General features: G+C 57.3%; 55 protein-coding genes and 1 tRNA gene (2 of these 56 cut by a window edge). 40 read left to right on the top strand and 16 right to left on the bottom strand.

Annotated features, from left to right (window positions below):
• Positions 1–1,618: the 5' portion of an FdhF/YdeP family oxidoreductase gene (locus KVG91_RS07975; protein WP_169376171.1), read on the bottom strand. Its footprint begins 740 nt before the window's first position; the window shows 1,618 of its 2,358 coding nt (coding positions 1–1,618); it begins with the start codon at positions 1,616–1,618; its stop codon lies off the left edge, out of view.
• 660 nt (positions 1,619–2,278) lie between these two features.
• On the opposite strand from KVG91_RS07975, the gene KVG91_RS07970 reads away from it, so the two are divergent.
• Both KVG91_RS07970 and KVG91_RS07965 read left to right on the top strand, forming a co-directional pair.
• Positions 2,279–3,241 carry a retron St85 family effector protein gene (locus KVG91_RS07970; RefSeq protein ID WP_318840887.1) on the top strand — a complete coding sequence of 321 codons (963 nt, stop codon included), beginning with the start codon at positions 2,279–2,281 and terminating at the stop codon, positions 3,239–3,241.
• A complete protein-coding gene (locus KVG91_RS07965; RefSeq protein ID WP_169376173.1) occupies positions 3,241–4,182 on the top strand; it encodes a retron St85 family RNA-directed DNA polymerase in 942 nt (313 codons plus the stop codon). The genes KVG91_RS07970 and KVG91_RS07965 overlap by 1 nt, the downstream gene beginning before the upstream one ends.
• Before the next feature lie 12 nt (positions 4,183–4,194).
• Here the strand turns inward: KVG91_RS07965 and KVG91_RS07960 are convergent, their stop codons facing one another.
• A complete protein-coding gene (locus KVG91_RS07960) occupies positions 4,195–5,115 on the bottom strand; it encodes a HEPN domain-containing protein (RefSeq protein WP_169376174.1) in 921 nt (306 codons plus the stop codon).
• Positions 5,116–6,177 carry a DUF262 domain-containing protein gene (locus tag KVG91_RS07955; RefSeq protein ID WP_169376175.1) on the bottom strand — a complete coding sequence of 354 codons (1,062 nt, stop codon included), beginning with the start codon at positions 6,175–6,177 and terminating at the stop codon, positions 5,116–5,118. It abuts the gene before it with no gap.
• A gap of 698 nt (positions 6,178–6,875) precedes the next feature.
• Here KVG91_RS07955 and KVG91_RS07950 point away from each other — a divergent pair.
• Complete coding sequence (locus KVG91_RS07950; protein WP_169376176.1) at positions 6,876–7,184, top strand: DUF3077 domain-containing protein; 309 nt, start codon at positions 6,876–6,878, stop codon at positions 7,182–7,184.
• A gap of 183 nt (positions 7,185–7,367) precedes the next feature.
• Here KVG91_RS07950 and KVG91_RS07945 read toward each other — a convergent pair.
• Positions 7,368–7,452 (bottom strand) — tRNA-Leu (locus tag KVG91_RS07945).
• 108 nt (positions 7,453–7,560) lie between these two features.
• Here KVG91_RS07945 and queA point away from each other — a divergent pair.
• The 6 genes from queA to KVG91_RS07915 all read left to right on the top strand — a co-directional run bounded on the left by queA (position 7,561) and on the right by KVG91_RS07915 (position 13,634).
• Positions 7,561–8,610 carry a tRNA preQ1(34) S-adenosylmethionine ribosyltransferase-isomerase QueA gene (queA, locus tag KVG91_RS07940; RefSeq protein WP_169376177.1) on the top strand — a complete coding sequence of 350 codons (1,050 nt, stop codon included), beginning with the start codon at positions 7,561–7,563 and terminating at the stop codon, positions 8,608–8,610.
• A gap of 5 nt (positions 8,611–8,615) precedes the next feature.
• Positions 8,616–9,731, top strand: coding sequence for a tRNA guanosine(34) transglycosylase Tgt (gene tgt / locus KVG91_RS07935; RefSeq protein WP_162279259.1), 1,116 nt, complete (start codon positions 8,616–8,618; stop codon positions 9,729–9,731).
• Between the two features lie 43 nt (positions 9,732–9,774).
• Complete coding sequence (gene yajC, locus KVG91_RS07930; RefSeq protein ID WP_003175975.1) at positions 9,775–10,113, top strand: preprotein translocase subunit YajC; 339 nt, start codon at positions 9,775–9,777, stop codon at positions 10,111–10,113.
• A gap of 62 nt (positions 10,114–10,175) precedes the next feature.
• On the top strand, positions 10,176–12,044 hold the full coding sequence (gene secD / locus KVG91_RS07925) for a protein translocase subunit SecD (RefSeq protein ID WP_169376178.1): 1,869 nt from the start codon (positions 10,176–10,178) through the stop codon (positions 12,042–12,044).
• Between the two features lie 9 nt (positions 12,045–12,053).
• The gene (gene secF / locus KVG91_RS07920) at positions 12,054–12,968 is read left to right on the top strand and encodes a protein translocase subunit SecF (protein ID WP_169376179.1); all 915 of its coding nucleotides are present in this window, start codon (positions 12,054–12,056) and stop codon (positions 12,966–12,968) included.
• A gap of 123 nt (positions 12,969–13,091) precedes the next feature.
• Entirely contained in the window at positions 13,092–13,634 is a 543-nt protein-coding gene (locus KVG91_RS07915; RefSeq protein ID WP_169376180.1) for a glycine zipper 2TM domain-containing protein, read from the top strand.
• Positions 13,635–13,837: 203 nt separating this feature from the next.
• Here KVG91_RS07915 and suhB read toward each other — a convergent pair whose 3' ends face one another.
• Positions 13,838–14,653, bottom strand: coding sequence for a type III secretion system regulator SuhB (suhB, locus tag KVG91_RS07910; protein WP_003175971.1), 816 nt, complete (start codon positions 14,651–14,653; stop codon positions 13,838–13,840).
• Positions 14,654–14,798: 145 nt separating this feature from the next.
• On the opposite strand from suhB, the gene trmJ reads away from it, so the two are divergent.
• The 21 genes from trmJ to KVG91_RS07805 all read left to right on the top strand — a co-directional run bounded on the left by trmJ (position 14,799) and on the right by KVG91_RS07805 (position 33,602).
• Positions 14,799–15,569 carry a tRNA (cytosine(32)/uridine(32)-2'-O)-methyltransferase TrmJ gene (gene trmJ / locus KVG91_RS07905; protein ID WP_169376181.1) on the top strand — a complete coding sequence of 257 codons (771 nt, stop codon included), beginning with the start codon at positions 14,799–14,801 and terminating at the stop codon, positions 15,567–15,569.
• A 2-nt stretch (positions 15,570–15,571) separates the two neighbouring features.
• The gene (gene cysE / locus KVG91_RS07900) at positions 15,572–16,354 is read left to right on the top strand and encodes a serine O-acetyltransferase (RefSeq protein WP_169376182.1); all 783 of its coding nucleotides are present in this window, start codon (positions 15,572–15,574) and stop codon (positions 16,352–16,354) included.
• A gap of 302 nt (positions 16,355–16,656) precedes the next feature.
• Complete coding sequence (gene iscR / locus KVG91_RS07895) at positions 16,657–17,148, top strand: Fe-S cluster assembly transcriptional regulator IscR (RefSeq protein WP_003194020.1); 492 nt, start codon at positions 16,657–16,659, stop codon at positions 17,146–17,148.
• 50 nt (positions 17,149–17,198) lie between these two features.
• Positions 17,199–18,413 (top strand): IscS subfamily cysteine desulfurase, encoded by a 1,215-nt coding sequence (locus KVG91_RS07890; protein ID WP_169377062.1) that lies wholly within the window; start codon positions 17,199–17,201, stop codon positions 18,411–18,413.
• A 99-nt stretch (positions 18,414–18,512) separates the two neighbouring features.
• Entirely contained in the window at positions 18,513–18,899 is a 387-nt protein-coding gene (gene iscU, locus KVG91_RS07885; RefSeq protein WP_003175965.1) for a Fe-S cluster assembly scaffold IscU, read from the top strand.
• 28 nt (positions 18,900–18,927) lie between these two features.
• The gene (iscA, locus tag KVG91_RS07880) at positions 18,928–19,251 is read left to right on the top strand and encodes an iron-sulfur cluster assembly protein IscA (protein WP_003175963.1); all 324 of its coding nucleotides are present in this window, start codon (positions 18,928–18,930) and stop codon (positions 19,249–19,251) included.
• An 8-nt stretch (positions 19,252–19,259) separates the two neighbouring features.
• Positions 19,260–19,781 carry a co-chaperone HscB gene (gene hscB, locus KVG91_RS07875; RefSeq protein WP_057723963.1) on the top strand — a complete coding sequence of 174 codons (522 nt, stop codon included), beginning with the start codon at positions 19,260–19,262 and terminating at the stop codon, positions 19,779–19,781.
• A 53-nt stretch (positions 19,782–19,834) separates the two neighbouring features.
• Positions 19,835–21,697 carry a Fe-S protein assembly chaperone HscA gene (hscA, locus tag KVG91_RS07870; protein WP_169377063.1) on the top strand — a complete coding sequence of 621 codons (1,863 nt, stop codon included), beginning with the start codon at positions 19,835–19,837 and terminating at the stop codon, positions 21,695–21,697.
• A 3-nt stretch (positions 21,698–21,700) separates the two neighbouring features.
• Positions 21,701–22,042, top strand: coding sequence for an ISC system 2Fe-2S type ferredoxin (gene fdx, locus KVG91_RS07865; protein WP_124433939.1), 342 nt, complete (start codon positions 21,701–21,703; stop codon positions 22,040–22,042).
• A gap of 14 nt (positions 22,043–22,056) precedes the next feature.
• Complete coding sequence (iscX, locus tag KVG91_RS07860) at positions 22,057–22,257, top strand: Fe-S cluster assembly protein IscX (RefSeq protein WP_003238461.1); 201 nt, start codon at positions 22,057–22,059, stop codon at positions 22,255–22,257.
• 90 nt (positions 22,258–22,347) lie between these two features.
• The gene (gene ndk / locus KVG91_RS07855; RefSeq protein WP_083356869.1) at positions 22,348–22,773 is read left to right on the top strand and encodes a nucleoside-diphosphate kinase; all 426 of its coding nucleotides are present in this window, start codon (positions 22,348–22,350) and stop codon (positions 22,771–22,773) included.
• A 29-nt stretch (positions 22,774–22,802) separates the two neighbouring features.
• Complete coding sequence (rlmN, locus tag KVG91_RS07850) at positions 22,803–23,951, top strand: 23S rRNA (adenine(2503)-C(2))-methyltransferase RlmN (protein WP_169377064.1); 1,149 nt, start codon at positions 22,803–22,805, stop codon at positions 23,949–23,951.
• Between the two features lie 12 nt (positions 23,952–23,963).
• Entirely contained in the window at positions 23,964–24,722 is a 759-nt protein-coding gene (gene pilW, locus KVG91_RS07845; protein WP_169377065.1) for a type IV pilus biogenesis/stability protein PilW, read from the top strand.
• On the top strand, positions 24,722–25,693 hold the full coding sequence (locus KVG91_RS07840) for a RodZ domain-containing protein (RefSeq protein WP_169377066.1): 972 nt from the start codon (positions 24,722–24,724) through the stop codon (positions 25,691–25,693). Before pilW ends, KVG91_RS07840 begins: the two co-directional genes overlap by 1 nt.
• Positions 25,694–25,695: 2 nt before the next feature.
• On the top strand, positions 25,696–26,805 hold the full coding sequence (gene ispG / locus KVG91_RS07835; RefSeq protein WP_169377067.1) for a flavodoxin-dependent (E)-4-hydroxy-3-methylbut-2-enyl-diphosphate synthase: 1,110 nt from the start codon (positions 25,696–25,698) through the stop codon (positions 26,803–26,805).
• Between the two features lie 21 nt (positions 26,806–26,826).
• The gene (hisS, locus tag KVG91_RS07830; RefSeq protein ID WP_169377068.1) at positions 26,827–28,116 is read left to right on the top strand and encodes a histidine--tRNA ligase; all 1,290 of its coding nucleotides are present in this window, start codon (positions 26,827–26,829) and stop codon (positions 28,114–28,116) included.
• A 41-nt stretch (positions 28,117–28,157) separates the two neighbouring features.
• Entirely contained in the window at positions 28,158–28,799 is a 642-nt protein-coding gene (locus KVG91_RS07825) for a YfgM family protein (protein WP_169377069.1), read from the top strand.
• Positions 28,792–29,943, top strand: coding sequence for an outer membrane protein assembly factor BamB (gene bamB / locus KVG91_RS07820; protein WP_076949871.1), 1,152 nt, complete (start codon positions 28,792–28,794; stop codon positions 29,941–29,943). Before KVG91_RS07825 ends, bamB begins: the two co-directional genes overlap by 8 nt.
• A 134-nt stretch (positions 29,944–30,077) precedes the next feature.
• Positions 30,078–31,547, top strand: a complete 1,470-nt coding sequence (gene der / locus KVG91_RS07815; RefSeq protein WP_169377070.1) for a ribosome biogenesis GTPase Der — start codon at positions 30,078–30,080, stop codon at positions 31,545–31,547.
• A gap of 127 nt (positions 31,548–31,674) precedes the next feature.
• Complete coding sequence (locus KVG91_RS07810; RefSeq protein ID WP_169377071.1) at positions 31,675–32,823, top strand: pyridoxal phosphate-dependent aminotransferase; 1,149 nt, start codon at positions 31,675–31,677, stop codon at positions 32,821–32,823.
• Positions 32,811–33,602: an amidohydrolase gene (locus KVG91_RS07805; RefSeq protein WP_169377072.1), complete on the top strand. Its 792-nt coding sequence runs from the start codon at positions 32,811–32,813 to the stop codon at positions 33,600–33,602. The genes KVG91_RS07810 and KVG91_RS07805 overlap by 13 nt, the downstream gene beginning before the upstream one ends.
• A 99-nt stretch (positions 33,603–33,701) precedes the next feature.
• Here the strand turns inward: KVG91_RS07805 and leuA are convergent, their stop codons facing one another.
• The 4 genes from leuA to KVG91_RS07785 form a co-directional block, all read right to left on the bottom strand.
• Complete coding sequence (gene leuA / locus KVG91_RS07800; protein ID WP_169377073.1) at positions 33,702–35,381, bottom strand: 2-isopropylmalate synthase; 1,680 nt, start codon at positions 35,379–35,381, stop codon at positions 33,702–33,704.
• A 427-nt stretch (positions 35,382–35,808) separates the two neighbouring features.
• Positions 35,809–36,630 carry a M23 family metallopeptidase gene (locus tag KVG91_RS07795; protein WP_169377074.1) on the bottom strand — a complete coding sequence of 274 codons (822 nt, stop codon included), beginning with the start codon at positions 36,628–36,630 and terminating at the stop codon, positions 35,809–35,811.
• A gap of 3 nt (positions 36,631–36,633) precedes the next feature.
• The gene (xseA, locus tag KVG91_RS07790) at positions 36,634–38,013 is read right to left on the bottom strand and encodes an exodeoxyribonuclease VII large subunit (protein WP_169377075.1); all 1,380 of its coding nucleotides are present in this window, start codon (positions 38,011–38,013) and stop codon (positions 36,634–36,636) included.
• Between the two features lie 10 nt (positions 38,014–38,023).
• Positions 38,024–38,404, bottom strand: a complete 381-nt coding sequence (locus tag KVG91_RS07785) for a LysR family transcriptional regulator (RefSeq protein WP_169377076.1) — start codon at positions 38,402–38,404, stop codon at positions 38,024–38,026.
• Between the two features lie 98 nt (positions 38,405–38,502).
• Here KVG91_RS07785 and KVG91_RS07780 point away from each other — a divergent pair, with 98 nt between their 5' ends.
• The 8 genes from KVG91_RS07780 (at position 38,503) to KVG91_RS07745 (ending at position 47,024) form a co-directional block, all read left to right on the top strand.
• Entirely contained in the window at positions 38,503–39,270 is a 768-nt protein-coding gene (locus KVG91_RS07780; RefSeq protein WP_169377077.1) for a sulfite exporter TauE/SafE family protein, read from the top strand.
• Between the two features lie 146 nt (positions 39,271–39,416).
• Complete coding sequence (locus KVG91_RS07775; protein ID WP_076949861.1) at positions 39,417–39,965, top strand: sugar ABC transporter ATPase; 549 nt, start codon at positions 39,417–39,419, stop codon at positions 39,963–39,965.
• Positions 39,966–40,213: 248 nt separating this feature from the next.
• Positions 40,214–41,683 carry an IMP dehydrogenase gene (gene guaB / locus KVG91_RS07770; protein WP_169377078.1) on the top strand — a complete coding sequence of 490 codons (1,470 nt, stop codon included), beginning with the start codon at positions 40,214–40,216 and terminating at the stop codon, positions 41,681–41,683.
• Between the two features lie 81 nt (positions 41,684–41,764).
• Positions 41,765–43,342 carry a glutamine-hydrolyzing GMP synthase gene (guaA, locus tag KVG91_RS07765; protein WP_169377079.1) on the top strand — a complete coding sequence of 526 codons (1,578 nt, stop codon included), beginning with the start codon at positions 41,765–41,767 and terminating at the stop codon, positions 43,340–43,342.
• Between the two features lie 318 nt (positions 43,343–43,660).
• The gene (locus KVG91_RS07760) at positions 43,661–44,869 is read left to right on the top strand and encodes a tyrosine-type recombinase/integrase (protein WP_122575691.1); all 1,209 of its coding nucleotides are present in this window, start codon (positions 43,661–43,663) and stop codon (positions 44,867–44,869) included.
• Positions 44,870–45,172: 303 nt separating this feature from the next.
• The gene (locus KVG91_RS07755) at positions 45,173–45,403 is read left to right on the top strand and encodes a helix-turn-helix transcriptional regulator (protein WP_024777066.1); all 231 of its coding nucleotides are present in this window, start codon (positions 45,173–45,175) and stop codon (positions 45,401–45,403) included.
• A 3-nt stretch (positions 45,404–45,406) separates the two neighbouring features.
• Complete coding sequence (locus KVG91_RS07750) at positions 45,407–46,285, top strand: helicase RepA family protein (RefSeq protein ID WP_122845232.1); 879 nt, start codon at positions 45,407–45,409, stop codon at positions 46,283–46,285.
• Between the two features lie 151 nt (positions 46,286–46,436).
• Positions 46,437–47,024, top strand: a complete 588-nt coding sequence (locus KVG91_RS07745; RefSeq protein ID WP_225926956.1) for an ABC transporter ATPase — start codon at positions 46,437–46,439, stop codon at positions 47,022–47,024.
• 717 nt (positions 47,025–47,741) lie between these two features.
• Here KVG91_RS07745 and KVG91_RS07740 read toward each other — a convergent pair.
• The 6 genes from KVG91_RS07740 to KVG91_RS07715 all read right to left on the bottom strand — a co-directional run bounded on the left by KVG91_RS07740 (position 47,742) and on the right by KVG91_RS07715 (position 51,832).
• Entirely contained in the window at positions 47,742–48,062 is a 321-nt protein-coding gene (locus KVG91_RS07740; RefSeq protein WP_122575660.1) for a hypothetical protein, read from the bottom strand.
• A 2-nt stretch (positions 48,063–48,064) separates the two neighbouring features.
• Entirely contained in the window at positions 48,065–49,675 is a 1,611-nt protein-coding gene (gene trbL, locus KVG91_RS07735; RefSeq protein WP_169377080.1) for a P-type conjugative transfer protein TrbL, read from the bottom strand.
• A 190-nt stretch (positions 49,676–49,865) separates the two neighbouring features.
• Positions 49,866–50,660, bottom strand: a complete 795-nt coding sequence (gene trbJ / locus KVG91_RS07730) for a P-type conjugative transfer protein TrbJ (RefSeq protein WP_169377081.1) — start codon at positions 50,658–50,660, stop codon at positions 49,866–49,868.
• 257 nt (positions 50,661–50,917) lie between these two features.
• Positions 50,918–51,142 (bottom strand): hypothetical protein, encoded by a 225-nt coding sequence (locus KVG91_RS07725; protein ID WP_169377082.1) that lies wholly within the window; start codon positions 51,140–51,142, stop codon positions 50,918–50,920.
• 2 nt (positions 51,143–51,144) lie between these two features.
• On the bottom strand, positions 51,145–51,354 hold the full coding sequence (locus tag KVG91_RS07720; protein WP_096144546.1) for a TraC family protein: 210 nt from the start codon (positions 51,352–51,354) through the stop codon (positions 51,145–51,147).
• Positions 51,355–51,460: 106 nt separating this feature from the next.
• On the bottom strand, positions 51,461–51,832 hold the full coding sequence (locus tag KVG91_RS07715; protein WP_169377083.1) for a TraK family protein: 372 nt from the start codon (positions 51,830–51,832) through the stop codon (positions 51,461–51,463).
• A gap of 368 nt (positions 51,833–52,200) precedes the next feature.
• Here KVG91_RS07715 and KVG91_RS07710 point away from each other — a divergent pair, with 368 nt between their 5' ends.
• Positions 52,201–52,530, top strand: a complete 330-nt coding sequence (locus KVG91_RS07710) for a plasmid mobilization protein (RefSeq protein WP_169377084.1) — start codon at positions 52,201–52,203, stop codon at positions 52,528–52,530.
• A gap of 143 nt (positions 52,531–52,673) precedes the next feature.
• Positions 52,674–53,777 (top strand): hypothetical protein, encoded by a 1,104-nt coding sequence (locus KVG91_RS07705; protein WP_169377085.1) that lies wholly within the window; start codon positions 52,674–52,676, stop codon positions 53,775–53,777.
• Positions 53,778–54,731: 954 nt separating this feature from the next.
• Here the strand turns inward: KVG91_RS07705 and KVG91_RS07700 are convergent.
• Positions 54,732–56,838, bottom strand: partial view of an nSTAND3 domain-containing NTPase gene (locus tag KVG91_RS07700; RefSeq protein WP_169377086.1) — the 3' portion only. The gene runs 1,886 nt beyond the window's last position; the window shows 2,107 of its 3,993 coding nt (coding positions 1,887–3,993); the start codon falls outside the window, past its right edge; the stop codon is at positions 54,732–54,734.

The following is a 56,838-nucleotide window of genomic DNA, read 5'->3' as shown; positions in this document are numbered from 1 at the left end:
TCGACATCGAGTCTTCGACCGTCACGGTTTGCGCCACACCGTTCTGCATGTCCAGCTCCGAGCGGGCGATGCACGGCAGCAAAAACGCTTTCTGGCCGTGGACCGTTGCACTGCGGTTGAGTTTGGTATTGACCAGCACGGTCATTTTCAAGCGCTTGACGGTTGGACAGACCACGTCGATATCCGGGATGGCCCGGAAGAAATTGCCGCCCATGGAAATAAACGCTTCTACCTCGCCGCGCAGCAGCGCTTCACAGGCTTCGGCCACATCATGCCCACCTTTGCGGGACGCCTCGAACTCAAACACTTTGCTCATACTGGCCAGGAACGGCTCGCCGGCTTTTTCGTAGATGCCCATGGTGCGGTCACCCTGCACATTGGAGTGGCCGCGAATCGGGCAAGCCCCCGCGCCCAGCTTGCCGATGTTGCCGCGCAGCAGCAGCAGATTAATGATCTGCTGCATCGCGTCGCCACCGCGCTTGTGCTGAGTAATACCCATGCCCCAGCAACAGATCACCCGCTCCGACCGCATGTACACCGCCGCCACATCCTCCAGTGCCTGACGCGTCAGGCCCGAATGACGCTCGATGATTGCCCACGGCAACTGTCGGCAATAATCAGCGAACCGCTCAAGGCCATGGGTGTGCTCGTCGATGAAGGCGACATCCAGCACACGGGGCAGCCCTTCACGCTGAGCCGTATCGTCCGCTTCAATCACCGCTTTACAGATGCCCTGCACGGCAATCATATCGCCGCCGATCCTGACCTGATGGTACTGGGAGCTGATCTTGACCCCGCTGCGACTGAGCATGTCGCGCGGGTCCTGGGGTGATGCAAACCGCACCAGCGCCTTTTCGCGCAACGGGTTGAACGAGATGATGCTCGCGCCACGGCGCGCGGCGGCATGCAGCTCCGACATCATGCGCGGGCTATTGGTCCCGGGGTTCTGACCGAAGATGAAAATAGCGTCGGCGTTCTCGAAATCCTCCAACGTCGTGGTGCCTTTGCCCACGCCGATGGACTCAGGAAGCGCCACGCTGGTGGTCTCGTGGCACATGTTCGAACAGTCAGGAAAGTTAGCCATGCCATACAGGCGGCCAAACAACTGATACAAAAACGCCGCCTCGTTCGAGGTACGCCCCGAGGTGTACAACTCCAGCTTCCACGGGTCGCTCAACTGGCGCAGCTCCTGCCCGATCTCGGCGAACGCCACGTCCCAACTGACGGGCAAGTATTTGTCGCTGCCCGCGTCATAGCGCATCGGCTCGGTGATACGGCCCTGATCTTCCAGATCGTGATCGGTCCAGGTGGCCAACTCACTGACCGTATGTTGAGCGAAGAACTCCGGCGTGACGCGTTTTTTGGTCGACTCCCACGCCAGTGCCTTGGCACCGTTTTCACAGTATTCAAAGGTATGCGGCTTTTTTGGGTCTGGCCAGGCACAGCTGGGGCAGTCGAAACCGTCCGGTTTGTTCATGGACAATAAGGTGCGGTTGCCCTTGAGCAGGACGTGCTGGTGGAGCAGGTGTTTGTTGACGGCGTTTAGGGCAGGCCAGCCGCCGGCGGCGGAGCCGTCGGATTGGGAGCCTTGGAGCTGGGAATTTTTGGGTTCAGACATTGGGTGGGTTCTCCCTGTTGAAGGCCGTGGAGGCGTGGTGCGTATGGTTGTGATGCATACGGGGAGGGAGAATTCGGCTTGGTCGACGAGCGTTAGCGACCAGAGGGATTGGTGGGAGGTTCAGTTAGGGGGCGAGCTGTTCAGACAAAGCTCAACTCGACTTGAAACATTTCCTAGAATAGATCCGTCCCCTTTTTCCACCTCTGTGTTGGGATTGTGAGAGTGGGTAGGAGGCTGGTTAGAAGCTGAATCAGCAGTAGGGGACGATAATCGCAAGGATTCACTCCAATCGCTTTGGCATGCACGAAAAGCGAAAAATGAGGTCCCGAGGCCTATAAGATATGACTGGAATGGGTAGGAATGATTGGGTCTGGCTTGGTGTGTGGACTAGATTCCTGGCCCTGCTTGACAACGCGAATGACCAGCATATGATGAGCGCCTCTTTACGCGTTTTGGAGCGCAAGCTCTAGTCCGGTGTATAGCCAGACTCTAATTTATTGATTGGCATTAGTTGCGACGAAGGCTCGCGTGGGCTTCACTCAAAGCGCTCGTCCCTCGCACTCCTCGCGAATCCCACGCGAGCCTTCGCCGCTATATCTTTGGTAAAGAGAACCTCCTACAGGCGAAATCCTCCGCCATGGACTTGGGGTATCATTGAAAGTGACATTGAGATTCGATGACAAGAGGGTAGAGTCCCTGGCTCAAGTTTCACTCGAAAACTCAAGAGTAATCTTAACTAAACCAATACTATTTCTATGCGGTGGTCAGGTAGACGTAACGGCAGCTGAACCTTTGTCTGTACGTGGGGCTTTAGTTGAATACCTCCATTCCGCAAGATGTGACTTGGTCGATGGTATTACACTTGCGGAAGATTTTAAAGATTGGATTCACGGCGCGATATATAAAGATTTATTGGCTTTTGAAAGCGATATTGCTCACATTTCTTCGTTAATTGTAATTATCTTAGAAAGTGCTGGTGCTTTGGCCGAATTAGGTGTTTTTGTAAAGAATAAAACTCTCCGTAATAAAATTATTGTTTTTGTTAGTCAAGAGCACTATGAAGAAGATTCTTTTATTAAGTTGGGGCCTTTGAGATATCTTCAAGGGATTAAAGAAAGTAGTGTATGTGCTTATCCTTGGGATCAGGATAATCTCAAAAAAAGTCTCTCGTCTTCATTGCAGGAAATGAGAGAGGATATTCTTAATGCTCTTGCAAATCAAGGTAGCACGGAGGCTTTCAACCGAGAAAATGAGGGGCATGTTTCATTTGTTGTCTATGAGATTATAAAAACTTTTAGAGCGCTGAAGCTTTCTGAGATTGAGAGTTATCTGAAAACGATTAATCTGGACGTTGCTCGGGATAAGCTTAAAAGACTTATATTTTTACTGGAGAAATTTAAACTTGTATCTAGTTCGAAACGAGGGCATATAGATTATTATTACGCTTTGAGTGATATTGTTAAAATCGAGTTTGCGGGAAGATTTGATCAGGTCGGGGCAAAGCTTGCTGCGCAACAATTTTATGCCACCAATGAAGGTGAGCTTAAAAGAATAAATGTCATAAAAGGCGCCTATGCCGTACCAGTTGGTGCGCTGCCAGTCATTGCTGGAGGTGCTGCCTAATGACAATATTGGCTGATTTGGCGAAAAAGTTTCTAATTAGTTCCGTTGAGATTGCTCATTTTGTAAATACGGCTCCTTATCGGTATAAAGTTTATACGATTCCTAAGCGTAGTGGGCGAGGAGTGAGAGTTATTGCTCAGCCTACTGACGTTCTGAAAGTCATGCAGCGAATGGTGCTGGAAACATATCTAGTAGGTTTGCCTGTGCATAACTGTGCAGTCGCATATAAAGAAGGTCAGGGGATTAAAGAAAACGCAATTGCACATGTTAATAATCAATTTCTTTTAAAAATGGATTTTTCAGATTTTTTCCCTTCGATTGGTCCTCAAGATCTCATCTCGCATATAAAAAAACACAAGGGACAAATTTCTAGAGAAGATGCTTATGCGGTTAAGAAGCTCTTTTTTTGGGCTAGAAAAAAAGATCCTACTCATAGGTTGAGTATAGGCGCCCCGTCGTCACCGTTTATTTCTAATACATTACTGTATGAGTTTGACTGCTTAGTGTCTCATGCGTGCTCTAAATTGGGTGTCGTATATACTCGTTATGCTGACGATTTGACTTTTACTACTAATGAGCAAGGAGTTCTGTTCGATGTTCCAGTCTTTATTTTTAAAATCTGCGATGCAGTTGAATATCCTAGATTAAAGGTTAATTCTGATAAAACTGTTTTTTCGTCAAAAGCTAATAATCGACATGTCACTGGTGTGGTCTTGACCAATGATAATAAAATCTCATTAGGGCATGCAAGAAAAAGACAAATACGATCTTTGGTGTATAAATATTCTTCAGGTGAGATGACTACGGAGGAAGTTTATTCTCTCAAAGGCATGCTTTCTTTTGCTAGACACATAGAGCCAACATTTTTTCAAGGTTTAATTAGGAAGTATAGTTATGAGGTGGTTGGTTCAATTGTGCGTTTTGAATCAATAAAAGCATAGGGCGATTATGTGTTAGCTAACGTACCAGTTACTAACACGTCTGCCACCGTCTAAGATAATTAAAAATTCTTTTGCAGGTCGCAGCCTTGATCGAAGCACCCTCAATGCTTCCGATGAATCATGCCAATTTTTTATTGCTCGTCCTCCTAAATCCTTCGATTCTTTATATACGCCTGAAACCTCATGAAGAAACCTATAGTTCAGCGCTTTATTAATGTCGTGATCTTGGATGTTCATATTTAATGAGCTCTCAACCTGCCTACACCTAGCCTCCAATATTATATCTAGCGATGCCGCTATCGCGAGTATTTCACTTTTTATTGACGCCAACCAAAGATAGTCGTAATTGAAGTTTGCCTCGTGGGCGCAACTGTGCCTTCTGCTTGCGGCATTTCTATACGTTTGACTTAAATCTGGGAGTCCACCACCGATCGAATCCGAAACCTTCTTTAAGGTAGCCCATCCGCCTCCAAGGCCAAATGCTGCCAATATACCGATAACTTCCTCCGCTGAGACATTGGAGCTTGAAGAGGCTAGAGATAGATCAGACAACTCAAACAATGGCTTTCCTGTTGAATGGATCTTTAATGACTCGGTCTGAATTAAACTGCGCCAATCGCCACCGTCTTTCTTTTCAATTTTTGCTCGAAAGGCTAGTGAGCTAAGTGCGTCTAATATTGCTGCCTCCTGCAGCTTAATAGGCAGTTTTGAAAACTCTATACGAGATGCAGATATTCTACTCAACGCCTCGCTAGCTCGCTTTTTTATAAAGTCTTCAAGAATATTAAAAGCTACAATGCCTAACCCTTTCCGTAATAGGTTTGCGACGCCATTATGTGTATCCTGAGCTATACCTACATCTATTAGCTCAGGCAAATCTTTCGCGGCACTCAAATGTTCAAGTCTGCCAAATAATTCGTCTTTAGCAGTCATTTATAGCGCCTTTAGAGCTTCAGCGAAGTTTTTAATTCTATACTCAACACTTCTTGGGTTGGATGTGAATTGACTGATGGAGTCCTGAAAGTTTTCATCGTTTTCGAGTAATGACACTAATGCTTCGCGAACCTCTTTGGGTTTGCGCATTGCATTATCTCGCTCAGCTTCAGTCAAAAGACTAGAGCAAACCATCTGCACATCATAATATCCTTGTAAAACCCTACTATTGCCGCCGGGCTTTTTAAATCCATCATCCCCCCAAATTGCCTCGCAGAAGTCCAGCGCCTGCTCAAAAATTATTTGTAAAGCTTTTACCTGTTTTTTTGATACTTTATGGAAATACTGCATATAACTATCCATAGCGACATCCATGTTGCCATGGAAGTTTTTCCAATACTCTCGAACAGTAAAAAATCTTAGTACATATTGCACGTCAATCATTTCGCTATATATTTTTGATTGCGGTGTTGCTTTGAGTTGGTTTCTAAGGTATTGAGCTTCGGACATGTCAAATAGCATGTTATTTAGTTCGCCGCGAAAAGCGACGTTTCTAATTTCTTGCGAATTAAGCACTACCCCGGCTTTGTTTAACCTCAAAAACACTTCGTGTTTCAGATCAGGATCAGACTGTCTCAGCAATGTTACGACACGAAGGTAAGGTCTGATTCTTAAAGCGTTGGATAGAGAGTCGGGAAGGTCTTTAAATTTACACCCTTCGAGTTCAACAAATTTATCAAGCTCCTTCAGTTCAAATTGCCCCCGCAAGAATTTATTTATCGCTGTAACCCGTTGTTTGCCATCAATTACTGAGTACACCCCGTATTCGTCTTCTGCCAAGTAGATCGGCGGGACTGGAATGTTTAGAAGGAAGGACTCGATCAGTCCTGAATTTTTTTCCAATCCCCAGCGTTCGCGACGTTGGTATCGAGGGCTTACATCAATTGCCCCGCTATCAACCATATCCGAAATCGATTGCAGGGAGAGGTCGGACTGCTGCAAAACTAGCGCACTTTGAGACTGGTTAAATCGCGCCAGAATTTTTTTCTCATTACTTGTCATGTCAGCTACTCAGTCACGAAAAGATGGCCTTACGCTATGATAATTTCAAAGTCTATGCAAGGAAATTGGCAATCCAGCGGGTGGTTCGATTGCTTTCTGTCGTCACCAATAGCGATACATAGTTCTCTACTCATGTTGGAAAAAAATGCCGGGCGACTTTGAAAAAATTAAAAATTTGAGCCAGCCGGATAAGCTTTTCGTAACGTCGATTTAAACGCTCGGTAAAGGCCGCTTCCGGTCGGCGACCTGGCGGAGTATCACGTACGTGTTGATGTACAGAGGGGGGGCGATCACGATTTGCTTGAATTGAGAATCTCAGGCTGGCTATCGGAAACTTTTCGCCACAGATCCCAGCTTTTAGATCCGCGCGCTTCTGAGCTACCTTCCCACCGTCACTGCAAATTCAGTGACCGGGCCTGATAACCCGTGGAACAATAGGCGCTCAAGCGTCTCCAGCACCATGCCGACGCTTTTTTTGCGTCCGCACATCCGTGTTATGGCGGCTGTGCGCGGGAGGCCTTCGGGCCTGCCGGGTTCCTATTGTCCCGGTTTATCAGCCTGCGCACAGCTGCCACCCTTTCGCCTGATAACGAATGTGGCAGCTTCTCGACATTAGGAGCTAAAACTATGAGCGTTTCTGACAGGTCGTACCCACGCAATTTCTCACTCTGCACCTCCACCCACCTGGGAGGTGCCCAATGATCAACCCACCCCTCAACAAAACCCTCGGCGTCATCACCTTTTCCACATGCGGCAAACAGCCCAACCTTCACCGTCTATTCCGCGTCAATTCCGGCGTACCCATCCGCGATGCCTTGGAGCATGCCTCCGAGCTTCTGCACTGTTCAAAAATGCTCGCATTGGATGCAGCGATGGATACGGGCGCGGATCGTTTTGCCTGGGCGGCGCATTATTTGGGGGAGATGGCGAAGGCGGTGGTGGATGATTTGGCCAATGGGATGTTGCCGAATGGGGTGATGGAGGAGGGGGATTCGGTTGGGGTGTAGGCAGGTGGTTTGAGGGTGTTTGGGCTGGCGTCTTCGCAGGCAAGCCAGCTCCCACAGTGGACTGTGTTCCTACAGTAGATCGTGTTTCAGGTCGAAAGTGGGCGGTGTGCGATGAATCAGCCGGTCGCCCACTTTTCTACAGACGAAAAAAAAGACCTTGAATTTCAAGGTCTTTTTTTAAGATGGTGCCCCGAGGGAGAATCGAACTCCCACTTCTTTCGAAAACGGATTTTGAATCCGCCGCGTCTACCAATTCCGCCATCAGGGCTCAATGGCGGCGAAGTATAGAGATGAGATTACCGTTGGTCAATCACGTTTCATGGTCAATTTTGACTATTTCCGCTAGACTTCCCGGCCCTGCTAGACGAACCCCATCATGCGCGTTGCTGACTTTACTTTTGAGCTCCCTGATTCGCTGATTGCTCGCCACCCGTTGGCCGAGCGTCGCGCCAGTCGACTGCTGACCCTGGACGGGCCGAGCGGTGCCCTCGCACACCGTCAATTCACTGATTTGCTTGAGCATTTGCGCCCGGGCGATTTGATGGTGTTCAACAATACCCGGGTGATTCCGGCGCGGCTGTTTGGCCAGAAAGCCTCCGGCGGCAAGCTGGAAATTCTGGTGGAAAGGGTGCTGGACAGCCATCGTGTGCTGGCCCATGTGCGCTCCAGCAAGTCGCCGAAACCGGGGTCGAGCATCCTTATTGATGGCGGTGGCGAGGCCGAGATGGTCGCGCGCCATGATGCGTTGTTCGAGCTCAAGTTTGCCGAAGAGGTGTTGCCGCTGTTGGAGCGCGTCGGCCATATGCCGTTGCCTCCTTATATAGACCGTCCCGATGAAGACGCGGACCGCGAGCGCTATCAGACGGTGTACTCCCAGCGCCTCGGTGCTGTTGCCGCGCCGACGGCCGGGCTGCATTTTGATCAGCCGCTGCTGGATGCGATTGCCGCCAAGGGCGTCGAGACGGCTTATGTGACCCTGCACGTGGGGGCCGGGACGTTTCAGCCGGTGCGTGTGGAAAACATCGAAGACCATCATATGCACAGCGAGTGGCTGGAAGTCAGCCAGGACGTGGTGGACGCGGTTAACGCGTGCAAGGCGCGCGGCGGGCGGGTGGTGGCGGTGGGCACCACCAGCGTACGGTCGCTTGAAAGCGCTGCGCGTGATGGCGTGCTCAAGCCGTTCAGTGGCGACACCGATATCTTTATTTTCCCGGGCCGGCCGTTCCATGTGGTCGATTGCCTGGTCACCAACTTTCATTTGCCGGAATCCACGCTGTTGATGCTGGTGTCGGCCTTTGCCGGTTACCCGGAAACCATGGCGGCTTATCAAGCGGCCATCGCCAACGAGTACCGCTTTTTCAGCTACGGTGATGCGATGTTTATCACCCGCAACCCGGCGCCGCGCGGCCCTGAGGACAACTTATGAGTCGTATGTCGTTTGAACTGTTGGCCACCGACGGTAAAGCCCGTCGTGGTCGCGTGACCTTCCCGCGCGGCACCGTGGAGACCCCGGCGTTCATGCCGGTCGGTACCTACGGCACCGTCAAGGGCATGCTGCCGCGTGACATCGTCGCCACCGGCGCCGAGATCATCCTCGGCAACACCTTCCACCTGTGGCTGCGCCCGGGCACGGAAGTGATCAAGAAGCATGGCGACCTGCATGACTTCATGAAGTGGCAAGGCCCGATCCTCACCGACTCCGGTGGTTTCCAGGTGTTCAGCCTGGGCGCCATGCGCAAGATCAAGGAGGAGGGCGTGACCTTCGCCTCGCCGGTGGACGGTTCCAAAGTGTTCATGGGCCCGGAAGAATCGATGCAGGTGCAGCGCGACCTGGGCTCCGACATCGTGATGATTTTTGACGAGTGCACGCCGTACCCGGCTGACGAAGACGTCGCGCGCATTTCCATGGAGCTGTCGCTGCGTTGGGCCCAGCGCTCGAAGAACGCCCACGGCGACAACACGGCGGCGCTGTTCGGCATCGTTCAGGGCGGCATGCATGAAAGCCTGCGCAAGCGCTCGCTGGAAGGCCTCGACAAGATCGGCTTTGACGGCCTGGCCATCGGCGGTCTGTCGGTGGGCGAGCCCAAGCACGAGATGATCAAGGTGCTCGACTACCTGCCGGGCCTGATGCCCGCAGACAAACCTCGTTACCTTATGGGCGTTGGCAAACCGGAAGATCTCGTAGAGGGTGTGCGCCGCGGTGTGGACATGTTCGATTGCGTGATGCCAACCCGTAATGCCCGCAATGGGCATCTGTTCATCGATACAGGCGTGCTGAAGATCCGTAACGCGTTCCATCGCCATGATGATTCGCCGCTCGATCCGACCTGTGATTGCTACACCTGCCAGAACTTCTCCCGTGCTTATCTGCACCATCTGGACAAGTGTGGGGAAATGCTGGGTAGCATGTTGAATACCATCCACAATTTGCGTCATTACCAAGTCCTGATGGCTGGTTTGCGCGAGGCTATTCAACAGGGTACATTGGCCGCCTTCGTCGATGCCTTCTATGCCAAGCGCGGGCTCCCTGTGCCGCCCTTGGACTGAGTTTCCCGACCCTAAGATTCACTATTTGCAACTGGAGTGCTAAATGAGCTTTTTTATCTCTAACGCCATGGCTGACGCCGCTGCGCCTGCTGCTGCCGGCCCGATGGGCGGTGGTTTCGAGTGGATTTTCCTGGTCGGCTTCCTAGTCATCTTCTACCTGATGATCTGGCGTCCACAGGCCAAGCGCGCCAAAGAGCAGAAGAACCTGCTGGGCAGCCTGCAAAAAGGTGACGAAGTTGTGACCACTGGCGGTATCGCCGGCAAGATCACCAAGGTTTCCGATGCCTTCGTGGTTCTGGAAGTCTCCGACACCGTAGAAATGAAGTTCCAGAAGGGCGCCATCGCCGCCACGCTGCCAAAAGGCACGCTCAAAGCGATCTAAGTAACAACCTTTACCAATCGACGGGGCGCGCAAGGCGCCCCGCGTTATAAGCGGGCGGCGTGATGCTGAACAAATACCCTCTGTGGAAATACGTACTGATCCTGGCGGTGCTGGCGATCGGTTTTATTTATTCCGCTCCCAATCTCTATCCTGATGACCCGGCGATCCAGATCACGGGCGCCAGCACTTCGCTGCAGGTCAATCAGGCCGATCTGGAACGCGCGAGCAAAGCGCTCACTGACGCAGGCATCCAGGTCAAAGCGGCAACATTGGCGGCTGATGCGAAGGGCGGCTTGCTGCGCCTGACCAAGCAAGAAGACCAATTGCCGGCCAAGGATGTCGTACGCAAGGTCATGGGTGACGACTACGTTGTCGCGCTGAACCTGGCACAAACCACTCCCGCCTGGCTGCGCAGCATTGGCGCGCACCCGATGAAGCTGGGTCTGGACTTGTCCGGTGGTGTGCACTTCCTGCTGGAAGTCGACATGGACAAAGCCCTCGACGCACGCCTGAAAGTCTATGAAGGCGATGTGAAGAGCCTGCTGCGCAAAGAGAAACTGCGTTATCGCAGCCTGCCGCAGCTCAACGGTGCCATTCAGCTGGGCTTCGCTGATGAAGCGTCCCGCGAACAGGCCCGTGCGCTGATCCGCAAGAACTTCAACGATTTCGATATCGTACCGGCCGACCTTAATGGTCAGGCGGTGCTGCGTCTGGCGATGAGCCCGGCCAAGATCGCGGAAATCCGTGAATACTCCATCAAGCAGAACTTGACCACGGTGCGTAACCGCGTCAACGAGCTGGGCGTGGCCGAGCCGATCGTGCAGCGCCAGGGCGCCAACCGCATCGTGGTTGAATTGCCGGGCGTGCAGGACACCGCTGAAGCCAAGCGTATCCTGGGTAAAACCGCCAACCTGGAATTCCGCCTCGCGGCTGAGCCGGGCGCGACCCGCGCGACGTCCGAAGAGTTCGAGTTCCGTGAAGGCAACCGTCCTCCTGCCTTGATCGAGCGTGGCTTGATCATCACCGGTGACCAGGTGACCGATGCCAAGGCCGGTTTCGGCGAGCACGGTACCCCTGAAGTGAACATCCGTCTGGATGGCCACGGCGGCGAACTGATGAGCCGCGCCACGCGCAGCAACGTCGGTCGCAGCATGGCGGTGATCTTCATCGAGCAGCGCCCGGTGACCACCTACACCAAGCAGATGGTCAACGGCGTCGAGAAAGACGTGCCGGTGCAGACCTTCAAGGAAGAGAAGAAAATCATCAGCCTGGCGACCATCCAGTCGCCGCTGGGTGCGCAGTTCCGCATCACTGGCCTGAACGGGCAGGGTGAATCCTCGGAACTGGCTCTGCTGCTGCGTGCCGGTGGCCTGGCGGCGCCGATGTACTTCGCTGAAGAACGCACCATCGGCCCGAGCCTGGGTGCCGACAACATCACCAAGGGTGTCGATGCGGCGCTGTGGGGCATGTTGTTCGTGTCGCTGTTCATCATCGCCATCTACCGCTTCTTCGGCGTTATCGCCACCGTGGCCCTGGCGGGCAACATGGTGATGCTGCTGGCGTTGATGTCGCTGCTTGGCGCCACGCTGACCCTGCCGGGTATCGCCGGTATCGTCCTCACCATGGGTATGGCGGTGGACGCCAACGTGCTGATCTTCTCGCGGATCCGTGAAGAGATCGCCAATGGCATGACGGTACAACGTGCAATCAACGAAGGCTTCGGCCGGGCATTTACCGCGATTCTCGACTCCAACCTGACTACGTTGCTGGTCGGCGGGATTCTCTTTGCCATGGGCACCGGCCCCGTCAAAGGTTTTGCGGTGACCATGTCCCTCGGTATCTTTACCTCGATGTTCACGGCCATCATGGTGACCCGCGCAATGGTCAACCTGATCTTTGGCGGACGTGACTTCAAGAAGTTGTGGATTTAAGGGGCTGCCATGTTACGTACAATCAACTTCATGGGCGTTCGCAACATTGCGTTCGGCGCCACTGTGCTCCTTACCGTTCTGGCGTTGTTCAGCTGGTTCCATAAAGGCCTGAACTACGGTCTGGACTTCACCGGCGGTACGCTCATCGAGCTGACCTACGAGAAGCCGGCCGACGTTACCCTGGTGCGCAACGAACTGGTCAAGGCCGGCTACCACGAAGCCGTGGTGCAGAACTTCGGCGCGACCACCGACCTGCTGGTGCGTATGCCTGGCGAAGACCCGCAACTGGGTCACCAGGTGGCCGAGGCCTTGCAGAAGGTCGGCGGCGACAACCCGGCGTCGGTCAAGCGCGTCGAGTTCGTCGGCCCGCAAGTCGGTGAAGAGCTGCGCGACCAGGGCGGCCTCGGCATGCTGATGGCGCTGGTCGGCATCATGATCTACCTGGCGTTCCGCTTTCAGTGGAAGTTCGGGGTTGGCGCCATTGTGTCGCTGATCCATGACGTGATCGTGACCGTGGGTATCCTGGCGTACTTCCAGATCACCTTCGACCTGACCGTTCTGGCGGCCGTGCTGGCGATCATTGGTTACTCGCTCAACGACACCATCGTGGTATTCGACCGGGTTCGCGAGAACTTCCGCGTACTGCGCAAGGCGACGTTGATCGAGAACATCAACATCTCCACCACCCAGACCCTGTTGCGGACCATGGCGACGTCGATCTCCACCTTGCTGGCGATCGCGGCACTGATGATCTTCGGTGGCGACAACTTGTGGGGCTTCTCCCTCGCGCTGTTCATTGGCGTGCTGGCGGGTACCTACTCGTCAATCTACATCGCCAACGTGGTGCTGATCTGGTTGAACCTCAGCAGCGAAGATTTGATCCCTCCCGCTGCGACCGACAAGGAGGTCGACGACCGTCCTTGATGGGCAGGCGTTGATTGGCTGTTACAAAGAAGGCACGAGATTGAACTCGTGCCTTTTTTTTGGCTCCAAGGCTGGGTATAGCGCGGATCTTTCGGTCCGCTTGTGATGGTCAGGAGGTTCAACGTGAACAAGTCGTTGCTGGTTGGTGCGGTATTGGGTGCTGTCGGTGTGACTGCCGGGGGTGCTGTTGCCACCTACAGCCTGGTAAAAAGCGGCCCTGAGTATGCGCAAGTGCTGGCGGTGCAGCCGGTAAAAACCCAGATCAAAACCCCGCGTGAGGTCTGCAAGGACGTCACCGTGACCCGGCAGCGTCCGGTGCAGGATCAGCATCAAATCGCTGGTACCGTCGTAGGCGCCCTGGCCGGCGGCCTGCTCGGTAACCAGATTGGTGGCGGTAACGGCAAGAAGCTGGCGACGGTAGCCGGTGCGGTCGGCGGCGGTTATGCGGGTAACAAGGTTCAGGAAGGTATGCAGAACCGTGATACCTACACCACTACCCAGACTCGCTGTAACACCGTGAATGACATCAGCGACAAGGTTGTTGGCTACGACGTGCGCTACAACCTGGATGGCAAGGAAGGTTCGGTGCGTATGGAGCGTGATCCAGGCGGTCAGATTCCAGTGGACAAAGAGGGTCGCCTGATCCTCGGTCAGAATCAGCAGTAATTCCTGACCTGGCATAGTTTCAAAATGTGGGAGCTGGCTTGCCTGCGATAGCGGTGGGTCAGCAACCAATATGTTAGCTGGCAGACCGCTATCGCAGGCCAGCTCCCACATTGGATTGTGTTCAGGTCAGTTGGAATTGGTTTTCCCCAAATTTCAGGCATAAAAAAAGCACCCCCTAGGGGTGCTTTTTTGTGCCCGCCCGCTTAGCGCTTCAGCGAAGCCGGCAAGTGCGGCTGGATCGCCGTCAATACTGCCTTGAAGCATTTGGTGTTGCCGGCAACCACATGGCCTTTCTCAAGGAAGTCATGACCGCCGGTAAAGTCGCTGACCAAACCGCCCGCTTCCTGAATCAGCAGCGCGCCTGCAGCCATGTCCCACTCGGACAGGCCCGACTCCCAGAACGCATCAAAACGACCGGCGGCCACATAAGCCAGGTCCAGGCTCGCAGCGCCGGCGCGACGGATGCCGGCGGTCTGGCCAACCAGGGCGCGGAACATGCCCAGGTAGTTTTCCAGGTTGTCCATCTGGTCGTCACGGAACGGGAAGCCGGTGCCGAGCAGGGCGCCGTCCAGGCTGGTGCGACCGCTGACGCGCAGGCGACGGCCATTGAGCTGTGCGCCACGGCCACGGCTGGCGGTGAATTCTTCCTGGCGGACCGGGTCCAGCACGACGGCGTGTTCCAGGCGGCCGCGGTATTTGCACGCGATGCTCACGGCAAAGTGCGGGATGCCGCGCAGGAAGTTGGTGGTGCCGTCCAGTGGGTCGATGATCCACAGGTAGTCTTCGCCTTCGCCGCTGCCTTTGTGCAGGCCGGTTTCTTCGCCAAGGATGCCGTGGGTCGGGTAGGCCTTGCGCAGGGCGTCGATGATTTTCTGTTCGGCGGCGCGATCCACCTCGGACACATAATCCTTGGCGTCTTTTTCGTCGACCTTGATGGTATCCAGGCGCTCGATGGAGCGGAAGATCAATTCACTGGCGCTGCGGGCGGCGCGCAGCGCGATATTCAGCATGGGCTGCATGGATAGGTCACCTAAGGTTGTTAAAGAAAGCCGAGCAGTTTAGCAGAAACTTTCTTCAGGTGAAGGATGACGTTAGCTTTCATGGCATAACCTTGGGCTGTTCTGTAAGATTTGCTCCCCTTTCCCGTGTCCGAGAGCGCCTCCCTTGCTGCAAAACATTCGTGTCGTCCTGGTCAATACCAGCCACCCCGGCAACATCGGCGGGGTGGCGCGTGCCATGAAAAACATGGGGCTGACGCGCCTGGTGCTGGTCGAGCCGCGCGTGTTCCCGCACCACGAGGCCGATGCCCGCGCATCCGGCGCCAATGACCTCCTGGAAAAAGCCCAGGTCGTCGCCACCTTGGAAGACGCCTTGGTCGGCTGCAACCTGGTGCTGGGCACCAGCGCCCGTGATCGTCGCATTCCCTGGCCATTGCTGGACCCACGCGAGTGCGGCAGCAAGGTGGTGGAAGAGGCCGCCGGTGGCGCTGAAATCGCCCTGGTGTTCGGTCGTGAGGATTCCGGCCTGACCAACGACGAGCTGCAGCGATGTCATTACCACGTGCACATCCCATCAGACCCTGAGTTCAGTTCGCTGAACCTCGGCGCCGCGGTGCAGGTGCTGACCTACGAAGTGCGCATGGCCTGGCTGGCCGCCGAAGGCCAGCCGAGCAAGAGGGAGAAGGATGAAGTTGCGTCGACCAAAAGTGGCGAGTTGGCCACGATGGACGAACTGGAGCGGTTCTATGAGCACCTGGAGCAAACCCTGGTGGCCATCGAATTTCTCGATCCTGAAAAACCACGGCACTTGATGGCGCGCCTGCGCCGGTTGTACGGACGCAGCTCGGTCAGCCGGGCAGAAATGAATATATTGCGTGGCATCCTCACGGAAACCCAGAAAGCGGCCCGTGGCGAGCTGCTTAAGCGGAAGGATTAAAAATGTTCGAGCGTTTGCGAGAAGATATCCAAAGTGTTTTCCACCGTGACCCGGCGGCACGCAACGCCTTTGAAGTGCTGACCTGCTACCCGGGCATGCATGCGATCTGGATTCACCGGTTATCCGGAGCGTTGTGGGGCATGGGCTGGAAGTGGTTGGCGCGCGTGGTGTCGAACTTCGGCCGCTGGTTGACCGGGATCGAGATTCACCCGGGTGCCAAGGTGGGGCGTCGTTTCTTCATTGACCATGGCATGGGCATCGTCATCGGCGAAACCGCTGAGATTGGCGATGACGTGACGTTATATCAGGGCGTGACCCTGGGCGGCACCAGTTGGAACAAGGGCAAGCGTCACCCAACCCTGGGCGACGGCGTGGTGGTGGGGGCGGGCGCCAAGGTGCTCGGCCCGTTCACGGTCGGCGCCGGGGCCAAGGTCGGCTCTAATGCCGTAGTGACCAAGGCTGTACCGCCGGGTGCGACGGTGGTGGGGATTCCAGGCCGGATTATCGTCAAGCCGGAAGTCGGCGACGAGCAGGAAGCCAAGCGCAAGGCCATGGCCGAGAAAATCGGTTTCGATGCCTATGGCGTCAGCGAAGACATGCCCGACCCGGTCGCACGCGCCATTGGCCAGTTGCTCGACCACCTGCAGGCGGTGGACGGCAAGCTGGACGGCATGTGCGGCGCGCTGAAGGATCTGGGCAGTCCTTACTGTGCGAAGGAGCTGCCTGAGCTGCGCGAAGAAGACTTCGCCGAGATCAAGGACGAAACGTCCACTAAGGCCAGCTAAGTTCTCGCAGCCGCCACAAAACCCCTGTGGGAGCGGGCTTGCTCGCGAATGCGGTGCGTCAGTGAATGAATATTTAGCTGACACACCGCATTCGCGAGCAAGCCCGCTCCCACATTTTGGCCTTCATGGGTCTCGCAATTTTCGCGTGGTCCGGTTCCCGCTGTTCGTCCCCACCCCACCCTGCTATGATTCGCGCGCCCTTTTTACGGGTAATCCTGACTAAAGTACTAGGTCTTATAGTTGACTTAAATACTCGGGAATAGCATACTTGCTCCCATTCTGAAACACCTTGGTACTTGTCCATGAGACTGACTACAAAAGGCCGATACGCGGTGACCGCCATGCTTGACCTGGCTTTGCACGCGCAAACTGGGCCGGTGTCCCTGGCCGATATCTCCGAGCGCCAAGGCATTTCCCTGTCCTACCTCGAGCAGCTGTTCGCCAAATTGCGCCGCAGCAACCTGGTTTCCAGTGTGAGAGGCCCAGGGGGTGGCTATCAATTGTCCCGCGACATGCAGGGCATCCAGGTAGCCCAGGTGATCGACGCGGTCAACGAATCCGTCGATGCCACCAAATGCCAGGGCCTGGGTGACTGCCACGCCGGCGACACCTGCCTGACACACCACCTGTGGTGTGACCTGAGCCTGCAGATCCATGAGTTTTTGAGTGGTATCAGCTTGGCTGATCTTGTGACTCGCCGTGAGGTGCAAGAAGTAGCCCAGCGTCAGGACCAGCGCCGTTGCAACACCAAGGCGCCGCGTCTGGACAAGATCGAAGCGTCCGCCGTCGAGTGACAGCCGAAGAGCTAACGGCACGCCAGCCAGCCTGATTTAGGAGAAAGTCCATGAAATTGCCGATTTACCTTGATTACTCTGCGACCACCCCGGTTGATCCGCGTGTCGCGCAAAAGATGAGCGAATGCCTGCTGGTTGACGGAAACTTCGGCAACCCGGCCTCCCGCTCTCACGTATTCGGCTGGAAAGCCGAGGAAGCGGTCGAGAACGCGCGTCGCCAGGTCGCCGACCTGGTCAACGCCGACCCACGCGAAATTGTCTGGACCTCCGGTGCCACCGAGTCCGACAACCTGGCGATCAAGGGCGCGGCGCACTTCTACGCGACCAAAGGCAAGCACCTGATCACCACCAAGATTGAGCACAAGGCTGTCCTCGACACCATGCGCCAACTGGAGCGTGAAGGTTTTGAGGTCACCTACCTTGAGCCGACCACCGACGGTATCGTCACCCCGGCCATGATCGAAGCCGCGCTGCGTGAAGACACCATCCTGGTTTCCGTGATCCACGTGAACAACGAAATCGGCACCATCAACGACATCGAAGCGATTGGCGAATTGACCCGCTCCAAGGGCATTCTGCTGCACGTCGACGCCGCTCAGTCCACCGGCAAGGTCGAGATCGACCTGTCCAAGCTGAAAGTCGACCTGATGTCGTTCTCCGCCCACAAGACCTACGGTCCGAAAGGCATTGGCGCTCTGTACGTAAGCCGCAAACCGCGCGTACGTATCGAAGCCACCATGCACGGCGGCGGTCACGAGCGCGGCATGCGCTCGGGCACCCTGGCGACCCACCAGATCGTCGGCATGGGCGAAGCCTTCCGTGTAGCCAAGGAAGACATGGCTGCCGAAAACGTGCGCATCAAGGCCCTGAGCGACCGCTTCTACAAGCAGGTCGAAAACCTTGAAGAGCTGTACATCAACGGCAGCATGACTGCCCGCGTACCGCACAACCTGAATTTGAGCTTCAACTACGTCGAAGGCGAGTCGCTGATCATGGCGCTCAAGGACCTGGCGGTTTCGTCCGGTTCGGCCTGCACCTCGGCCTCCCTTGAGCCTTCGTACGTATTGCGCGCCCTGGGCCGCAACGACGAACTGGCGCACAGCTCGATCCGCTTTACGTTCGGCCGCTTCACCACCGAAGAACAAGTCGACTACGCCGCGCAGAAAGTCTGCGAAGCCGTCAACAAGCTGCGTGTCCTGTCGCCCCTGTGGGACATGTACAAAGACGGTGTCGACATTTCCAAGATCGAGTGGGCGGCACACTAACTATAGAAGCCGCCACCCCAGCTCTGTAGCAACGTGGCGGAAAACGCAGGCGTTTCTACAGGGTTCCAGAGCGGCCCTGATGAGTGAGGATTCAATACCATGGCTTACAGCGAAAAGGTCATCGACCACTACGAAAACCCGCGCAACGTCGGCAAGATGAACGCGGAAGATCCTGATGTCGGCACCGGCATGGTCGGCGCTCCGGCGTGCGGCGATGTGATGCGCCTGCAGATCAAGGTCAACGACGCTGGCGTTATCGAAGACGCCAAGTTCAAGACCTACGGCTGCGGTTCGGCCATCGCCTCCAGCTCCCTGGCGACCGAATGGATGAAAGGCAAGACCCTGGATGAGGCTGTCACCATCAGCAACACCCAGCTGGCCGAAGAACTGGCCTTGCCGCCAGTGAAAATTCACTGCTCGGTACTCGCGGAAGACGCCATCAAGGCGGCCGTTCGCGACTACAAGCAGAAGAAAGGCTTGATCTAAGTATTTGGCGACGAGTAAGGAGTCAACGATGGCTATCAGCATGACAGAAGCGGCAGCGCAGCACATTCGCCGCTCCCTGAATGGGCGCGGTAAAGGTGAGGGGATTCGTCTGGGTGTTCGCACCACGGGCTGTTCCGGCCTTGCCTACGTGCTGGAGTTTGTCGACGAGGTGGTGGCGGAAGACCAGGTGTTCGAAAGTCACGGCGAAAAAGTGATCATCGACCCGAAAAGCCTGACCTACCTGGACGGCACCGAGCTCGATTTCGTCAAGGAAGGGTTGAACGAAGGCTTCAAGTTCAACAACCCCAACGTACGCGGTGAATGTGGCTGCGGCGAAAGCTTCAACATCTGAGGCTTCTCGTGGGTACTCCTTGTCATTTCGCTTTATTCGAGCTGCAGCCGAGCTTTCGCCTGGACCTCGAGCAGCTTGCCACGCGCTATCGAGAATTGGCGCGTGGCGTGCATCCGGACCGCTTTGCCGACGCTTCCGAGCGTGAGCAACGCCTGGCGCTGGAGCAATCGGCCAGCCTCAACGAAGCCTATCAGACGCTCAAAAGCCCCCCGAAACGCGCGCGTTATTTGCTGGCGATGAAGGGCGGTGAGTTGCCGATGGAAGTCACCGTGCATGACCCGGACTTCCTGATGCAGCAGATGCAGTGGCGCGAAGAACTCGAAGACTTGCAGGACCAGGCCGATGTGGCCGGCGTCGCAGTCTTCAAGCGTCGTCTGAAAGCGGCCCAGGAAGAACTCAACGAAAGCTTCGCAGCCTGTTGGGATGACGCAGCGCAGCGCGAACAGGCCGAACGCCTGATGCGGCGCATGCAGTTTCTCGACAAGCTCACCTACGAAGTGCGCCAGCTAGAAGAGCGCCTCGACGATTAACCCAGTGTGCTGCCCGTGATGCACGCCTGATAGACAGATAAGACCTGATTACCATGGCTCTACTGCAAATCGCCGAACCCGGCCAAAGCCCTCAACCGCACCAGCGTCGCCTGGCGGTGGGGATTGACCTGGGCACCACCAATTCCCTGGTTGCTGCCGTGCGCAGCGGCCTCTCCGAGCCGTTGCCCGACGCCGACGGCCAGGTGATCCTGCCGTCCGCCGTGCGCTATCACGCGGATCGCACCGAAGTCGGTGAGTCGGCCAAGTTGACGGCATCGACCGATCCCTTGAACACCGTGCTGTCGGTCAAGCGCTTGATGGGTCGTGGTTTGTCCGACGTCAAGCAATTGGGCGACCAGTTGCCATACCGCTTTGTCGGCGGCGAATCCCATATGCCGTTCATCGACACCGTCCAGGGCCCGAAAAGCCCGGTGGAAGTGTCCGCCGATATCCTCAAGGTGCTGCGCCAGCGTGCGGAAACCACCTTGGGTGGCGAGCTGGTCGGTGCGGTGATCACCGTCCCGGCCTATTTCGATGATGCACAGCGCCAAGCCACCAAGGACGCGGCGAAACTCGCCGGCCTGAACGTGCTGCGTCTGCTCAACGAACCTACCGCGGCTGCGGTGGCTTACGGTCTGGACCAGCATGCCGAAGGCCTGGTTGCCATTTATGACTTGGGCGGCGGCACCTTTGACATTTCGATCCTGCGTCTGACCGGCGGTGTCTTTGAAGTGCTGGCCACCGGTGGCGACAGCGCCCTGGGCGGTGACGACTTTGACCATGCCATCGCGAGCTGGATCATCAGCAGCGCCGGCTTGTCCGCCGACCTTGATCCGGGCGCGCAGCGCAACCTGCTGCAAACCGCCTGCGCCGCCAAGGAAGCGCTGACGGACGTCGCTACTGTAGAAGTTTCCTACGGTAGCTGGTCGGCCCAATTGACGCGCGAAGCCTTCGATGCGTTGATCGAACCCATGGTCGCCCGCAGCCTCAAGGCCTGCCGCCGCGCCGTGCGCGATTCCGGCATCGAGCTGGAAGACGTTGGTGCCGTGGTCATGGTCGGCGGTTCCACCCGCGTTCCTCGCGTGCGTGAGGCCGTCGCCGAAGCCTTTGGCCGCCAGCCGTTGACCGAAATCGACCCGGACCAGGTCGTCGCCATTGGTGCTGCCATCCAGGCCGATACCCTGGCCGGCAACAAGCGCGATGGCGGCGAACTGCTGCTGCTGGATGTGATTCCGCTGTCCCTGGGGCTGGAAACCATGGGAGGCCTGATGGAGAAGGTGATTCCGCGCAACACCACCATCCCCGTTGCTCGCGCCCAGGACTTCACCACCTACAAAGACGGCCAGACGGCCATGATGATTCATGTGCTGCAAGGCGAGCGCGAGCTGATCAGCGACTGCCGCTCCCTGGCGCGCTTCGAACTGCGCGGTATCCCGGCGATGGTGGCCGGTGCGGCGAAGATCCGCGTGACCTTCCAGGTCGACGCCGATGGCCTACTCAGCGTCGCTGCGCGCGAACTGGCCTCCGGCGTCGAAGCCAGCATCCAGGTCAAGCCGTCCTACGGTCTCACCGACGGCGAAATCGCCAAGATGCTCAAGGACTCGTTCCAGTATGCCGGCGACGACAAGGTCGCCCGCGTGCTGCGTGAGCAGCAAGTGGATGCCCAGCGCCTGCTCGAAGCGGTGCAGGGCGCCCTTGAGGCTGACGGTGAGCGTCTGCTGGATGCCGAGGAGCGCATGGTCATCGACCTGCAGATGCAGGAACTGGCCGAATTGATGAAAGGCACCGATGGCTATGCCATCGAGCAGCAGACCAAGCGTCTGTCGCAAGTGACCGATGCCTTTGCCGCCCGTCGTATGGACCAGTCGGTAAAAGCCGCCCTGGCGGGACGCAACCTGAATGAACTTGAGGATTAACTGATGCCGCAGATCATTTTTCTGCCACACGCCGAGCATTGCCCGGACGGTATGGTCGTGGAGGCTGAGACCGGCAAGTCCATCCTGGAAGTGGCCCACGACAACCACATCGAAATCGAAAGCGCCTGCGGCGGTGTGTGCGCTTGCACCACGTGCCACTGCATCATTCGCGAGGGCTTCAACAGCCTTGAAGAGGCGGATGAGCTGGAAGAAGACTTCCTTGACCGCGCCTGGGGCCTGGAAGCGACTTCGCGTCTCAGCTGTCAGGCAAAGGTCGGGACGCAAGACATCACCGTCGAAATTCCGAAATATTCGCTCAACCATGCGGCCGAAGCGCCGCATTGATTCAAGGAACTGTCATGAGCCTGAAATGGGTTGATGTACAAGAAATCGCTATACAACTTGCAGAGGCTCATCCTGAGGTCAATCCTCTTACGGTGAACTTCGTCAAGCTGCGCAACCTCGTAATGGAACTGCCGGACTTCGACGACATTCCTGACCGGGGTGGCGAGAAGGTTCTGGAGGCGATTCAGGGCCTGTGGATCGAAGAAGCAGACTGAGCCGCCTTTACGCAGTTAGGCAATACCCGATAACCCGCGTATAATTCGCGGGTTTAATTTTTCGTAAATTACCGTTTCTGGAGTTACACCATGGCTGTTCAACGTACTTTCTCCATCATCAAGCCTGACGCTGTTGCAAAAAACGTCATCGGCGAGATCACCACTCGTTTCGAAAAAGCCGGCCTGAAGGTTGTAGCTTCGAAACTCAAGCAACTGTCCAAGGCTGAAGCTGAAGGCTTCTACGCTGAGCACAGCGCTCGTGGCTTCTTCGGCGACCTGGTCTCCTTCATGATCTCCGGTCCTGTTGTTGTTCAGGTGCTGGAAGGCGAAAACGCGATCGCGCTGAACCGCGAGCTGATGGGCGCTACCAACCCTAAAGAAGCGGCTGCCGGCACCATCCGTGCTGACTTCGCCGAGTCCATCGACGCCAACGCTGTTCACGGTTCGGACTCCGAAGCCGCTGCTGCCCGCGAAATCTCGTACTTTTTCGCTGCTACTGAAGTAACCGCTCGCTAAGCATCGGCTTAAAGAGTGAGGGTGAATCCATGACGACATCGACTGTAAAAACCAACCTGCTGGGGCTGACTCAGCCGGAAATGGAGAAATTCTTCGACTCAATCGGGGAGAAGCGTTTCCGTGCCGGTCAGGTAATGAAATGGATTCACCACTTTGGCGTCGACGATTTCGACGCCATGACGAACGTCAGCAAGGCCTTGCGCGACAAGCTCAAGGCCATTGCCGAGATTCGTGGTCCCGAAGTGGTCAGCGAGGACATCTCCACCGACGGCACCCGCAAATGGGTGGTGCGCGTGGCGTCCGGCAGCTGCGTCGAGACCGTCTACATTCCCCAGGGCAAGCGCGGCACCTTGTGCGTTTCGTCCCAGGCAGGCTGTGCCCTGGACTGCAGTTTCTGCTCCACCGGCAAGCAAGGCTTCAATAGCAACCTCACCGCCGCCGAAGTGATCGGCCAGGTGTGGATTGCCAACAAATCCTTTGGCAGCGTCCCGGCAACCGTCGACCGTGCCATCACCAACGTGGTGATGATGGGCATGGGTGAGCCGCTGCTGAACTTCGACAACGTCATAGCGGCCATGCACCTGATGATGGACGACCTGGGCTACGGCATCTCCAAGCGCCGTGTGACCCTGTCGACCTCTGGCGTGGTACCGATGATCGATGAGCTGGCCAAGCACATCGACGTCTCGCTGGCCTTGTCGCTGCACGCACCGAATGACGCATTGCGTAACCAATTGGTGCCGATCAACAAGAAGTATCCGCTTAAGATGCTGCTCGAGTCTTGCCAGCGTTATATGGCGACCTTGGGCGAGAAGCGCGTCCTGACCATTGAGTACACCATGCTCAAGGACATCAACGACAAGGTCGAGCATGCGGTCGAGATGATCGAGTTGCTCAAGAACACGCCGTGCAAGATCAACCTGATTCCGTTCAACCCGTTTCCACACTCCGGCTACGAGCGGCCGAGCAACAACGCCATCCGCCGTTTCCAGGATCAATTGCACCAGGCCGGCTACAACGTCACCGTGCGCACCACCCGTGGTGAGGACATCGACGCCGCCTGTGGCCAATTGGTAGGGCAGGTGATGGACCGCACCCGCCGCAGCGAGCGTTATATCGCCGGGCGCGAACTGAACGCCGCCGACGATTTGCCGCTGATTGCTGTAAATCGAATCTGAGAGAGGATCTCTATGCCCCTGCGCCTTGCGCTGCTTTTGCTTGTTACCGGTCTCGGGGCCGGCTGTGTTTCATCGGGCCATGACAGCCCTTTGCACACCGGTAAAGGCCGTGAGGAGGCGCGGGTTGCTTATGTGCAACTCGGCTTGGGTTACCTGCAGCAAGGCATGGGCGAGCAGGCCAAGGTCCCGCTGAAAAAGGCCCTTGAGCTGGATGGCGACGATGCCGACGCCAATGGCGCACTGGCCCTGGTGTTCCAGGCCCAGGCCGAGCCTGAACTGGCTGAACAGTATTTCCTCAAGGCCCTGGCCGCGCGACCCGGCGCCCCGCGGCTGCTGAACAACTACGGCAGCTTCCTGTTCTCGCAGAAACGCTATGACCAGGCCGCCCTTTATTTCCAGCAAGCCAGCGCCGATACCCTCTATCCTGAGCGTTCGCGCGTATTCGAGAACCTTGGGGTGACTTCGATACACCTGGGCCAGCGCGACAGCGCTCGCCAGCAATTGGAAAAAGCCCTGCATTTGAATGGTCGCCAGCCTCGGGCATTGCTCGAAATGGCTGAGTTGTCCTACGAAGACAGGCATTATGTGCCGGCACGTGACTATTACGAGCGTTTTAGCCTGCTCAGTGGGCAAAATGCACGTAGTCTATTGCTCGGTGTGCGCCTGGCGACGGTTCATGAAGAACACGACACGGCCGCACGTTTTGGCCAGCAACTCGAACGACTCTATCCCGGTACGCCGGAATATCAGCAATACCTGTCGGAGCAATGATGAAAGCGGCGCACCCGGAAGTTGTAGCAGCTAATCGCGTAAACCCAGGCGACACCTTGCGTCAGGCCCGCGAAAGCAATGGTTGGTCGCTGGCGGAAGTGGCCCTCAAGCTCAATTTGACCACCACGTCCCTGGGCAACCTTGAAGCCGGCGCGTTCGATAAGCTGCCCGGGCACACCTTCGCCCGCGGCTATATCCGCGCCTATGCCAAATTGCTGGGCATCGACCAGGCCATCCTGGTCCAGCAATTCGACCAATTCACCGGCACCGACTCCCAAGGCAGCAATGTGCATGGCCTGGGTCGCATTGAAGAGCCAACGCGGGTTTCCCACACCATTTTGCGAATCGTCAGCCTGTTGCTGCTGATCGCCGTGATCGGTGGCGGTTTCGTCTGGTGGCAGGACCAGGCGTCCCAGCGCACCAAGGACCTGACCAGCAACGCCATGGAGCATGTCGAGGTCGAAAGCGCCGACGGCACCACCCAGATTCATCCGCTGGACGAGCCGGAAGACCAGGCGGTCGCCGAAAGCCAGGCCGCGCCTGAAGCGCCGGTCGCCGCCGAGCAGCCTGCCCCGCAAACCGCACCTGCCACTGCAGTACCGGCGCCCGCGACGCCAGTTGCGCCGGCTGCCCCGGCCCACATACCGGCCGCTCCAGCGCAGGCGCCAACGGCTGCCGCGTCAGCCGCCCCTGCCATTTCACCGCCCACCACTCCAGCATTGATCGCCGGTGATGGCCGCGTACAGGTCACCTTCGTTGCTGACTGCTGGACGCAACTCACCGATGGCAATGGCAAAGTGCTGTTCAGCGGTCTGAAGCGTAAGGGCGATACGCTTGAGCAGGGCGGCAAGCCTCCTTTGACGCTGCGTCTGGGCTTTGCCCGTGGCGCGCAAGTGGCCTACAACGGCCAGCCTGTGGACGTGGCGCCGTTCACCAGCGGCGAGACCGCTCGAATCAAGTTGGGACAATAGTCATGCACGGCGAATCTCCAATCAAACGTCGCGTATCGCGCAAGATCTGGGTCGGCTCGGTGCCGGTGGGTGGCGATGCCCCCATCGCGGTGCAGAGCATGACCAACAGCGACACCAACGACGTGGCCGCCACCGTTGCCCAGATCAACCGTCTGGAAGCGGCAGGCGTGGACATCGTACGGGTGTCGGTTCCGGACATGGACGCGGCCGAAGCCTTCGGTCGCATCAAGCAACTGGTCAAGGTGCCGTTGGTTGCCGACATTCACTTCGACTACAAGATCGCATTGCGCGTGGCCGAGCTGGGCGTGGACTGCCTGCGCATCAACCCAGGCAACATCGGTCGCGAAGACCGCGTGCGTGCGGTAGTGGACGCGGCCCGTGATCGTGGCATTCCAATCCGCATCGGCGTCAACGCCGGTTCCCTGGAAAAAGACCTGCAAAAGAAATACGGCGAGCCTACCCCCGCTGCGTTGGTTGAATCGGCGCTGCGCCACGTTGAGCACCTCGAACGCCTGAATTTCCAGGACTTCAAGGTCAGCGTAAAGGCCTCCGATGTGTTCATGGCGGTAGAAGCCTACCGCCTGCTGGCCAAGGAAATCGTGCAGCCCTTGCACCTGGGTATCACGGAAGCCGGCGGTTTACGCTCAGGCACAGTGAAATCTGCGGTAGGTCTCGGTATGCTGCTCGCCGAAGGGATCGGCGACACTATTCGCATCTCCCTGGCGGCAGACCCGGTTGAGGAAGTGAAAGTCGGCTACGACATTCTCAAATCCCTGCGTTTGCGTTCCCGCGGTATCAATTTCATTGCCTGCCCAAGCTGCTCGCGGCAGAACTTCGACGTGGTGAAAACCATGAACGACCTGGAATTGCGCCTCGAAGACCTGCTGGTGCCGCTGGATGTTGCAGTGATCGGTTGCGTGGTGAACGGGCCGGGTGAAGCCAAAGAGGCGCATGTGGGCTTGACCGGTGGTACGCCGAACCTGATCTACATCGACGGCAAGCCGGCGCAGAAGTTAACGAATGACAATCTGGTGGATCAGCTTGAAAAACTGATCCGCGAGAAAGCGGCCGAAAAAGTCGCGGCTGACGCAGCGCTGATCGCGCGTGGCTAAGAACGAATTTAAGGATTTGATGTGAGCAAGTCTCTGCAAGCCATTCGCGGCATGAACGACATCCTGCCGGAGCAGACGCCACTGTGGCGCTACTTCGAAAGCACGGTCGCGCGCCTGCTGGATAACTACGGTTACAAGCAGATCCGCATGCCGATCGTCGAGTTCACCGAGCTGTTCAAGCGCTCCATCGGTGAAGTGACCGACATCGTCGAAAAAGAGATGTACACCTTTGAAGACCGCAACGGCGACTCCCTGACCCTGCGTCCGGAAGGCACCGCCGCGTGCGTTCGCGCTGTACTGGAACATGGCATCACGGGTGGCGGCCAAACCCAGAAACTGTGGTACATCGGCCCCATGTTCCGTCACGAGCGTCCGCAGAAAGGACGTTATCGCCAATTCCACCAGATCGGTTGCGAAGTCTTCAACCTGGACGGCCCGGACATCGACGCCGAGCTGATCGTGCTGACCTGGCGCTTGTGGGGCCAGTTGGGCATCCGCGACGCGGTCAAGCTCGAGCTTAACAGCCTGGGCACCAGTGAGTCCCGTGGCCGCTACCGGGTCGCGCTGGTCGAGTACCTGTCTGCCCACCTGGACAAGTTGGACGAAGACAGCCAGCGCCGCCTGAAGACCAACCCGTTGCGCGTGCTTGATACCAAGAACGCCGACACCCAGGCTGTACTGGCCGGCGCGCCGAAAATGGCCGACTATCTGGATGACGAATCCCGCATGCACTTCGAGGGCCTCAAGGCTCGACTGGACGCGGCCGGTATTCCCTACGTCGTCAATCCAAAGCTGGTGCGCGGTCTCGACTACTACAGCAAGACCGTGTTCGAGTGGATCACCGACAAGCTCGGCGCCCAGGGCACCGTGTGTGCCGGTGGGCGCTACGACGGCCTGGTCGAGCAGATGGGCGGCAAGCCGACTACCGGCGTAGGGTTCGCCATGGGTATCGAGCGGCTGATCCTGATGCTTGAGACCCTGGAGCAGATTCCGGACGAAATCTCCCGTCAGGTGGACGTGTACCTTTGCGCCTTTGGCGAGGCGGCCGAATTGGCAGCCCTGGCCCTGAGCGAAAAAGTGCGTGACCAACTGCCGAACCTGCGCCTGCAGGTGAACGCCGGCGCCGGCAGCTTCAAGAGCCAGTTCAAGAAGGCTGATAAGAGCGGCGCGCTGTATGCGCTGATCCTCGGCGATGACGAACTGGCCCAGCAAGTGATAGGTTTCAAACCCCTGCGTGGCCAGGGCGAGCAACAGAACATTGCCTTTGATGCGCTCGCTGCGCACTTGGCCACCTGCGTCGTGCAGGGTTGAAGCTGTCGAATAGCCGAATTTAGCGATTAAGGAGTATTGGGGTGTCGAGTTCTGATGATGATCAACTGGCCGAGTTCAAGGACTGGTGGCAGCGTAATGGCAAGCCCCTGGTTACGGGCGGTCTGCTGGCTTTAGTGGTGGTGTTCGGCTGGCAAGCCTGGACCAAGTATCAGGCCAACCAGTCCCACGGCGCCTCGATCCTCTATCAGCAATTGCTGGAAAGCACCCTCACGCCAGACGGCAAGCCCGATGCGGCGAAGGTCGCCTACCTGGCGGGCGAACTGAAAAAAGATTTTGGCGGTAGCACCTACGCCCAATACGGTAGCCTGTTCGTCGCCAAAGTCGCGGTCGACACCGGCAAGCTGGACGATGCTGCTACAGAGCTGAAGGCTATCGCCGACAAGCCGACCAACCCGACCCTGGGTGAAATCGCACGTCAGCGCCTGGCTCAGGTATTGGCGGCACAGAACAAGGCCGACGAAGCACTCAAACTGCTCGACGGCGATGCTGACAAGGCATTTGTAGCCACTCGCGAAGAGCTCAAGGGCGACCTGTTGGTCCAATTGGGTCGTACCGACGAAGCTAATGCTGCGTACCAAAAAGCCAAGGCGGCGCTGTCTGATGAAGCGGCGGTCGGTGGCTTACAAATCAAGCTGGACGACCTGGCCAAAGGGGATGCGTGACGTGATCCGTTGGAAACATGCAGCATTGCTGGCTCTGGCCGTTCTGGCCGCGGGTTGCAGCAGCAACAGTAAGAAAGAACTACCGCCTGCGGAGCTGACCAGCTTCAAGGAAGAAGTGGTCTTGCAAAAGCAGTGGAGCCGCTCTATCGGTGACGGTCAGGGCGAAACCTACAACATGCTGGTACCGGCAATTGACGGTGACAACATTGTGGCCGCTGATGTCACCGGCGTCGTGACCTCCATGGACCGCATGAACGGTGACGTGAAATGGTCCAAGGATCTTGAATTGCCTGTGTCCGGCGCCGTAGGCGTGGGTTATGGCATGGTGATGCTCGGTACGCTCAAGGGCGAAGTCGTGGCGCTGGATTCCAGCACCGGTGAAGAGAAATGGCGCGCCCGCGTGACCAGTGAAGTGCTCGCACCGCCTGCCACCAACGGCGATATCGTCGTGGTGCAAACCCAGGACGACCGCGTGATTGGCCTGGACGCCAGCACTGGCGAACAGCGCTGGTTGTACGACAGCACCCCGGCGGTGCTGACGTTGCGCGGTACCAGTGGTCCGATTGTGACCAACAATCTGGCTGTTGCAGGCCTGTCGACCGGTAAAGTGGTCGCCCTGGACACCCGTAACGGCGTGCCGGCCTGGGAAACCCGTGTGGCCATCCCGCAAGGTCGTTCCGAGCTGGATCGCGTCGTGGACATCGACGGCGGCTTGCTGCTGTCCGGTGAAACCCTCTACGTCGCTACCTACCAGGGCCGTGTGGCGGCACTGGACCTGCAGAGCGGTCGCGTTAACTGGCAGCGTGATGCTTCCAGCTACGCGGGTGTCGCCCAAGGGTTTGGCAGCGTCTACGTGAGCTTGGCGTCGGGCACCGTTGAAAGTGTCGACGAGCGTTCCACCACTGCATTGTGGAGCAACGATTCGCTGGCTCGCCGCCAACTGTCGGCACCGGAAGTATTCTCCAGCTATGTGGCCGTGGGTGACTTCGAAGGCTACCTGCACCTGCTGAGCCAGGTGGACGGTCGCTTTGTCGGTCGCGAGCGTATTGACAGCGACGGTCTGCGTGCACGTCCGCTGGTGGTGGGTAACATGCTGTACGTGTATGGCAACAGCGGCAAGCTGGAAGCGCTGACCATCAAGTAAGAACCCTGCTTGGGGTCACACCCAGGCGGCCCTGCTTCGGCGGGGCATGCGGCATCTGACGATGCTGCCCCGAGCACCAGCCGCTGCCCTGCAGCGGCTTTTGTATTTTCTGAAATAACGAAGTGGAGAGCCGCATGGTTCCCGTAATCGCCCTGGTGGGCCGACCTAACGTCGGCAAGTCCACCTTGTTCAACCGCCTGACCAGGACTCGCGACGCCATCGTCGGCGACTTGTCCGGTCTGACCCGTGATCGCCAATACGGTGAGGCAAAGTGGCAAGGGCGCTCCTACATTATTGTCGACACCGGGGGTATCTCCGGTGACGAACATGGCATGGACGAAAAAATGGCCGAGCAGTCGCTTCTCGCCATTGAAGAAGCCGATGTCGTGTTGTTCCTGGTGGACGCCCGCGCGGGTTACACCGCTGCCGACCAGATGATTGGCGAGCACCTGCGCAAGCGCAACAAGCGTTCCTATCTGGTCGCGAACAAGATCGACAACATCGATCCTGAAGCGGCCCGCGCCGAATTCAGCCCGATGGGCCTGGGCGACGCGATCCCGGTTGCTGGCGCCCACGGTCGCGGCATCACGCAGATGCTGGAAGTCGCCCTCAGCACCTTTCCAAAGGATGACGACGAGGAAGAAGAGGGTGAGGAGGAGATCGTCGCCGAAGGCGAGGAAGCCAAGCGCATTCCTGGCCCGAGCGAAAAAGACGGTATCAAGATCGCTATCATCGGCCGCCCTAACGTCGGCAAGTCGACTCTGGTCAACCGTATGCTCGGTGAAGACCGGGTCATCGTCTATGACGAACCCGGCACCACCCGCGACAGCATCTACATCCCGTTCGAACGTAACGAGGAAAAGTACACGCTGATCGACACCGCCGGTGTGCGCAAGCGCGGCAAGATCCACGAAGAAGTTGAAAAATTCTCCGTAGTCAAAACCCTGCAAGCGATCAAAGACGCCAACGTGGTGATCTTCGTAATGGACGCCCGCGAAGGCGTGGTGGACCACGACCTGAACCTGCTGGGTTTCGCCCTGGAAGCCGGTCGGGCCCTGGTAATCGCGATCAACAAGTGGGACGGCATGACGCCGAGCGAGCGCGATTTCGTCAAGATCGAGCTGCAGCGTCGTCTGTTCTTCGTTGAGTTCGCCGATATCCACTTCATCTCGGCGCTGCACGGCACCGGCGTGGGCAACCTTTACGCCTCCGTACAGAACTCGTTCAAGTCCGCGGTCACCCGCTGGCCGACCAACCGCCTCACCCAGATCCTGGAAGACGCAGTGGGCGAGCACGCTCCGCCGATGGTCAATAACCGTCGCATCAAACTGCGTTACGCCCACTTGGGGGGTGCCAACCCGCCGATTATCGTGATTCACGGTAACCAGATCGAGAAGGTGCCCAAGTCCTATGTGCGTTACCTGGAGAACACCTACCGCCGCGTCCTGAAGCTGGTCGGTACGCCGATCCGCATCGAATTCAAGGGCGGCGAGAACCCGTACGAAGGCAACAAGAACAGCCTTACCGACCGCCAGGTCAACAAAAAGCGCCGGATGATGACGCATCACAAGAAAGCCGACAAAAAGCGCCGCGACAAGAAATAGCGGCAGCTTCAAGTTGTAAGCCACCAGCTGCAAGAAAGGGCTCCGTTTGAGCCCTTTTTTGTGCGCGACGGTTGACCAGCTTGTCGCTTGCAGCTTAAAACTTGCAGCTCACCCGAAGGGCGCTCCCATGATCACCAGCAAGCTGCCGAACATCGGCACGACCATTTTCACCCGCATGTCGCAGTTGGCGGCCGAAACCGGCGCAATCAATCTGTCCCAGGGTTTCCCCGACTTCAATGGCCCTCAAGACTTGCTCGACGCCGTGGGTCGACACGTCGCCAGCGGCCATAACCAATATGCACCAATGAGCGGTTTGCCCGCGCTGCGCCAGCAGGTGGCGGCGAAGATTGCCCGTAGCTACAGTGTCAGGGTCGATGCCGACCTTGAGGTAACCATTACGCCCGGCGCCACGCAGGGCATTTTCTGCGCGATCCAGGCGGTTATCCGCAACGGTGACGAAGTGATCATCTTCGACCCTTGCTACGACAGCTACGCGCCATCGGTAGAACTGGCCGGCGGGCGCTGCGTGCATGTGCAGTTGGGCTTGCAGGATTTCAGCCTGGATTTCGAACGCATCAAGGCCGCGCTGTCGCCGCGCACGCGCATGATTGTGCTCAATAGCCCGCACAATCCCAGCGGCGCGCTGATCAGTCGGGGGGAGCTGGACCAACTGGCCGAGCTGATTCGCGGGCGTGATATCTATCTGCTTAGCGATGAAGTGTATGAACACCTGGTGTTCGATGATGTGCCCCACGTCAGCGTGCTGGCCCACGAGGAGCTGTACCCGCGTGCGTTCGTGGTCAGCTCGTTCGGCAAGACTTATCACGTCACGGGCTGGAAGACCGGCTATGTGGTTGCGCCGCCGGCCCTCACTGCCGAGCTGCGAAAAGTGCATCAATACGTCAGTTTCTGTGGTGTGACGCCGCTGCAGTACGCGCTGGCCGATTTCATGGCCGGGCACCCGCAGCATGTGGTTGCGCTGCCGGCGTTCTACCAGGCCAAGCGCGACCTGTTCTGCCAGTTGCTGGCGCCGTCGCGGTTCAGCTTCAGCCCATCGGCGGGGACTTACTTTCAACTGGTGGACTATTCCAGGATTCGCCCGGACCTGGATGATGTCGCCATGTCCGAATGGATGACGCGCGAGCACGGCGTGGCGTCGATTCCCATCTCGGTGTTCTACCGCAACCCACCCCAAGGCCAGCGCCTGGTGCGCCTGTGCTTTGCCAAACGCGAGGACACGCTGCGACAGGCAGCCGAAAAACTATGCGTGATTTGACCGCTTTGCCCAACCTGAATATCGCTCTGGTGCAGACCACCCTGGCCTGGCACGACCGCCAGGCCAATCTCGAACATTTCGAGCGGCTGCTGGAGCAGGCCAGGGGCGCCGACCTGATCGTGCTGCCCGAGATGTTCACCACCGGCTTTTCCATGGAGTCAGCGAGCCTCGCCGAGCCAGAGAACGGCCCCACCCATCATTGGCTCCAGGCTCAGTCGGTGAAGTACAACGCGGTGATCACCGGCAGCGTGATTATCCAGGCCGCTGACGGCAGCCACCGCAATCGCCTGCTGTGGGCGCGTCCCGATGGCGAAGTGTTGCATTACGACAAGCGCCACCTGTTCCGCATGGCGGGTGAGCACGACCACTACACGCCTGGCGAGCGTCAGGTGCGGTTCGAGTGTAAGGGCTGGCGTATTCGCCCGCTGATTTGCTACGACCTGCGCTTTCCGGTGTGGAGTCGCGATGCTCAGGACACCGACTTGTTGCTATACACGGCCAATTGGCCGGGTGCGCGGCGGTTGCACTGGAACCGGTTGCTGCCGGCACGGGCCATCGAGAATTTGTGTTATGTGGCGGCGGTGAATCGGGTCGGCACGGATGGGAAAGGATTTGCTTATACCGGCGACAGCCAGGTGCTGGATTTCCAGGGTGAGACCTTGCTGAGCGCGGGGGAGGCGGATGGGGTGTTTCTGGTGAAGCTGGATGCGGGCGAATTGGCGGCGTATCGCACCAAGTTCCCGGCGAACCTGGATGCCGATAGCTTTCAGTTTGTCTGACAGACCGCTTTCGCGGGCTTGCTCGCGAAGAGGCCAGCCCAGCCAACAAAAAAGGCCCCTGAGTTCTCACCCAGAGGCCTTTCGCATTTCAACAGCCGGTTACGCCGCTTTCGCTGCCTGCTGGCTCAACGAGCGATTCAACGCACTGAACAGCGCCTTGAAGCTCGCGGTCGTGATGTTTTCATCAATTCCCACGCCATGCACCGGACGCTCGCCATTCACGCGCAGCTCGATATACGCCGCCGCTTTAGCGTTGGTGCCCGCCCCAATCGCATGTTCGTTGTAATCCATGATCTCCACACCAATCGGCAAGCCCGCTACCAGCGCTTCCAGCGCGCCGTTGCCTTTGCCTTTCCAGTGCAGGTTGGTTTCGCCCTGGCCCTTGCCCGAGACTTCCACTTCCACATAGCTGTTGCCGTTTTCTTCCTGCAGGCGATGGCTGACCAGCGCGTACGGGGTGTTGGCTTGCAGGTATTCACGCTGCAGCAACGCGTAGATCTGCGGCGCGGTCATCTCAAGGCCGACGCGGTCGGTTTCGGCCTGTACCACCTGGCTGAACTCGATTTGCATGCGGCGCGGCAAGCTGATGTCGTATTCCTGCTCCAGCAGGTAGGCAATGCCGCCCTTGCCCGACTGGCTGTTCACGCGGATCACGGCTTCGTAGCTGCGGCCGATGTCGGCCGGGTCGATCGGCAGGTAGGGCACTTCCCACAACGCATCGTCTTTCTGCTGGGAGAAGCCCTTGCGGATCGCGTCCTGGTGAGAGCCGGAGAACGCGGTGTGTACCAGGTCGCCGACATACGGGTGACGTGGGTGCACCTGGATCTGGTTGCACTCCTCGACGACCTTGCGCACGCCGTCGATGTCGGAGAAGTCCAGCTGCGGGTCGAGGCCCTGGGTGTACATGTTCAAGGCCACGGTGACCAGGTCGACATTACCGGTACGCTCGCCGTTGCCGAACAGGCAGCCTTCGACACGGTCGGCGCCGGCCATCAGGCCCAGCTCGGTGGCGGCCACGCCGGTGCCACGGTCGTTGTGGGTGTGCAGGCTGATGATCACGCTGTCACGCCGGTTGATATGGCGACCGAACCACTCGATCTGGTCGGCATAGATATTCGGCGTGGCGCATTCCACAGTGGCCGGCAAGTTGAGGATCATCTTGTGCTCGGGTGTCGGGTTCCACACCTCAATCACCGCATCACAGACTTCCTTGGCGAACTCCAGCTCAGTGGCGCTGAAGGTCTCCGGGGAGTATTCGAAGGTCCACTGGGTCTCGGGCTGCTGCGCGGCGTATTTGACGAACAACTTGGCGGCGTTGACCGCGATGGCCTTGATGCCGTCCTTGTCCTGGTTGAACACAATGCGGCGGAACGACGGCGACGTGGCGTTATACAAATGCACGATGGCTTTTTTGGCCCCACGCAGGGATTCGAACGTGCGCGCGATCAAGTCTTCACGGCCCTGGGTCAGCACCTGGATGGTGGTGTCCTCGGGGATGTGGTTGTCTTCGATCAGGGTGCGCACGAAGTCGAAATCGGTTTGCGACGCGGCCGGGAACGAGGCTTCGATTTCCTTCACGCCCACAGCCACCAGCGTCTTCCAGAAACGCAGCTTCTTCGCCGCATCCATCGGCTCGATCAACGACTGGTTGCCGTCACGCAGGTCGGAGCTGCACCAGATCGGCGCGGTGGTGATGGTTTTCGAAGGCCAGGTGCGGTCCGGGATATCGATGGTCGGGAACGCGCGGTACTTCGAAGACGGGTCTTTGAGCATGCTCATCGGGAAATCCTTTGTTGTAGGGGCCGAGAAAAGGCGGCCTGCCGTAGAACTGTTTTTGGGATGTTTTCTGGAGACGAGGCAGATCGATTCAGCCTGGCAGTCGTGCGCTGACTAGGCACAGGCTGCGGTGCTGGCGGAGCTGAATGAGGGTGTGAGAGGTTTTCATAAGCTCAACCCTAACCGCCGAGGTGAAAGATGGCAAGCAGTCGAAAAAAATTGAGATAAGTTCTTTTTTTTTCATTTTAGGCGAGATCTTATTGCTGGATTTTTGGCTGGTTCGCGTTTTGCTTGCGTGACGTTTGTCAGCCGCGCAATCGAGGCGACTGGCCTGGCGCCATCGCAGGCAAGCCAGCTCCCACACTTGGAATGCGCTCACCTGTGGGAGCCGGGCTTGCCCGCGATGAGGCCCGTCGCCTCGCCCTTTATATCAGGGCTGGAACGCTCCGATAAAGATCGCCGGATCGACCCGCGCATCGTTCAGGCTGACATTCCAGTGCATATGCGGCCCGGTCGCGCGGCCCGTCGAGCCGACCTTCCCCACCACCGCGCCGCGCGCCAGTTGCTGGCCCACTTTCACGTCAATCTTTGACATGTGGCAGAACATGCTGATAAAGCCCTGGCCGTGGTCGACGAACACCGTGTTGCCGTTGAAGAAATAGTTGCCGACCAGAATCACTTTACCGTTCGCCGGGGTCTTGATCGGCGTGCCGGCGGGCACGGCGAAGTCCAGGCCCGAATGGGGGTTGCGCTCTTCACCGTTAAAGAAACGTCGCACACCAAACTTGCTCGACAGCGGCCCGTTTACCGGTTTGTCCAGCACCAGGTTGCTCGGCAGGTTCGGGCTGAAACTGCGGTAGGCCTTGATCTGCACCGCCAGCTCCGCCTCGATGCGCTTTAGCTGCGCCGGTTCAGGATTCACCTGGCTTTTGTTTTTCAGGGTGATGCGCTGTTCCGGGTATTTTTTGTAACCGACGATAAACGGCAAGGTGCGTCCACCGCTGCTGATGCGCTCGTTGCCCGGCTTGACCGTCAACGGGATGCCGACGACCGCCAGCCAGGTATCCGCCTCCTTTACCACCAGCACGGGCTTGCCCTGGTACGTGGCTTTAGGGGCCGCCGCCGCAGGACCCAGCTCGACGACGGCCACGCCACCCGGCACCGGTTTGTTCAAGGTGCGGGTGATGTAGCTGTCGGCGTGGGCGTTGAAGGCAAGGCAAAACAACATCAGCAGGCTAAAGAGACGTGGCATCAATCAATCCAATAACGAAAGGGTGACAGGTGTCAGGTGGTTGTCTTCCACCCGCACTTGCAATTGGCCTTCACCGAGGCGCGCGGTCAGGCGCTGGCCGGTTTGGGTTTGCGCTGCATCGCGAATCGCCTGGCCGCGCTCGTCCAGCAAGATGCTGTAGCCACGGCCCAGCGTTGCCAATGGGCTGACCACGTGCAGCGTCTGCACCTGGCTTTGCAGTTGCAGGCGCCGCCCCTTGAGGCCTTCGCGCATGGCGCGGGGCAGGCGTTCGGCGAGGCTGTCCAGGCGCTGGCGCAGCAGAGCCAGTTGACGGCCCGGATGTTGGCCGGCGAGGCGGGTTTCCAGGCGGATCAGGCGTTCGCGACGGGTATTGAGGCTACGCTCGAAAGCGCGGCGCAGACGCATGTCCAGATCATCCAAGCGCTGTGCCTGCTGGCGCAGGCGTTCGCCGGGGTGGCGCAGGCGCCGGGCCATGCCCTCCAGGCGCAGGCGGTCATGGCGCAGGCGGTTGCGCATCAGCATCACCAGGCGGCGGTGCAAGTTCTCGACTTGACGCACCAGGTGGCTGGCGTCCGGTGCCAGCAGTTCAGCGGCGGCGGACGGGGTAGGGGCGCGCACGTCCGCCACGAAGTCGCTGATCGACACATCGGTTTCATGCCCGACCGCGCTGACGATGGGCGTAACGCAGGCATCTACCGCCCGGGCCACGGCCTCTTCGTTGAAGCACCAGAGGTCTTCCAGCGAACCGCCGCCACGGGCCAGGATCAGCGCGTCAAAGCCGCGGGCGTCGGCGAGTTTCAGTGCCCGTACGATCTGCGTGATGGCTTCGCGGCCTTGCACGGCGGTGGGGATCAGGGTCAGTTCGATGTTCGGTGCGCGGCGGCGGAACACGCTGATAATGTCGCGGATCACCGCACCGGTCGGCGAACTGATAATGCCAATGCGCCGAGGATGCGCCGGCAGTGGCACCTTGCGCTCGGCGCTGAACAGGCCCTCGGCGCTGAGCTTTTCTTTCAGCGCATCGAACGCCAGGCGCAAAGCACCGTCACCGGCCGGCTCCACGGTATCGAGGATCAGTTGGTAATCGCCACGGCCCTCGAACAACGAGACCTTGCCGCGCACTTTTACCGCCAGGCCGTCCTTCAACGCCTGGCGCACGCGCGCCGCATTGTTGCGGAACAGTGCGCAACGTACCTGGGCGCCGCTGTCCTTGAGGGTGAAATACACATGGCCGGAAGCCGGGCGGGCGAGGTTGGAGATCTCGCCTTCGACCCAGATATTGGTGAATACGTCTTCCAGCAACACCCGCGCGCGGCCGTTGAGCTGGCTGACAGTCAGGACTTCGCGGTCCAGGCCCAGTCGGGCAAAGGGATCTTTAATCATGGTCGGCAGTTTATAGGCATTCGTGCAAGGTTTGACAGAACTGCTCCACCAGCGCGCTGGGTGCCTGCGCGCAGGCCAGGGCCACGGTGCCGAGGCAGTCCGGATCGGCCAGGGGCAAAAAGTGCAGGTTGGCGGGGGCGATGTCCCGCATGGATTTTGGTAACAAGGCAATACCGAAGCCGGCTGCTCGTGGGTACAACGCTTCACCCGCCGCCGTAAGCCGGGGCTGACGCGCGGTGCGTTCGAACAGCGCGATCTGCAGTTGGGTTTCCATGGCCTTGATCTGTCGGCTCAAGGCCGATTGCGCCACGAACAGGCGTTCGGCGGCGGCACTGAAGCTGCCGCTGTCGACGATTTCAACGAAGTAACGCAGTTGGCGGGTGGAAATCATGCGTCATGCCTTTTCAAGATAGGTCGCAGGCTCTGAAGATATTAGTCGCATCCCTCGCCAATGGCTAAAGTGAAGCGCTCTCGAATAAGGAATTGCCCATGAGCCCGGTTGAGCTGATGAGTCAGTGGTCGTTTGGCGGTGTGGATTGGCTGATTATCGGTCTGGGCATTGTCGTGGCGTACATCGTGTTTGGCATCGCCGGCTTCGGTACAGCGTTGGTGGCGGGGCCGCTGCTGATTCTGTTCATGCCGCTGTCGAAGATCATCCCGCTGCTGGTGCTGCTGGACTTTGTCGCGGCGTTCGGCAACCTGCTGCAATCGCGGCGGGACGTGAACAAATCGGAACTGCTGCGATTGCTGCCGTGCATGGCGATAGGTTGCACAGTGGGCGTGGTGTTCCTGCTCAACCTGCATTCGGACCTGCTGCTGTTGTTGATGGGCCTGTTTATCAGCGCCTACGCGATCTACAGCCTGGCGGTAAAGGTGCGGCCCACGCAGTTGGCGGCGGGCTGGTCGATGCCCATGGGCACGGTCGGCGGATTATTTGGCGCGTTGTTCGGCAGCGGCGGCTTTTTATATGCGATCTATTTGAATAGCCGCTTGCCCAAGGACGCGGCGCGGGCCACGCAAAGCGCGCTGATCAGTTGCAGCACGGTGGTGCGCTTGAGCTTGTTCCTGATTGCCGGGGTGTATGCGGATCTGCCCTTATTGATGTTGGCGGTTTGCCTGTTGCCGGCGATGGCGCTGGGGCTGTGGTGCGGGCGCAGGCTAACGATGCGGATGTCCCGTGAGGCATTTGTAAGGGTGGTGACCTGGTTGGTGCTGGCGAGCGGGATTGCGTTGATTGCACGGTATTTGAGTGCTTGACCTGATTTTTTCAGGGATTAAGCTGCCAGCCTTCAGGGCCTCTTCGCGAGCAAGCCCGCTCCCACATTTTGATTTGTGAACACAGTCAAATTGGTGGGAGCCGGGCTTGCCCGCGATGACGCCAGTGGTCACACCGCAGGACTCCCATGAATTCCCAAAGCATCCTTGTCCCGAAAATCTCCACCTTGCCCGTCCACGAACCCCGCGCCCGGGCGATCGTGCGCTGGTTGGTGCGCAAGAACATCGTCAAGGAAGAACTGACCACGTGCGGGCGCACCGGCAACCGCATGGGCTATGCCCTGGCCGACGGTGCCCGCGCGGTGGTGCTGCACCCCGAGGCGTTGCCGTTCAACGAGCCGATCAACGGCCTGGAAATCATCTACAAGCGCTGCATCTACACGCCGGCCAAGGGCTTTCTCGAAGAAGCCGGCTGCCCGGAATGCCTGAAGGAAGTCGGCGAAGCGCTGTTCGACAGCCTGGAAGACTGGATGCCCGGCCACACCGACAACTTCACCTGCCCGTTGTGCGGGCATGAAGATGACATCAACGGGTTCCTGTTCCTGCAGGAATGCGGGTTTTCCAACCTGGGATTTATCTTCAACAACTGGGCGGAGGCGGGATTCAAGCAGAGCTTTATCGACGAATTTGCCGATTGGCTGGACCAGAAGATCGCCTGGGTCAAAGTCGAGCTGTAACCCCTCCTATCCGTGATCGTTCCCACGCTCCGCGTGGGAATGCCGCCTTGGACGCTCTGCGTCCCGCCTTAGAGTCCTGACGCGGAGCGTCACAGGATGCATTCCCACGCAGAGCGCGGGAACGATCAGGTGGAGCCAGAATTCTCCATCTATCACTATTCCCAAATATGTCAGAGTTTTACATTGAGACCTGAGGGGTGTCTGAGTATAATGGCGCGCTTCCATTTTCCCGCTCGGGAGCCCCCGCGATGCTGCGTATCAGCCAAGAAGCTCTGACATTCGACGACATTCTCCTAGTGCCCGGTTATTCCGAGGTGCTCCCTAACGAAGTCAGTCTCAAGACCCGCCTAACCCGTGGCATCGAGCTGAATATTCCCCTGGTTTCCGCTGCCATGGACACCGTCACCGAAGCCCGTTTGGCGATCGCCATGGCTCAGGAAGGCGGCATCGGCATCATCCACAAGAACATGACCATCGAGCAGCAAGCTGCCGAAGTGCGCAAGGTCAAGCGTTACGAAGCCGGTGTGGTGAAAGACCCAATCACCATCGAAGCCGACGCCACCGTGCGTGACCTGTTCGAACTGACCCGCCTGCACAACATCTCCGGCGTTCCGGTGCTGCACGATGGCGATCTGGTCGGCATCGTCACCTCCCGTGACGTGCGTTTCGAGAACCGCCTTGAAGTCACCGTCCGCGAAGTGATGACGCCTAAAGAGCGTCTGGTCACGGTTCGCGAAGGTGTTGACAAGGACGAGGCTCGCGAGTTGCTGCACAAGCACCGCATCGAGCGCGTGCTGATCGTCGACGACAACTTCGCGCTCAAGGGCATGATGACCGTCAACGACATCGAAAAAGCCAAGGCTTACCCATGGGCCAGCAAGGATGACCAAGGTCGTCTGCGCGTCGGCGCTGCCGTCGGTACCGGTAAAGACACCGGCGACCGCGTGGCCGCCCTGGTGGCTGCCGGTGTTGACGTGGTGGTGGTCGACACCGCCCACGGTCACTCCAAAGGTGTGATCGACCGCGTGCGCTGGGTCAAGCAGAATTTCCCTGACGTACAAGTGATCGGCGGCAACATCGCCACCGGCGCTGCCGCCAAGGCCCTGGCCGAAGCGGGCGCCGATGCGGTCAAGGTCGGTATCGGCCCTGGCTCGATCTGCACCACGCGTATCGTTGCCGGTGTGGGCGTGCCGCAAATCAGCGCCATCGCCAACGTCGCCGCGGCCCTTGAAGGCACGGGCGTGCCGTTGATCGCCGACGGCGGCATCCGCTTCTCCGGTGACCTGTCCAAGGCCATCGTGGCCGGTGCGTCCTGCGTAATGATGGGCTCGATGTTCGCCGGTACCGAAGAAGCGCCGGGCGAGATCGAACTGTTCCAGGGCCGTTCCTACAAGGCGTACCGCGGCATGGGTTCGCTGGGCGCCATGTCCCAGGCGCAAGGTTCCTCCGACCGTTACTTCCAGGACTCCTCGGCAGGCGCCGAGAAGCTCGTCCCGGAAGGCATCGAAGGCCGTGTGCCGTACAAGGGCACCCTGAGCGCGATCATCCATCAACTGATGGGCGGCCTGCGTTCCTCGATGGGCTACACCGGCAGCGCCGACATCGAAGAAATGCGCACCAAGCCAGAGTTCGTACGGATCACCGGCGCCGGCATGGCTGAATCCCATGTTCACGACGTGCAGATCACCAAGGAAGCGCCAAACTACCGCGTAGGTTGAAGCTTCCAGCAAAACGTTAAGTAACCGGGGCTGTTCTTTCAGCCCCGAGTTGTTTCTGACTCATTAGACGAGACTGACTTCATGGCCCTCGACATTCACGCCCACCGCATCCTGATCCTCGATTTCGGTTCCCAGTACACCCAGCTGATCGCCCGCCGCGTGCGTGAAATCGGCGTGTACTGCGAACTGCACCCGTTCGACATGGATGACGAAGCGATCCGCGAATTCGCGCCCAAAGGCGTCATCCTCGCCGGTGGCCCCGAGTCCGTGCACGAAGCCGATAGCCCGCGCTGCCCGCAAGCGGTATTCGACCTCGGCGTGCCGGTCTTCGGCATCTGCTACGGCATGCAGACCATGGCCGAGCAACTGGGCGGCAAGGTTGAAGGTTCCGAACTGCGTGAATTCGGCTACGCCCGCGTCGACGTGGTCGGCAAGAGCCGCCTGCTGGACGGCATCGAAGACCACATCGACGCCGACGGCCTGTTCGGCCTCGACGTGTGGATGAGCCACGGTGACAAGGTCACCAAAATGCCGCAGGACTTCCACATCCTGGCCAGCACCCCGAGCTGCCCGATCGCCGGCATGTTCAACGACGAGCGTCGTTACTACGGCGTGCAGTTCCACCCGGAAGTGACCCACACCAAGCAAGGCGGGCGCATCCTGTCGCGCTTCATCCTCGACATCTGCGAGTGTGAAGCCCTGTGGACCCCGTCGAAAATCGCTGAAGACGCCATCGCCAACGTCCGCGCCCAGGTCGGTACCGACAACGTATTGCTCGGCCTGTCCGGCGGCGTCGACTCCTCCGTGGTTGCCGCATTGCTGCACAAAGCCATCGGCGACCAGCTGACCTGTGTGTTCGTCGACAACGGCCTGCTGCGCCTGCACGAAGGCGAGCAAGTGATGGCCATGTTCGCCGAGAACATGGGCGTCAAGGTGATCCGCGCCAACGCCGAGGAGCAGTTCCTCAACAACCTGGCCGGCGAGTCCGACCCGGAGAAGAAGCGCAAGATCATCGGCCGTACCTTCATCGACGTATTCGATGCCCAGGCCAAACACCTGGACAACATCAAGTACCTCGCCCAGGGCACCATCTACCCCGACGTGATCGAATCGGCCGGCGCCAAGAGCGGCAAGGCCCACGTGATCAAGTCCCACCACAACGTGGGCGGCCTGCCCGAGGAAATGAACCTCAAGCTGGTCGAACCGCTGCGCGAACTGTTCAAGGACGAAGTCCGCCGTCTGGGCCTGGAACTCGGCCTGCCGTACGACATGGTCTACCGCCACCCCTTCCCAGGCCCGGGCCTGGGTGTGCGCATCCTCGGTGAAGTGAAAAAGGAATACGCCGACCTGCTGCGTCGCGCCGACCACATCTTCATCGAAGAACTGCGCAAGGCCGACTGGTACCACAAAGTCAGCCAGGCCTTCGTGGTGTTCCAACCGGTGAAATCGGTGGGCGTTGTGGGTGATGGCCGTCGTTACGCCTGGGTTGTGGCGTTGCGTGCCGTGGAGACTATCGACTTCATGACGGCGCGTTGGGCGCATCTGCCTTACGAACTGCTTGAGACGGTCAGCGGGCGGATCATTAATGAGATCGAAGGCATCTCGCGCGTGACGTATGACGTGTCGAGCAAGCCGCCGGCGACGATTGAGTGGGAATGATCCCGCGTCCGGCATAGACAGGCATAGACCGGCAGCGAGTGGCAAGAAAAACCCCGGAAGCCCGCGTAATTGCGGGCTTTTGGCTTTTTAGGTCTGGCAAGTTCAGGTAGCGTTCTGCATCGCCAAGCACGGTGTTTATGTGGCATGGTACGGGGTATCAACTGTCTTCAATGCCATGTGTGGCGCTTAATACCATGTCGATTAGCTTAGACGCTTCATGGTATCAAGTAGTGCGGAAGGCCCGGTTTTACTGGGGTTAGGCGCCGTTTTTCTGCGCTTCTCTACGCATGGTATTTTTTCATGGAAATAGTGGAAGCCATGCTCACTGATACCAAGCTTAGAAATCTCAAACCCCAAGACAAGCTCTACAAGGTGATTGACCGAGATGGCTTGTACGTGGCGGTTACACCGGCCGGCTCAATCTCCTTTCGCTACAACTACTCCATCAATGGCCGGCAGGAGACCGTCACCTTCGGTCGTTACGGCTTGGGCGGGATCACCCTGGCAGAGGCACGTGAGCGGCTAGGGGAGGCGAAGAAGATGATCGCCGCAGGTAAGTCGCCAGCTAAGGAGAAGGCGCGTGCGAAGGCGCGCACGAAGGGTGCTGAGACCTTTGATGATTGGGCTGAAAAATGGCTGCGCGGCTATCAGATGGCGGACTCGACACGAGATATGCGCCGCTCAGTCTATGAGCGCGAGTTGAAACCACAGTTTGGCAACCAGAAGCTGGCAGAAATAAACCACGAGGACCTGCGAGCGTTAACAGACGCGATAGTCGAGCGGGGGGCACCCGCAACTGCGGTTCACTCACGTGAGATCGTCATGCAGGTGTTCCGATGGGCCATTGAGCGTGGTCAGAAGGTTGAAAACCCGGCAGATCTGGTACGGCCTGCCAGCATCGCGAAATTTGAGCCACGCGACCGTGCGTTGACGCCTGATGAAATCGCGCTGATGTACCAGTACATGGACAGAATCGGTACCGCGACTTCGGTCCGCGCAGCGGCCAAACTTCTCTTGCTGACGATGGTACGCAAGAGCGAACTGACCAACGCGACGTGGAGTGAGATCAATTTCAGCGAGGCGCTATGGACGATTCCCAAAGAGCGGATGAAGCGTCGTAACTCTCATTTGGTGTTTCTGTCCCAGCAGTCATTGGATTTCTTCATCGCGTTGAAAACCTTGGCAGGAGGTTCAGACTACGTTCTGCCGTCACGCTACGACTCCGATTTACCAATGAGTGCGGCCACGATCAATCAGGTACTGACGCTCACCTATCGCCTTGCTCAAAAGGAAGGTGTGCCACTAGGCAAGTTCGGTCCCCACGACCTGCGACGCACGGCCAGCACGCTGTTGCATGAGGCGGGCTACAACTCCGACTGGATCGAGAAGTGCCTCGCGCACGAGCAGAAAGGTGTGCGCGCCGTCTACAACAAAGCCGAGTACCGGGATCAGCGCCGTGCGATGTTGCAGGATTGGGCGGACATGATTGACGAGTGGACGCTTAAAAAACCTCGTGTAGTGGATTGATTTCGTTTTTCGTGAGGGGATAAGCGGAAGCTGATCTATTTTTCTCTATCAAAAAACCACATTCGTGGTTTTTTTTCTGTCCGGAAACTACCCGTTTGCGGGACACATTTTTTTTGAGGTTTCTGACGGAAAAAACTCCTGAAAGAACAATGACATCGCGTTGTCTCTTTTGTCCGGAACTATACGTTTGTCGGACAGTAAGATACTGATTTTGAAAGGAATAAATCGATAAATATGAGTGGAATGCTCTGGAAATATGGGGCAATAATCGAACCTCAAATGCGACAAAACGAGGAGTTCGGTGTGGAAAAAGAATCGAGGAAGTCGAGCAAAGTGCTCATCAGCAAAAAGCAATTGCTGGCAATGATCCCTTTGTGTGAGCGGACGATTTATAACTTCGAAAAGCAGGGGAAATTCCCTCGTCGTATTGCCGTTAGCAGCCGGAAGGTCGTTTGGGATTTAGAAGAGGTCGAGACATGGATTGATACGTGCAGGCAATCCGGCCCGGCCACGCGTCCCGGAATGGGAGCTTGAGTTGTGGCGATTGACTTACGGGCAGCATTCGAGAACGAACCGCCCACACTGGACTTCATATGGCCCGGCTTCCTCGCTGGCACCGTGGGAGCATTGGTAGCTCCCGGAGCTACAGGGAAAAGCTTCTGGGCGTTGGAAGCGGCGATGGCTATCGCCTGCAGCGTTGCCGGCGGTGATCTTGTAGGGCTTGCCCCCTCATGCGCTGGCCGAGTGGTCTATTTCGCCGGAGAAGACCCGGAAGTCGCGTTGGTGCGCCGCATCCATGCCATAGGCCAGCACTTAAATCAGCAGGCACGCGAGGCCATCGCGGAGAACCTCGTTCTTGAGTCGATCATGGGTAAACGACTTAACGTCATGGATGATCGGCACCTTGCCCGTATCACCGAGTTTTGCGAAGGTGCCAGATTGATCGTGCTGGATACCCTAAGCCGAATTCACGACCGAGACGAGAACAGCAACGGCGACATGTCACGGTTAGTCGCCACGCTTGAGCACGTCGCGACCAATACTGGGGCATCTGTCTTGTACCTGCACCATGTCAGCAAGGGCAGCGCCCGCGAGGGGCAAACCGATCAGCAACAGGCAGCACGAGGCGCATCCGCTCTAATCGACAACGCCCGCTGGTGCGGCTTTGTCGCAAAGATGACTGAGGAGCAGGCCAAAATTCTCAGCGACCGCACCTATGATCGGCAGCCCATCGGTAACGATCGAAGAGGTTTCTTTGTTCGTTTTGGTGTTAGCAAACAGAACTACGATGCCACTCCGCTCGAACAATGGTACAAGCGCCACGATGGCGGCGTGCTTGTACCGGTGGAATTGGAGGCGGTGAAGAAGGAACGCGCCCTGCACGTCGTAAGTGGGAGTGACGATGAGCGGTGGTAACGCCGTGACCCCCACCAGTACTAGTGCACTGGCCCGAGTGATGCTTTATCAGCCTAGCCAGCGCCCGCAGCATCGCGCAGGCGATTGGACCGATACATCATTTGGGCGTTGCCGCGTGGTAGGCAGACTAGGCCAGAGGCACGCCGACGTTATGGATGCGATTTTATATTGCTCAGAACGTAAGCGCGTGGTCGACGATGGCGGCATTGAGCTCTTGGTAGACCCTGCCCGCTTGCGGAAAACGCTGTCAGAAAGTCGCTACAGTCTCTCCCAGCTTGAAAAGCTATTGGCGGAGCTACGAGCTGCAACCATAACCATCGAAACACCCCAATTCGATTTTCCGATTATAGGTGGACTGATTGACCACGTAGTTCCTTCGGAAAAGACGCGACCTAATCCCCTGACGGGGGGTGAGCGGCGTCTGTGGAAGGTGCGGCTCGGCGTTGCTCTTGTAATGTTACTTCAGCACGATTTACATCTTTACTACGACCCCGCGCAAATTGCGCGTCTAGAACACGGCATCAGCCAAGCTGTAGCTCGGCACGTTTTGAGCCACAAAGTAGAGCCGACAGGCGGTTGGTATCTCGACACGCTTATTGTGGCCGTCGCCGGTAGGGTGCTCAGCAAGGCAATCCGCGATGCACGATTCAGACTAAGGGAAGAAGCGGACAAATTGAATGAACTAGGCCTGATTATCGACGGCGCTAGGGTAAGGAAAAAAGGACCTGGTAACGCTTAAAGCGTCGCACACCCGCCCGAAAGCGTCGCACATCCGCCCGATAGCGTCTCACACTCGCCCGAAACGTCGCACACCCGCCCGGAGTTAGCAGGATATTCAGGATATTCAGTCCTGCGCGGCACAGCCCGCGCCTAGGCGCGGTCCGGCCTTGCCTGTCGGCCTACGGCCGTTGAGCACCAAAAGGAAGGGCAGATTCGCTCAGTCGAATACACACCACCTCAACCACCTGGACATCGTGCCGTTCGAGCTTGCCAAAATGCCGCAGGACACGCCATAAAGCGCTTTTTAGCGGGTGGTAACGGGATGCTGTGCTGATACAGCACAGGGCCTTACAGGGTGTGTAATAGACGGAACTGAGACAGGTCCGTGCGTATTACTAATGGCGAAGCCTCCGCGCTTTTGACGGCGGCCCGCTCGCGGTGATTTCAAGGTTGTCATGTGGCTGACATAAGCCCATCCGTATCGGTATCCGCAATGCCAAGTGCAGGTGTTCAATGTCCGTGCGTATTACTAATGGCGAAGCCTCCCGGGATTTTGTCCGGCATAGCCGGGAGTAGCCCCGTGATGAAATATCACGAGTAGCCGCAAGCCCGTTGTGTCAACGCGAAGCGTTGTCCACGGGACGCGCAGCACCGAAGGTGCGGAGTGTTCGTAACACCAAAAGGGGAGAAAGCAAAACCCCGCACTGAGGCGGGGTTCTGTGGGGCTTGCCAGCGATCAGTGCTCACCGCGCTTATCTTGCTCCTGTGCTTCCTGCGCGGCTTGGATGGCCATCAACACCTGCTGGTTCAGAGTGGCGCCACTCTTGCTGCCCAGCAGAGGTAAACGATTCATGGTTTGCGCCCCGGCAAACATGCGATAGGAAGCCGACAAGGCCAGCGGGCTTACTCGAAGCTGCAAGGCCGTGAATTGGCGATCCAACCTATCGAGTTGCGGCCCATAGCCCTTGCTGCGCAGCCACCTGCCGAGCGCCCACATGCCGATGGCGGAGGTCGAGGCTAATACTACGAAGCCAGCGAACATCAGAAAGCCCATCATGATTATTTCTCCGTTTTTTCGTTGTTGGAGGCCGTACCTGGCACACTCAGCGAGGCTAGGCGACCATTAGTAGGGCTTGCGTCTGAGGCTGGACGGATCACGTTGGAATCCCCCTGCTCGGAATCAGCGGCCAAATCTCCACCGCTGTTTATCGGGGCCGAATTGACCTCGCTATTTGAAGGTGGGGTTGATCCAGCACCAAGGGACAGGCCATGCGCATTCTCCATGCCCGGTACAGCCATTGAAGCCATCACCCCAAGCACCTTTGCACCTCCATTCGCTGTTTGAGAAAGGGCATTTCCCGAGCCTTCAGTACCCCTTTTTGGTGTCTCTTGCTGTTTGTCTTTGTCGTCGTTGTCTTGGATTGCCTTTCCAGCCTGCTTGGTGGCCTGCTGTACGCCGCTGTTAGATTGCTGGGCAGGGCTAGGCCTCGCATTAGCCGTACTGCCCCCTACGCTCGATCCCGCTGATGTAGAGCCCTTGAGGGCTGCGCCGCCACCAGTGCTAGCACCCACTCCAGAGGATGCGGCATTGGCCGTTGACGCTACCGCACCGGTGCCGGAGTTTGCCGCACCGGCAAAGCTGGAGTTGATAGCGCCAGCCAATCCTCCGCTACCGGCAGCCCCTGCAGCACTTGCACCACTACCTGCAGCGCCAAGCACACCAGCAGCGGCGGGCGCCGCGGCACCGGCCGTGGCGATGGTGGCGACTGCGGCAGCAGCACCGGCCGCACCGGCCGCAGCCATTCCGCCGAGGGCCGAACCGCCGCCCATAGATGTGCCGCTTATCATCCCGCCAATCAGTTCGGGAATAGTCTTGGTCAGATATGCGCATACCAGAGCCAAACCTGCCAATGTCATCAGAGATGCTTCGTCATTGGTATAAGCCGCTAACCAGGACTTCGCCGATGTGACAATAATTCCTACGATCAATGTTAGGACGAACAGCTTGGCACCTACGGCAACAACGAAGCGGAGTGGTGCAATTGCAAAATCGCGTGTCCATTGCGAACCACCGAAACCGAAGAAAAGCACGGAGGCATTGATGATGACGTACGACTCTACAAGCGTCACAAACATGAATGCCGCAATAAAGGCGAAGCACAGTAAAACCAAGCAACCAACAAGCGCGATAAGGACTGCTTTACCCGGAGAAAAAAGTGATATTCCATCCACGATGGTGCGTGAGAAGTTGACAGCCACCGCGAACATATCACCGGGCTGAAGCGCACGGCCCAGCCCGCTAGCCGTGCCCGCTGCTTCTCGGAAGCTGTCCACTACGGCTGTCGCCCATGGAACGGAATGCTCAATGACTGCGTAGAAAAAGCCAATGACCATGAAGAAGCGGATCAGCTCGCCGATAACTTCGCCTAGGTCAGCTTGTTTCATCACTAAAGGCATGAACGTCCAAACCAATTGGATGAGAGCGAGAGACGCCAGCAATTTGAGTGCATACCCTTGTAGCCGTGGTGACCATTCACTTGCGGCTTGATAAAGCATCCGCAAAAGCCCGTTCATTTCATTGCTTTGAGTTACATCTCCTGCTGCCATCACGCTACCGGCCGAAAGCAAGAGTGTTGCACTGACAAGTGCTAGAAATGTTGAGCGTTGCATAGTTAGAAATCCTCAGACGGGCCCCAGTTGTTTTTCCGGGCTTCAAATTTTTTATCCGTGTCTGATTGCATCGAACGCTCAGTAGCCACGCAATCGGTGCGGATAGAAACAATGAGTCCGGACAGAACAGCACCACTAAGAGCAGAGACGATGCATAACCCAGCGATCAGATTTTTAGATATGAACATAGTTAGAAATCCTCGGAGGGCCCCCAGTCGTTTCTACGGGCCTCGAACTTTTGCTCGGCGGCTTCGCTAGCAGCCTTTCGGTCGCCCTGCTGAGCCATATAGTTACCTTGCATGTTTATTTGCGTAGCCAGTAGATCGCGCAGTTTTTGCAACTGCTGCACGTTCTGAGAGGCTATCTCGTTGCCTGCCTGAATGGCTTGCATCCGGCCCACGGCCGACTGTGAGCGAGCCACCATGTGATCGAGCTGGGTATCCTCAGACTCGAAGGTGCTGGTATTGAGATTGGCAGCTTCAAGGGCCGCTTTTACGCTGTCGCGGTTTTGCTCTGACCACTTCTGATAGCGTTCACGCGCTGGTACTTCCACCGAGTTTGCAGCTTGATTTAGGTAGGACTGAAAGCCAGGAAAAGCGGTGTTGAACTGCGAGTCCATATTCTGGATCTGGCGGCCTAGGGACTGAGAGCGGGTGTAAATGTTGGCCACGTTTTTAAGGTCCGCCGCGATGCTGCCAAACATGGTGCTTGGCAAGCCCGTACCCTGGGTGACCATATTCTGATACTGCTGAATCTGCGTCTGTAGCTGCTCGGCAGTGTTCAGCGCCGTGTTGACTGCCTCGGCGTACTCGAACATCTGTTGATAGAACGTCGAGCAGTTTGAGCAGTAGATGGCATACGCATCGGGTGATGCTAAGTAGAGACCCATACCAAGGCTTGTGCTTTTCATTGCTAAAACAAGGGCATTACGTATTCTCGATTTTCGAGCTGAAGAAATCGGCGATTTCAGCAATTCCGTATTCATGCCGAACACCTCGTTTTGTCATGGTTCGAGGTTTGATTATTGACTGATTTGGTGTGGTTTGGAATATGCGGATAAGTATCTATCCGCATAGAAATCAATGGCTTGCGAGCGTCGCCTGAGTGAGATTGACACGCATCAACCTGATTTTGCTGGTATTTTCTTCATGCATGGACCTGCCTGTCTGTCCAGCGTGATGTGTTTTTACGGACAAAAAAAAAGCCCACCGAAGTGGGCTTTTGATGAAATGGCGTAGCGTCTTAGTGGGCTGAGTAATAGGGGTTCTGAGTCCGATAGTGACCACGCTCCGTTTCAGGGATGTGTAGTGTTTCTAGGTGCCAGTTTTCGAGCGAGGAAGCCAACTCTGCCGCAATGCGTTGGGCTTCTCTAACGGCTTTACTAGGTCGCCCGCTGGCTTGACCGAGGTAGGCTTGCAGTTCGTTGAGTTGGTTGGCCAATGTGCTGATGCGGTGAGCGGTTTTCATGATCAATCCCCCTTTCTGATCCTTTCCACAATATTGTCGAATTCTTCCCGAATCCGATCATCTGTAATTTCAAGATTAACCAATCCTGATTTGATTGCAATTCTCCCAATTCTTTCAGCCGCCTCATTATCCAATTTCGCCAATCTTGCTTTAGCTGTTTCCAGCTCTGAAAGGGCGTCAGAACGGCGTTCTGCGAGAGTTTTTCGAGCCATGGGGTCTCCGTTTTTTTAATGAGGAAAATTAGACAGACTGAAAAGTTCTACCTCATTTTCTCGCCCAAATTAAAGGGGCTAAACAACCTCGCTGTTTCGTGGGCCATCAGATTAGGTCGTCGCGGTTTCCGCTATTTGGGTTGTGCTCGAATCCGGGGCGTTTTGCGCCGGGTTTTTGGGCCGAGGCTGGGGTGGCCTTGGTTTGTCCTCCTGGGCCTCCTGTAGAGGCAGGGGAGGGGCTTGGTTGGGCGATTTGCTCGCCGCCGTTCCTTTGGTGCCCATCGTCTTTTTCCTCTCGTACATACCTGCCGACATATTTGGTGAACTGCGGGTAACCAATGCCAAGCTGTTCGGCGTAATCGTCATAGATCGCACGTAGCGGGTGCCCTGCATCTATCAGCTTACGAAAGTCATCAAGCCTGGCCAGGAAGGCAACTCGCCCTGCGCCGCGATACACCTTTTTCGGCCCGTCTGTCATTTGGCGTCTCCTGTTTATGTGATCGCGCTAGTGGTCAGCACTTGCTATAGGCAACTCAAGGAAACTTTAGCAAATTAAAGGAAATTTTTATATTGGCAGCGCAATTTAACGCAACTCAGAGAAATTTTGGGAAATTATAGGTGAGAAATAGCCGGATATGGCAGTAAAGCGAACCTAAGGTGGGCAAGTTGCCTAGAATTGCAGAAGATCAGACGGCAAGATGTGTGTTGTAGGCCTACGCTGCTCCGCAGCTAGGGCCTCCACCACCTACCCTTACTCGCCTTCGGCTCAACGGATCTTGCTCTGCGAGGCCAACAGCCGCTGCCGCGTCTAAGGGCAAAAGCGCAACAGCAACAACAGGAGGGCCCATGACAGGCGGCACCAAAGAAAAGGCCCCAGCTCGCCGACGCGGCAGGCCAATCGAGGTTTGGGTCACTGATGAGGAAAAGGCGGCGATCAAAGAGCGTGCCGACGAGGCTGGCATATCCCGGTCTGGCTACCTTCGCGCGCTTGGTTTGAACACACCGATCAGGACGGTTGTTGATCTGACCGCCGTGGCCGACTTGGCTAAGGTGAATGGCGACCTCGGGCGGGTCGCTGGATTACTGAAACTTTGGCTCGCGGAGAAGAACGGCCAAGGTGCAGATCCTGTAGGCGTTGATAAAATGATGATGAATTTCCGAGTTCTTCAAGCCTAGGTTCGCGGTCTAATGAGCCGAATCGTATATGGGCGGAAATAATGGCTTCAGAATCATAGTGCTTGCCTAATAGCTGCATTGGACTCGAAAGAAAATTCAAAAAATAGTTGATTGGTCGTTTAGAAAAGGTTGAGGAAGTACAGATGGATCTACAGGAAATTATTAGGCAGAGCAAACTTCTTAAGCCTAAAAGTCACCAAAAAATGGTTGAGAATTTATTTCACCTATTAGATCAAATTGAAAGCTCTGTCATATTAGAGGGGCCGTACCGGCTGGTTCTAGATTCTAATATAATAATGCGATTAGAAGCTTATCGTCAGGGGGTTATCTCTGAAGGACTACTCTCTGTACTACTCGCTTTTATGCTTATTAAAAGACTGCCGTATCGCTTCGATATGGTGGTAAGGCCAACTGTTTTCTATGAATATCTCAGACAAAAAAACCTGACAAGCAGTCATGAACACTGGCGGAAATTTAAAGAGTTGAAATATCTAGTCGAGGAAGAACTAGGCTCTAAGCTATTTTTTGATGGCATTGAGACATATCAAGGCGCGGAGCATTACCTCAAATTGATACAAGATGACTCAGATAAAATCGTTAACACTTTGAGATCGTATCAACAAAAAAACTGGCAGTTTAACTTTGTGCAGCGAGCAGGTTGTGGTTTTGCAGGCATGCTTTCACCTGATCCAAGTTTTATATTGGTCCCTCCAGCGTTCGCTGCGGAAGCATTGTATTCGCCTCTAGGCTTAAACTATTTCGATGAGCGGAGAGCTAGTCGTTTTTTTGTTGAGTATATTGAGAAAAATCTTATTGAATGTGAGCATAATGACAAAGAGTTTATGGCGAAATATAATAGTAAGAATGAATTTCTCTTTACTCGAATTTTAAAGCTTGCTCCTAAAGGAAATTTAGTAGGTTTGGCTGACTTGGATATTTACACGACTTGCAATATTAATAATCAGTTCTCCGATCAAAGTCACTCTCGATACGCTCCGGCATCGGTAGCGCTCACAATCGATAGAAACCTAGCACTAGCATTGAGGCGTTCGAGTTCTCACCACATTACATCGGGCGAAATTGTCGGTGGGCCCGATAACGAAAATGATATTGATGCAAAAATGGATGCTTTCCAGGAGGAGTATAAACGCATGCGGGAAAGCGAAAAGCGCCACCGTATAGCTTGGGAAACAAGTAAAATTTTTATGGAAGAGCTTCTGGCGAACGAGGCTTTCAAGGGCTATTAACCAAGTAACAAAGCTGCTTGTGTTTTTTGTCGCTGCTCAGATTCTGATCCTCACAATGCATTGGCATTCATGCGTTCTGCATCGATAGCCCCTTGCAAACTTCAAAGGCCGTACACAAGGTGCCAAACGTCCGCTCCATGGGCCAACCTTGAATCAGCTGCATTGAGCCTGATGCCGTTTCCCTATACTCAGGTATGCTGGATCGGCTTGAGTTCATGTATGTCAAAGTAAGAAGGGATGACCGAATGAAAGATCGATCGCACCATGAGGCGATGGCCGAGCAGCTCGGGGCGGACCCTGCGTATGCGTCTGAATTACTCGCTGACGTGCTACGCGAAGGCAGCCCTGCAGAATTGGTTATTTTGTTACAACAGTTAGCCCTCGCATTTGGGGCGCATGATCAGACGCAGCACGCGTAACTGCGCATCTTTCCCCCATCCAACCCTGCGGATACTCACTCCATAACCGCCTCGCTGCCTCCCCGAGCGACCGCGATACCCTTGGCGCTCGGGCAGGCGTCCAGAAAGAGGCAGTCGTGTTCACAAAACGGTGGTTTTTCGAACACGCTAAAAAATGGTATCCGAGACCATCGGAACTCCAATTGTCGAGTTAACATTCTCGTCAAGTTTTCAACGTCCCGGTTGTGTCAACGAAACAGCGAATCGGCTACGCATGGGTCTCCACGGAGTACCAGCATCTGAACTTGCAGGGCGATTGGCTTCAGCAGACCGGGTGCCAGTCATCTATGAAGAAGCCGCGAGCGGGAAGAAAGCATCGCGGCTAGAGTTTGAGACATGCCGAAAGATCCTGCGCGGCGGGGACGCCCTACGTCTCGGAGCTGAGACGTAGAAATAGCTGGTGGTTACGCGGCGTCGGCTGTCGATCAGAGTCCGACTCTCGCTGATCTTCCAGCGAATGACCGCTCTTAGCAGACGCCACCATTCGGACGGGTCGTTACGCCTTGGCAATGCGATTACTCAACCATTTTTTTACCCATCGCTGTCGCTTGATGTCACCAAGCCCATCCAGCACCGATGTGGGCAAGAGCTTGTTATCGTCAGCGAAGAGTTGTCGGGCCGGATGTCCTTCGGCGAGCAGTTCGAGGATTTTGTGAGCGGCGCCGGGGTCGCGATCATGGAGGAAATAGGCGCCGAGAACAGCAAGCGACCGATCTGCGTTCGAATGCGACATGCGTTCGCACAGCGCGACGGCGACTTCGACCTGTGCATGGACGCAGACCAGCACAATCGCCGACGCCGCAGGCGCTGGGCCGAGCGTCAAGATCCTCTCGGCCGTGAACGGCTTCAGCACCTCGGGTTCGATCGCATCCGCAAAAACCAAGGCGTCGAGTGCGTCGAGCCGGAGCCATCCCCGTTCAAAATCGCCGATCATCGCCCGTATTTTCATCCGAGTAGCGAGTGAACCGTGGCGAGCCGCGACCTGCACGCACTCCTGGCCGAGCGCCCGATCTGGCGTCGTCGTCGCGAGCTTGATGAGCTGTTCGCTGATTTCGTCGGACAGGGGGGCATAGGCGGCCAGTGCGGCCACCGCCGCCCGCGCGATAGGATAGGAGTCAGCCTCGTTATATGAGGGGTCAGCGTCAGACCATGTGTCCCCCGTCATGCGGAGCAGCACGGGGAAATGCGCGGAATGCGGCTTCGCTGTGAGAGCAACCACCAAGGCGCGACGGACCCGGTGCCCTGCATCCGTCGACAATGCAAGGATATTGGCGGGGAACGGTGGATTAGTCCGGGCGACCAGGAATTCGAGCGCGACCACGCGCGCAGTGGCCCGGGGATGCTGAAGCGCCAACGTGATCGCTTCCGCGTCCTCGATAGCGACCGCGGCGGAGGCGGCAGCCTCGGCGAGGTCCTTGTCCGCTGTCTCCTTCAGCCAGCGACGGATAGGCTCTGCAGGGGTTTCACCCGCTTCCATCAAGAGCGGAATGATCTCCGTGAGAATGCGCGGCGCAGCAGTAATCGCCGCCTGCTGGAGGGTCTTCACTGCTTGTGGGCCGAGTGGCGCGACGTGGGAGGCGCCGCGAAGCAACGTCCAACCAATCTCGCGACAGGGTAGCTCCAGAGCATCTATAAGGCACGGCAGCCCGGCTTTCTGGCTCCGCGAATAGCGATTGCGCGCGCCGATTAGGTCACAGAGGAATGTGATCCGTGATGCAAGTGTTGGCGATCTGTCAAAGGCCTCGGCGAGAAGTGTCTGATCGACAGCTGATGCGCAGGCCATTGCAGCATGGCTTTTCCTTGGATCCGCAATGCCGGCGCTGATCGCTCCTTTCAGAACCTCCCGAAAATCCGGGTGCCAATGATTTCTCAAAGCTTCCCAAGCCAAATCTTCGTGTCCGCCTGCCTGCGTTGCGGAGAACATTGCCGCTAATTCTTCGGAATCAGGCGGATCGGCATCGTCAGAGTCCCGGATCGCGCGCGCCCAATAGTTGCCGAACGCAGAGGTGCGATTGTTTCTCGCCAGTACCTTCCAATCACCTGCGCAGCGGACAGCTTCGATATAGCACTCGACGATAACGCCAGACGCGTATCCCTCGTCATGAGGGTCGGAGGTACAGTATTCCTCATACGCATAGTCGCACTCGCCGTCGTCGATCATGCGCCACTTCTCGGCATTTTCTGCCCGCTGGACAGCATCGCGCACAAGGTCGTCGAGTGCTTCCTCGAACACGGTCTTAAAGGCAGAAATGTCGCGGATCGCACCGGTCACAACCGCCATGATATTCGAGCCATGGCCCGTACCTATAAGTTGATGAGCGGCGTAGAGATAGGCATCTTCAAGTCCCGGCGCGATGCGGTCGAGCGCTGCCGGGAATCCAGTACCATAGGATCCGTGTTCCCCGGCGAGTTGGTTGCGAACGAAACGCTCCGCGATTGGGGAGGAACGTGTATCCAAGCTGATCCGATCATACCAATCGTCGCCGAAGTAGGGAGCTTCCCATCCCTTGATGAAGAATGCTGCGCCTCTTTGGACACTGGTCAGCAACCAGCGCGCGAGTTCAGATGGGTTGGATCTCGCACTCCCGGCATCGCTTGCGAGC

The sequence above is a fragment of the Pseudomonas azadiae genome (genome assembly GCF_019145355.1).
GTDB lineage: Bacteria > Pseudomonadota > Gammaproteobacteria > Pseudomonadales > Pseudomonadaceae > Aquipseudomonas > Aquipseudomonas azadiae.
Note: the sequence above shows the minus strand (reverse complement) of the source record. Positions and strands in the feature narration are given on the sequence as shown.

Excerpts from the sequence above, each read along its gene's own strand:
- KVG91_RS07965 (WP_169376173.1), top strand. The coding sequence starts at position 3,241 with ATGACAATATTGGCTGATTTGGCGAAAAAGTTTCTAATTAGTTCCGTT.
- KVG91_RS07960 (WP_169376174.1), bottom strand. The coding sequence starts at position 5,115 with ATGACTGCTAAAGACGAATTATTTGGCAGACTTGAACATTTGAGTGCC.
- KVG91_RS07955 (WP_169376175.1), bottom strand. The coding sequence starts at position 6,177 with ATGACAAGTAATGAGAAAAAAATTCTGGCGCGATTTAACCAGTCTCAA.
- KVG91_RS07950 (WP_169376176.1), top strand. The coding sequence starts at position 6,876 with ATGATCAACCCACCCCTCAACAAAACCCTCGGCGTCATCACCTTTTCC.
- queA (WP_169376177.1), top strand. The coding sequence starts at position 7,561 with ATGCGCGTTGCTGACTTTACTTTTGAGCTCCCTGATTCGCTGATTGCT.
- tgt (WP_162279259.1), top strand. The coding sequence starts at position 8,616 with ATGTCGTTTGAACTGTTGGCCACCGACGGTAAAGCCCGTCGTGGTCGC.
- yajC (WP_003175975.1), top strand. The coding sequence starts at position 9,775 with ATGAGCTTTTTTATCTCTAACGCCATGGCTGACGCCGCTGCGCCTGCT.
- secD (WP_169376178.1), top strand. The coding sequence starts at position 10,176 with ATGCTGAACAAATACCCTCTGTGGAAATACGTACTGATCCTGGCGGTG.
- secF (WP_169376179.1), top strand. The coding sequence starts at position 12,054 with ATGTTACGTACAATCAACTTCATGGGCGTTCGCAACATTGCGTTCGGC.
- suhB (WP_003175971.1), bottom strand. The coding sequence starts at position 14,653 with ATGCAGCCCATGCTGAATATCGCGCTGCGCGCCGCCCGCAGCGCCAGT.
- cysE (WP_169376182.1), top strand. The coding sequence starts at position 15,572 with ATGTTCGAGCGTTTGCGAGAAGATATCCAAAGTGTTTTCCACCGTGAC.
- iscR (WP_003194020.1), top strand. The coding sequence starts at position 16,657 with ATGAGACTGACTACAAAAGGCCGATACGCGGTGACCGCCATGCTTGAC.
- KVG91_RS07890 (WP_169377062.1), top strand. The coding sequence starts at position 17,199 with ATGAAATTGCCGATTTACCTTGATTACTCTGCGACCACCCCGGTTGAT.
- iscU (WP_003175965.1), top strand. The coding sequence starts at position 18,513 with ATGGCTTACAGCGAAAAGGTCATCGACCACTACGAAAACCCGCGCAAC.
- iscA (WP_003175963.1), top strand. The coding sequence starts at position 18,928 with ATGGCTATCAGCATGACAGAAGCGGCAGCGCAGCACATTCGCCGCTCC.
- hscA (WP_169377063.1), top strand. The coding sequence starts at position 19,835 with ATGGCTCTACTGCAAATCGCCGAACCCGGCCAAAGCCCTCAACCGCAC.
- fdx (WP_124433939.1), top strand. The coding sequence starts at position 21,701 with ATGCCGCAGATCATTTTTCTGCCACACGCCGAGCATTGCCCGGACGGT.
- iscX (WP_003238461.1), top strand. The coding sequence starts at position 22,057 with ATGAGCCTGAAATGGGTTGATGTACAAGAAATCGCTATACAACTTGCA.
- ndk (WP_083356869.1), top strand. The coding sequence starts at position 22,348 with ATGGCTGTTCAACGTACTTTCTCCATCATCAAGCCTGACGCTGTTGCA.
- rlmN (WP_169377064.1), top strand. The coding sequence starts at position 22,803 with ATGACGACATCGACTGTAAAAACCAACCTGCTGGGGCTGACTCAGCCG.
- pilW (WP_169377065.1), top strand. The coding sequence starts at position 23,964 with ATGCCCCTGCGCCTTGCGCTGCTTTTGCTTGTTACCGGTCTCGGGGCC.
- KVG91_RS07840 (WP_169377066.1), top strand. The coding sequence starts at position 24,722 with ATGAAAGCGGCGCACCCGGAAGTTGTAGCAGCTAATCGCGTAAACCCA.
- ispG (WP_169377067.1), top strand. The coding sequence starts at position 25,696 with ATGCACGGCGAATCTCCAATCAAACGTCGCGTATCGCGCAAGATCTGG.
- bamB (WP_076949871.1), top strand. The coding sequence starts at position 28,792 with ATGCGTGACGTGATCCGTTGGAAACATGCAGCATTGCTGGCTCTGGCC.
- der (WP_169377070.1), top strand. The coding sequence starts at position 30,078 with ATGGTTCCCGTAATCGCCCTGGTGGGCCGACCTAACGTCGGCAAGTCC.
- KVG91_RS07810 (WP_169377071.1), top strand. The coding sequence starts at position 31,675 with ATGATCACCAGCAAGCTGCCGAACATCGGCACGACCATTTTCACCCGC.
- KVG91_RS07805 (WP_169377072.1), top strand. The coding sequence starts at position 32,811 with ATGCGTGATTTGACCGCTTTGCCCAACCTGAATATCGCTCTGGTGCAG.
- leuA (WP_169377073.1), bottom strand. The coding sequence starts at position 35,381 with ATGAGCATGCTCAAAGACCCGTCTTCGAAGTACCGCGCGTTCCCGACC.
- KVG91_RS07795 (WP_169377074.1), bottom strand. The coding sequence starts at position 36,630 with ATGCCACGTCTCTTTAGCCTGCTGATGTTGTTTTGCCTTGCCTTCAAC.
- xseA (WP_169377075.1), bottom strand. The coding sequence starts at position 38,013 with ATGATTAAAGATCCCTTTGCCCGACTGGGCCTGGACCGCGAAGTCCTG.
- KVG91_RS07785 (WP_169377076.1), bottom strand. The coding sequence starts at position 38,404 with ATGATTTCCACCCGCCAACTGCGTTACTTCGTTGAAATCGTCGACAGC.
- KVG91_RS07780 (WP_169377077.1), top strand. The coding sequence starts at position 38,503 with ATGAGCCCGGTTGAGCTGATGAGTCAGTGGTCGTTTGGCGGTGTGGAT.
- KVG91_RS07775 (WP_076949861.1), top strand. The coding sequence starts at position 39,417 with ATGAATTCCCAAAGCATCCTTGTCCCGAAAATCTCCACCTTGCCCGTC.
- guaB (WP_169377078.1), top strand. The coding sequence starts at position 40,214 with ATGCTGCGTATCAGCCAAGAAGCTCTGACATTCGACGACATTCTCCTA.
- guaA (WP_169377079.1), top strand. The coding sequence starts at position 41,765 with ATGGCCCTCGACATTCACGCCCACCGCATCCTGATCCTCGATTTCGGT.
- KVG91_RS07760 (WP_122575691.1), top strand. The coding sequence starts at position 43,661 with ATGCTCACTGATACCAAGCTTAGAAATCTCAAACCCCAAGACAAGCTC.
- KVG91_RS07745 (WP_225926956.1), top strand. The coding sequence starts at position 46,437 with ATGGATGCGATTTTATATTGCTCAGAACGTAAGCGCGTGGTCGACGAT.
- KVG91_RS07740 (WP_122575660.1), bottom strand. The coding sequence starts at position 48,062 with ATGATGGGCTTTCTGATGTTCGCTGGCTTCGTAGTATTAGCCTCGACC.
- trbL (WP_169377080.1), bottom strand. The coding sequence starts at position 49,675 with ATGCAACGCTCAACATTTCTAGCACTTGTCAGTGCAACACTCTTGCTT.
- trbJ (WP_169377081.1), bottom strand. The coding sequence starts at position 50,660 with ATGAATACGGAATTGCTGAAATCGCCGATTTCTTCAGCTCGAAAATCG.
- KVG91_RS07725 (WP_169377082.1), bottom strand. The coding sequence starts at position 51,142 with ATGAAAACCGCTCACCGCATCAGCACATTGGCCAACCAACTCAACGAA.
- KVG91_RS07720 (WP_096144546.1), bottom strand. The coding sequence starts at position 51,354 with ATGGCTCGAAAAACTCTCGCAGAACGCCGTTCTGACGCCCTTTCAGAG.
- KVG91_RS07715 (WP_169377083.1), bottom strand. The coding sequence starts at position 51,832 with ATGACAGACGGGCCGAAAAAGGTGTATCGCGGCGCAGGGCGAGTTGCC.
- KVG91_RS07710 (WP_169377084.1), top strand. The coding sequence starts at position 52,201 with ATGACAGGCGGCACCAAAGAAAAGGCCCCAGCTCGCCGACGCGGCAGG.
- KVG91_RS07705 (WP_169377085.1), top strand. The coding sequence starts at position 52,674 with ATGGATCTACAGGAAATTATTAGGCAGAGCAAACTTCTTAAGCCTAAA.